The sequence below is a fragment of the Geodermatophilus sp. SYSU D00684 genome (genome assembly GCF_054050455.1).
The window spans coordinates 55,683-112,044 of record NZ_JBJGZI010000006.1; the positions used below are offsets into that span (position 1 = coordinate 55,683).

Here is a 56,362-nt window from a genome sequence, read left to right on the forward strand (position 1 = left end):
CGACCAGCGTCTCGATGGTCGGGGTGTCGGGGGTGTCCTCGACGTGCGCCTCGGGCAGGCCCTCGATCGGCAGCGGCTCGGGGACGACGGTGCCGACCGCCTCGACGTTGGCCGCGTACCCGCCGGCCGAGCGGACGAAGGTGTCCTCGCCGATCTCGGTCGGGTGCAGGAACTCCTCGCTCTTGGAGCCGCCCATCGCGCCGGACATCGCCGAGACGATCACGTACTCGAGGCCCAGCCGGTCGAAGATCCGGACGTAGGCGGCGCGGTGCGCGGCGTAGGAGGCGTCGAGGCCCGCGTCGTCGACGTCGAAGGAGTAGCTGTCCTTCATCGTGAACTCGCGGGTGCGGAACAGCCCCGCCCGGGGCCGCGCCTCGTCCCGGTACTTGGTCTGGATCTGGTACAGCGACAGCGGCAGGTCCTTGTACGACGAGTACAGGTCCTTCACCAGGAGCGTGAACATCTCCTCGTGCGTGGGCCCGAGGAGGAAGTCCGCGCCCCGGCGGTCCTGCAGCCGGAAGAGGTTGGGGCCGTACTCGGTCCAGCGGTTGGTCGCCTCGTAGGGCTCGCGGGGCAGCAGCGCCGGGAAGTGCACCTCCTGCGCGCCCATCCGGTCCATCTCCTCGCGGACGACGCGCTCCACGTTGCGGAACACCCGGTAGCCCAGCGGCAGCCAGGTGAAGCCGCCCGGCGCGGCCCGGCGGATGTAGCCGGCCCGCACGAGCAGGCGGTGGCTCGGGACCTCGGCGTCGGCCGGGTCGTCGCGCAGGGTGCGCAGGAACAGGGAGGACATCCGCAACAGCACGACACGAGTCTCCCAGGGCGCGCGAACGGGTTGTGCCGCGCGGTCAGCCGCGCGCAAGGGCGGCGCAAGCACCGGCCGCGACCGTCGTCCCCAGCGAGCCGCCGACCGGCGGCCTCCCCCCGCCGACACCCGGCTCGAGCTCCCTGGAGTCCCCCGTGCGCACGCCCCGCCGCCTGGCCACCGCCGTCCTCGCCCTCACCGCCGGCGCCTCGCTGACCGCCTGCTCCACCGCGGTCAGCGGCTCGGCCACGCCCGTGTCGCGGTCCGCGGAGGCCTCGACCGAGCCGGCCGCACCGCCGGTGGAGGCCGGGGAGACCGAGCCCCTGACCGACCCCGCGCCGGAGACCGACAGCGTGCCCGCGGGCGACGACGACCTGCCGGTCCCCGGCGCCGGAGTCCCCGGCGACGAGGGCCTGTGCCAGGCGGTGGCCGGGTGGTTCGGCTACGTCGGCCTGTCGCTGATCTCGGTCGACGAGACCGGCTACGTCGACCCCGCCGGCGTCGTCCCGCTGCTCGAGGCGCTGCGCGACGCCCCGGCCGGCCACCGGGACGCCGGCGCACCCCTGCTCGCCGCCGCCGACGCCGTCTCCGCGGCCACCGACGCCGCGATCGACGACGTGCAGTCCGGCGGTGACGTCATCACCGCGGTCACCGACCTGACCGGCCCGGTCACCGGGTTCGGCACCGCCTGCGCCGCCGCCGGCGTCGACGTCTGACCGCGCTCAGACGACCCGGCCGCGCAGCACGGTGAGCCGCGGCCGGGTCAGGACGCCGAGGTCGGCGCGCGGGTCGGCGTCGTAGACCGTGAGGTCGGCCGGCGCCCCCTCCTCGATGCCGGGCAGGCCCAGCCAGGCGCGCGCGGACCACGACGCCGCGGCCAGCGCCGCCTCGGCGGGCAGCCCGGCCTCGCACAGCGCACGGACCTCGTCGGCGATCCGGCCGTGCTCGATGCCACCGCCGGCGTCGGTGCCGGCGAACACCGGCACCCCGGCCTCGAACGCCGCCCGCACCACCGCGCCCGAGGACGCGTACAGCCGCCGCATCGTGCTCGCGTACGCCGGGAACCTGGCCTCCCCCGCCGCCGCGAACCCGGGGAAGTTCTCCACGTTGACCAGCGTCGGGACGACGGCGGTGCCGCGGGCGGCCATCTCGGCGATGAGGTCCTCGGTGAGCCCGGTGCCGTGCTCGATGCAGTCGATGCCGGCGCGGATCAGGTCGGGCAGCGCGTCGGTGCCGAAGGTGTGCGCGGTGACCCGCGCGCCCTCCTCGTGCGCCGCCGCGATGGCAGCGGCCACGACGTCGGCCGGCCACTCCGGCGCGAGGTCGCCGGCCGACCGGTCGATCCAGTCCCCGACCAGCTTCACCCAGCCGTCGCCGCGGCGGGCCTGCACCCGCACCTGCTCGACCAGCCCGGCCGGCTCCAGCTCCACCGCCAGGCCCGGGATGTAGCGCCGGGTCGCGGCCAGGTGCCGGCCGGCGCGGACGATCGTCGGCAGGTCGGGCTCGTCGTCCAGCGCCCGGGTGTCCACCGGCGAGCCGCAGTCGCGCAGCGCCAGCACCCCGGCGGCCCGCTCGGCCAGCGCCTGCTCGCGCAGCCCGGCGAGGTCCTCGACGGGGACCCCGCCGCGGCCGATGCCCACGTGGCAGTGCGCGTCGACCAGGCCGGGCAGCAGCCAGCCGCCGCGGGAGACGGTCTCGGCGCCCGGGACCCGCTCGAAGGTGACCCGGCCGTCGCGGACCCACAGGTCGCGGTGCTCGCCCTCGGGGAGGACGACCCCGGACAGGTGCAGGGAGGGGGCGGTCACCGCCCGGGCCGCTCGTCCCCGAACTTGCCGAAGTCGAGCTTGGACAGGTCCGGCAGCGCCTGGCCCGGCGGCAGCGAGGGCATGCCGCCCGGCAGGCCGCCGGGGAAGCCGGCGCCCGGGGGCAGGCCCGGGGCGCCCATCGGCCGGCGGGCCGGGGCCTTGCCGCCGCCCTTGCCCTTCTTGCCCTTGCCCTTCTTCGAGGACTGGGCCTGCATCTGCCGGCCGCGCGCCTTCTTCGACATCGGGCCCATGCCCGGCAGGCCCATGCTGCCGGCCATCTGGCCCATCATCTTCTGGGCCTGCGCGAAGCGCTCCAGCAGCTGGTTGACCTCGGTGACCGTCACGCCCGAGCCGTTGGCGATGCGCACCCGCCGCGACGCGTTGATGATCTTCGAGTCCACCCGCTCCTGCGGGGTCATCGAGCGGATGATCGCCGCGGTGCGGTCCAGGTCGCGGTCGTCGACCTGCTTGAGCTGCTCCTTCATCGCGCCCGCGCCGGGCAGCATGCCGAGCAGGTTGGCGATCGGGCCCATCTTGCGGATGGCCATCATCTGCTCGAGGAAGTCCTCGAGGGTGAAGCCCTCGCGACTGACGAGCTTGCCGGCCATCTTCTCGGCCTGCTCGGCGTCGAAGGCCTGCTCGGCCTGCTCGATGAGGGTGAGCACGTCGCCCATGCCGAGGATGCGCGAGGCCATCCGCTCGGGGTGGAAGACGTCGAAGTCGGTGAGCTTCTCGCCGGTGGAGGCGAACATGATCGGCTGCCCGGTCACGTAGCGGACCGAGAGCGCGGCACCACCGCGGGCGTCGCCGTCGAGCTTGGTGAGCACGACGCCGGAGAAGCCGACGCCGTCGCGGAAGGCCTCGGCGGTGGTGACGGCGTCCTGGCCGATCATCGCGTCGACGACGAACAGCGTCTCGTCCGGCTGGACGGCGTCGCGGATGCCGGCGGCCTGCGCCATCAGCTCGGCGTCGATGCCCAGCCGGCCGGCGGTGTCGACGACGACGACGTCGTGCATCGTGCGGCGGGCGTGCTCGATGGAGTCGGCGGCCACCCGGATCGGGTCGCCGACGCCGTTGCCCGGCTCCGGCGCGTAGACGTCGACCCCGGCCTGGCCGGCGACGATCGTGAGCTGGTTGACCGCGTTGGGGCGCTGCAGGTCGCAGGCCACGAGCAGCGGCGTGTGGCCCTGGGACTTCAGCCAGCGGCCGAGCTTGCCGGCCAGCGTGGTCTTACCGGAGCCCTGCAGACCGGCGAGCATGATCACCGTGGGCGAGGTCTTGGCGTAGCGCAGCCGCCGGGTCTCCCCGCCGAGGATCTCGACGAGCTCCTCGTTGACGATCTTGATGACCTGCTGGGCCGGGTTGAGCGCCTGCGACACCGCGGCGCCGCGCGCCCGCTCCTTGATCGCGGCGATGAAGGCGCGTACCACCGGCAGCGCGACGTCGGCCTCCAGGAGCGCGATGCGGATCTCGCGCGCGGTGGCGTCGATGTCGGCGTCGGTCAGCCGGCCCTTGCCCCGCAGGCCGGTGAAGACCTTGTCGAGGCGGTCGGAGAGGGTCTCGAACACAGCACGTCCTCGTCGGGTGTCGCGGGCACGGCCCGCCGGTCAGACCGACCGGCGACACGGCACGGACCCGGACGGGTCCTCGCGCCTCCTGCCTCCAGCGTATCGACCGCAGCGCACCGACCGGTCCCGCCGCGACCGGTGCCGCCCGTCAGCCCCGCGAGGAGGCGGCGTCCCCGAGCACCAGGGCGAGGAAGTCGCCCGTGCGGACGTGCTCCTCGAGCGGGTGGCGGAAGCGCCCGTCGAGGGCCACCGTGTAGCGGTTGCGCCGGCCCACCCGCTCGCGGACGACGTAGCCGGCCTCCTCGAGGTCGGCGACGATCATCTGGACCGCCCGCTCGGTGATGCCGACGCGCTCGGCCACGTCCCGGACGCGGGCCTCCGGGTCGGCCGCCAGGCTCACCAGGACGTGTCCGTGGTTGGACAGGAAGGTCCACCCGGGTGAGGAGACGGCCACGGGCAGCACCGTACGCGGGCCCCGTCCCCGCCCGCCCGGCTTGTACCCGAAAAGAATTGCACGTATCGTGCTTCGCGCGAGGGGAGTACCCGACCGCATCCGCGAAGCCGCCGCCCGTCAGTCCCGGCTCCTGCCCGGGCGCGGCCGGTCCTCCGGGACCGGGGGAGACCTCGCCGGACCGTGGGAGTCGCCGTGACCACCCTCGACCTCGCCCCACCGACCACCTCCCCCCGGCCGGGCGTCCCGGCGCCCGCCGGAGCCCGCACCCTCGCACCGGCCGGGGGCAGCCCGTCCCGGCTGCTGGCCGTCGTCACCGGCCGCGAGGGGGCGCTCGCCGTCCTCGACGAGGCGCACCGCACCGCCCGGGAGACCGGCCTGGAGGTGCACACCGCCCTGCTCCTCCCCCGGGTGCCCGTCACCCTCGACGCCTCGCTCGTGGCGCGGCTGGTCGAGGAGGCCGGCCGGGAGGAGACCGAACTGGTCACCCTGGTGGCCCAGCGCGCGGCCGCCGCCGGCGTCCCGGTGCGGATCGGCGTCCACCGGCTGCCCGGCCTGCGCGGCCGCCGCCGGGAGCGGGTCCTCGACCGTGCCGTCGCCCGCCTGGCCCGGCGGCTGGACGCCGTGCCGCTGGGCTGGCCGGCGCCGTGACGGCCACCCGGGCCCGGATCGAGTGGCCCTCCCCCGGGCAGGTGCTCCTCCTGCAGTCGGTCCGCGCCGACCGGTGCGTGTCCCTGCTGATGGCGACGACCCCGGCGCCCCGCATGACCGACGACGACGCCCGTCGCCTGCAGCGCCTGGCCGCCCAGGCCGCGGACCGGCTGACCCGCGACGGCGCACACCCGCCCCTGGCCGACGCCGTGGCCGGGGCGGTGACCGCCGCGCGGCACGGTCCCACCGGGGCGGGGATCGCCGTCTACGTGAACGGCGTGGTGCGGGAGGTGGTGCGCCTGCCGGTGCCCGTCGCCGACCGCGTCGTCGTGGACCCCACCTTCGCCACCCGCGACCTGGTCCGCGCCCTGCACCGCACGCCGCGGCACGTCGTCCTGCTGCTGTCGGGCCGGGAGGCGCGGCTGCTCGAGGGCGTCGCCGGCGAGCTGCGGCCGCCGCCGCGGTCGGCGTTCCCGCTCACGGCGCGGGACGAGGACGCCGACGCCTTCCTGCGCCGGGTCGACCGGGCGCTGGGGACCCACCTGCGGCTGCACCCGGCACCGCTGGTCCTGGTGGGCGGTGGGCGCGCGACGGCCCGCTTCCGCCGGCTGTCGCGGAACACCGCCCGGCTGGCCGGGACGGTCCCCGCCGACCTGACCCGCGCCCCCCTCCCGGTGCTCGCGCCGCGGATCCGGGAGGTGCTCGAGGAGTACCTGCTGTCCCGTCAGGGCGAGGCGCTGGCCCACCTGGAGCGGCGGCGCTCCCGGCATGCGGTCGTCGAGGGCATCGACGCGGCCTGGCTGGCCGCCCGGCGGGAGCGGCCGGAGATGCTCGCCGTCGAGGAGGGGTTCACCCACCCGGCCCGCCTGAGCCCCGACGGCGACTTCCTCCTGCCCGCGGGCGACGTCGAGCACCCCGACGTGGTCGACGACGTGGTGGACGAGCTCATCGAGCTGGTCCTGCTCCGCGGCGGGTGGATCGCGTTCGTGACCGACGGCGCGCTGTCCGCCTCCGGCCGGGTGGCGCTCACCCTCCGGTGAGGTGGTCCCTCGTCAGGCCGCGCGCCGCACCGCCGCCCCGGCGACGACCCCGGCCCCGCCGACCAGGAGCGCGCCGCCGCAGCCGGTGCAGATCCACTCCGGGCACTCGCCGCCGTCGTCGGTGTGCCCGTCCGCGCACGGCGGCTGCTCGAACACGCGGTCCTCGCCGCAGTCCCGGCACGGCCAGGTCTGCAGGGCTGCGGTCTGCTGGACGGTCACCCGGATCCCCCTCGGCGTCGGGTTGCGGGACCGGTCCGTCCCGCCTCGACCCGACGGTCGCACGGGGCACCGACGGTTCCGGTCCGCCTCAGCCCGGCGTGTCGCCGCCGGTGCGGGCCGGGTCGGGGACGGCACCGCGCGCCGCGGCCACCAGCGCCGCCTCGACGCGGGCCCGCTGCCCGGCGTCGATCGGGCAGCCGGTGGGGCTGCAGACGTAGAAGTAGTCGGCGGCGTCGGCCCCGAGGGTCTCGATCCGCGCGGAGGTGACGTCGAGACCCTCGGCGGCGAGCGCGGCGGTGAGCCGGTACAGCAGGCCCGCCCGGTCGCCGGCGCGCACCTCGACGATGCCGGTCGCCTCGCCGCTGACCTCCGAGTCGTGCCAGGAGATCCGCGGCGGCGCGGACCGGGCGGCGTCCTGCCGGTAGTCGGCCTCCCGCTGGCGCAGCCGGTCGGCCAGCGGCAGCGTCCCCTCCAGGGCGGCACGGACGGCGTCGGCCAGGATCGTCGGCTGCGGCGCGCGGCCGAACCGCGGGCGGACGGCGAACACCGCGGTCGCCCGGCCCTCGACGACGTTCACCTTCGCCGCGCGGACGTCGAGCTGGTTGAGCGCGAGCACCCCCGCGAGCCGGCTGAACAGGCCGTGCGCGTCGGGCGCCCCGATGGTCACCTGCTGGCCGTCGGCGACGTCCTCGACCCCCACGGTGACCGCGCCGTCGCCGCCGGCCTGGGTGACCGTCGGCTCGGTGGGGTGCAGCACGGGGTCGGGCCCGTCGACCACGGTGCCGCCGAGGTGCGCCTGCACGCGCGCCACGAGGTGCGCGACCAGGTGGGCCTTCCACGGCGACCACGCCGAGGTGCTGGTGGCCGCGCCGTCGGCCTGCGCCAGCGCGTGCAGCAGCTGCAGGACCTGGGCGTCGCGGCCGATCGTGTCGGCGACCCGCTCGATGGTGGCGGGGTCGTCGATGTCGCGGCGGGTGGCGGTGTCGGGCAGCAGCAGGTGGTGGCGGACCAGCGTGCCCACGGTGGCGACGTCGGCCGGCGTGAAGCCCATGCGCTCGGCGACGCGGGCGGCGATCGACTCCCCGACGACGCTGTGGTCGCCGGGCCAGCCCTTGCCGACGTCGTGCAGCAGCGCCGCGACCAGCAGCAGGTCGGGCCGGTCGACGTCGTGGGTGAGCTCGGCGGCGGCCGCGGCGGCCTCGACCAGGTGCCGGTCGACGGTGAACCGGTGCCACGGGTGGCGCTGCGGCAGCGACCGCACCCGGTCCCACTCCGGCAGCAGCCGGGCCAGCAGGCCCTCCTGGTCCAGCTGCTCGAGGACCGGCACCGCGGCGCGGCCGCTGGCCAGCAGCCGCAGGAACCACCAGCGGACCTCGGCCGGCCACGGCTCGGGCACCGGCGGCGAGTGCACCGCGAGCACCTTGAGCGTGTAGGGCGACAGCAGCAGGTCGGCCCGGGCGGCGGCCGCGGCGCCGCGCAGCACCAGGCCGGGGTCGGCGGCCGGGCGGGCGTCGCGGGCGAGCACCACCTCGTCGCCCTGGCGCACCACGCCCTCGGCCAGCGGCTCGCGGCGCACCCGGCGGTAGCGGGTGCGCGGCCGCCGGACCAGCGCGGCCTCCACCCGGCGCCAGGTGTCGTCGGCGACGAAGGCCAGCCGGCGCCCGGCCAGGCTCACCTCGCGCAGCAGCACGTCCTCGTCGGCGAGCCCGAGCGCCGCGGCGACCGGGCGCTGCTCCTGGCGCACGAGGACGTCGGTGGGCCGGCCCGAGCGGAGGCGCAGCTCGTCGCGGACGTCGAGCAGGAAGGAGTAGGCCGCCTCGGCCTCGGCGGTGGGCTCGTCGCCGAGCTGGGCGGCGGCGACCGCGCGCAGCACCTGGCCCTCGCGCAGGCCGCCGTAGGCCTCCTTGAGGTCGGGCTCGAGCAGGAAGGCCAGCTCGCCGACCTGGCGGGCGCGGCCGCGGCGCAGGTCGCGCAGCTGCGGCAGCAGCTTCGACGCCGACTGCCGCCAGCTGGCCAGCGTGGCGGTGCGCAGCGACGCGGCGAGGGCCGCGTCGCCGGCGACCAGCCGCGCGTCGAGCAGCCCGAGGCCGGCCTTCACGTCGGTGGAGGCCACCGACACGGCCTCGGCGACCGAGCGCACCGAGTGGTCCAGCCGGACGCCGGCGTCCCAGATCGGGTACCAGACGGCGTCGGCGAGGGCGGCGACCTCCGGCCGGCCGTCGTGGACCAGCACGAGGTCCAGGTCGCCGTGCGGGGGCGGCTCGCGCCGGCCGAGGCTGCCCACGGCAACCAGCGCGACGCCGTCGGTGCCGGTCCGCGGCGGCGGACCCCCGCGGCCCGGCCGCGGGGGCGGCGTGCCGGCCACGGCGTCGGCCAGCAGGCCGCCCAGCCAGGCGTCGAGCACCCGCACCCGCTCGGCGCGCGGCAGCTCGGGCAGCGACCCCAGGTCCGGCACGGTCTCCCCCTCGGTCAGCGGTTCGGGAACGGCGTCGGCCGGGGCGGTGGTCCTCCCACCACCCCGGCCGACGGACGGGCTCCGGTCGGGACCCGGCTAGAGCGCGTCCTCGCCGCGCTCGCCGGTCCGGACCCGCACGATCTCGTCGATCGTGGTGACCCAGACCTTGCCGTCGCCGATCTGGCCGGTGGAGGCCGACTCGACGACGGCGTCCACCACGCGGGCGGCCTCGATCTCACCGACGACGACCTCGATGCGGACCTTCGGGACGAAGTCCACCTGGTACTCGGCGCCGCGGTAGACCTCGGTGTGGCCGCGCTGGCGGCCGAAGCCCTGGACCTCGCTGACGGTGAGCCCGGTGATCCCGATCAGCTCGAGGGCGTTCTTCACGTCGTCGAGCTTGAACGGCTTGATGATGGCGGTGACGAGCTTCATGCCCGGACCCCTTCCGTGGTCTTCGGGGTGGTGGCCTGGTGGAGGGCGGACCCGCTGCCGCCCCCGAGGCTGGTGAAGTCGTACCCGGACTCGGCGTGGACGACGGTGTCGATCCCGGCGACCTCGTCCTCCTCGCTGATCCGGAAGCCCATCACGGCCTTGACGACCGCGGCGATCACCAGCGTCAGGACGAAGGAGAACACGAGCACCGCGACGGCGCCGACGGCCTGCCGCCACAGCTGGTCGACACCGCCACCGTAGAAGAGCCCGTCGACACCGGCCGGCGCGTCGGCGGTGGCGAGGAACCCGACGGCGAGGGTGCCCCAGAGGCCGCCGACCAGGTGGACGCCGACGACGTCGAGCGAGTCGTCGTAGCCGAGGCGGTACTTCAGCCCGACGGCGAGGGCGCACAGCGCACCGGCGACGAGGCCCACGACGATGCTGCCGACCGGCGAGAGCGACGAGCAGGCCGGGGTGATGGCGACCAGGCCGGCGACGGCCCCGGAGGCCGCGCCCAGCGACGTGGCGTGCCCGTCGCGGACCTTCTCCGTGGCGAGCCAGCCGAGGACAGCGGCGCCGGTGGCGGCGAGGGTGTTGACCCAGACGACGGCGGCGGTGTTGTTGGCCGCGAGCGCGGAGCCGGCGTTGAAGCCGAACCAGCCGAACCACAGCAGGCCGGCGCCGAGCATGACCAGCGGCAGGTTGTGCGGGCGCATCGCCTCGCGGCCGAAGCCGCGCCGCCTGCCGAGCACCAGGGCGAGCGCCAGGCCCGCCGCACCGGCGTTGATGTGCACCGCGGTGCCGCCGGCGAAGTCGATCGCCGCCAGGTCGTTGGCGATCCAGCCGCCGGTGTGGGTGACCACGCCGTCGTCGTCGGTGAGGGTGAAGTCGAAGACCCAGTGGGCGACCGGGAAGTAGACGACGGTGGCCCACAGGCCGGCGAAGACCATCCAGGAGCCGAACTTGGCCCGGTCGGCGATGGCGCCGGAGATCAGGGCGACGGTGATGATCGCGAAGACGGCCTGGAAGCCGACGAAGGCCATCGACGGCAGGCCGCCGGCCTCGCTGGTCGTGTCCTCCATGAGGCCCTTGAGGCCGAAGAACTCGCCCGGGTCGCCCAGCAGGCCGGCACCGACGTCGTCGCCGAAGGCGACGGAGTAGCCGTAGAGCACCCAGAGCACGGTGATGAGCGCCAGCGCGCCGAAGCTCATCATCATCATGTTGAGCACGCTCTTCGCGCGGACCATGCCGCCGTAGAAGAGCGCGAGGCCCGGCGTCATCAACAGCACGAGAGCCGCGCTGGTGAGGATCCAGGCGGTGTCGCCGGTGTTGACCACGGCAACCTCCTGAGGTGGGTCGTGGGCCGTCGGCCGCAACGAGGGAACGGGCCCCGGCGGGCCGGGGACGGTCGGGGTCGCGGTCGCCCCCCTGCCTGGCGGCGACGCGGCGTTCACGGTGCCGGGGCGTTGTTTCCGGGGGCGTCGTCGCCGCGTTTCCGGACCGTGAACTCCGCGCCGCGTGTCCCGGGGTCGTGTGACGGCCGTGTTGCCGGCACACCCGGGCGGGGCGACGGCCAGCCGCGGGGCCCGCCTGCGAGCCATGTGCAGTTGCAAACGGTGTGCAATAAGGTCGGCGCGTCCGTCCGCCGTCCCCCGCTGGAGGAACCCGTGAGCGTGCCCGCCCGAGCCGTGCCCGCCCCGCTCGGTGCACCGCGCTCGCCCGCCGGGGCGCGCGGGGGCTTCTCCCCCCGCGAGTGGCGGTCCATCGGCGGGATGGCGGCGTTCGTGCTCCTGCTGCACGTCGTCGGCTGGGGCGTCCTCGTCCTCGCCGTGGCGCCGCAGGAGTACCGGCTGGGCAGCACCGGCGTGCTCGGCGTCGGCGTGGGCCTGACCGCCTACATGCTCGGCGTCCGGCACGCCTTCGACGCCGACCACATCGCCTCGATCGACAACACCACCCGGAAGCTGGTCGAGGACGGCCGCCCGTCGGTGAGCACCGGCTTCTGGTTCTCCCTCGGGCACTCGTCGGTGGTCTTCGTCGCGAGCCTGCTGCTCGTGGCCGGGGTGCGCTCGGTGGCCGGGGTGGTCCAGGAGGACGACAACGCCGTCGGGCAGACGCTGGCGCTGGTCGGCACGCTCGTCGCCGGCAGCTTCCTGCTGCTCATCGGCCTCATGAACCTGGGCTCGGCCGTGGGCATCGCCCGGGTGTTCCGCCGGATGCGCACCGGCGAGTACGACGAGGCCGAGCTCGAGCACCACCTGCACAACCGCGGCTTCCTCGCCCGGCTGCTGGGCCGGGTGACCCGCCGGGTCGACCGCGCCTGGCACCTCTACCCGGTCGGCCTGCTCATGGGCCTCGGGTTCGACACCGCCACCCAGGTCGCGCTGCTGGTGCTGGCGGCGGGCTCGGCGGCGTTCGTGCTGCCCTGGTACGCGATCCTCGTCCTGCCGGTCCTGTTCGCCGCCGGCATGAGCCTGTTCGACACCGCCGACGGCGTCCTGATGTCGCGCGCCTACGGCTGGGCGTTCCTCAAGCCGGTCCGCAAGGTCTTCTACAACCTGACCATCACGGTGCTCTCGGTGACCGTGGCCCTGGTCATCGGCGCCCTCGTGCTCATCGGCCTGCTGGTCGAGCGGCTGCACGTCGACGGCGGCCCGCTGGCCTGGCTGGCCTCGCTCGACCTGGAGTTCGTCGGGTTCGCGATCGTCGGGCTGTTCGTGGTGACCTGGGCGGTCGCCGCGGTGGTCTGGCGGGTCGGCCGGATCGAGCAGCGCTGGTCGGACCCGGCCGGGGCCCGCTAGTCCGCGGCGCCGACCAGGCCCTCGGCGAAGGCCTCCGGCTCGAACGGCGCGAGGTCGTCGGCGCCCTCCCCCAGGCCGATGAGCTTGACCGGGATGCCGAGCTCGCGCTGCACCGAGACGACGATGCCGCCCTTGGCGGTGCCGTCGAGCTTGGTGAGCACCACGCCGGTGACGTCGACGGCCTGGGTGAACACCCGCGCCTGCACGATGCCGTTCTGGCCGGTGGTCGCGTCGAGGACCAGCAGCGTCTCGGTGACCGGGCTCTGCTTCTCCACGACCCGCTTGATCTTGCCCAGCTCGTCCATGAGGCCGGACTTGGTGTGCAGCCGCCCGGCGGTGTCGACGACGACGGTGTCGACCTCGGCCTCGACGCCGGTGCGCACCGCCTCGAACGCCACCGACGCCGGGTCGGCGCCCTCCCGCCCGCGGACGGTGAGCACGCCCACCCGCTCGCCCCAGGTCTCGAGCTGGTCGGCGGCGGCGGCGCGGAAGGTGTCGGCGGCGCCGAGGACGACGCTCCTGCCGTCCCCGACGAGCACGCGGGCGATCTTGCCGACCGTCGTCGTCTTGCCGGCGCCGTTGACCCCGACGACGAGGAGCACGCCCGGCCGGCCGCCGTGCCGGTCGGTGGCCAGCCCGCGGTCGAGGTCGGGCCCGAGGACGGCGGTCAGCTCGCGGACCAGCAGCGCGCGCAGGTCGGCGGGGGTGGCGGTGGCCAGCACCATCGACTGGGTGCGCAGCCGCTCGACGATCTGGGTGGTCGCGGCGACGCCGACGTCGGCGGCCAGCAGGGTCTCCTCGACCTCCTCCCAGTCGTCCTCGGTGAGCCGCTCGCGGGCCAGCACGGTCAGCAGGCCGCGGCCCAGCGAGGACTGCGAGCGGGCCAGCCGGGAGCGCAGCCGCACCAGCCGGCCGGCCGAGGGCGGGGGCGTCTCGAAGACGACGCCCGGCTCCGCCTCGGCCGGCGGCAGCTCGACGGCGGGCGGCGTCTCGGGCGAGACGGTGTCCGGCTCGGCCGGCGCGAGACCCTGACCGGAGGCGGTGGCCCCCGACGGGCGGTCCTCCCGCGGCGGCGCGGGCGGCGCCGTGGGCGGGCGCGGGCGGGTGAGCGTGGTGCCGGCGGCAGCGTCCTCGTCCAGCCGGGTGGTGCGGCGACCGCGGCCCACCAGGAGGCCCACCCCGGCGACCAGGGCCACGAGGACGATCGCGATCGCGATCAGCACGAACTCCATGCCGGTCAGTCTCCCAGCTCCCGCACGGCGGGCTCTGGGCGGAACCCGGGTCCGTGGACGAGGCTGGCGGTCATGCCGCCGACCGACGGGGATCCCCCGGCCCTGCTGCTCGGCCCGCTGCTGCGGCACGTCGACCCGGTGTCGGCGACCGTGTGGGTCGAGACCGACCGCGCGTGCACCGTGGAGGTCCTCGGGCGCAGCGCGCGCACCTTCCGCGTGGGCGGGCACCACTACGCGCTCGTCGTCGTGGAGGGGCTGGCGCCGGGCAGCACCACGCCCTACGAGGTGCACCTCTCGGCCGACGGCACGGACGGCGTCCGGGTGTGGCCCGAGGAGGGCTCGCCGTTCCCGCCGAGCCGGATCCGCACGCCCGGGCGGCCCGGGCCCTTCCGGCTGGCCTTCGGTTCCTGCCGCTACGCCGCGCCGGGCACCGTCGACGTCGCCGAGGGCATCCCGCCCGACGCGCTGGACGCCTACGCCGAGCGGGTCGCGGCGCTGCCCGAGGACGAGTGGCCCGACGCGCTGGTGCTGCTCGGCGACCAGGTCTACGCCGACGAGCTCACCCCGGCGACCCGCAGCTGGCTGCGCCTGCGCCGCGGGAGGGCGGTGGAGCGCGGCGCCCAGGTGCGCGACCTGGAGGAGTACACCCGGCTCTACGCCGAGTCCTGGACCGACCCGCAGGTCCGCTGGCTGCTGGCCACCATCCCGTCGTCCATGGTCTTCGACGACCACGAGATGATCGACGACTGGAACACCTCGGCCGCCTGGCGGCGCCGGGTGACCGCCACCGACTGGTGGGCCGACCGCATCGCCGGCGGCATGGTCAGCTACTGGGTCTACCAGCACCTGGGCAACCTCTCCCCCGCCGAGCTGGCGGCCAGCGGGACGTGGCAGGCCGTGTGCGGGCTGCCCGAGGGCGCCGACGCCGAGCCGGTGCTGCGCGAGATGGCCGAGGCCGCCGACCGGGACCCGCGGTCGGTGCGCTGGAGCTACGTGCGCCACTGGGGCGAGGCGCGGCTGCTGATGGTGGACAGCCGGGCCGGGCGGGTGCTCGAGGAGCGGTCCCGCCGGATGGTCGACGACGACGAGTTCGCCTGGATCGAGGAGCAGATGCGCGCCGCCGTCGCGGACGGCGTCGAGCACCTGCTGGTCGGCACGTCGCTGCCGTGGCTGCTCCCCCACGCGATCGACGCGATCGAGCGCTGGGACGAGGCGCTGGCGGTCCGGCACGAGGGGCGGCCGCTGGGCCGGCTGGCCGAGGCAGTGAGGCAGGCCGCCGACCTCGAGCACTGGGCCGCGTTCGGGCACTCCTTCGACCGGCTGGCCGCCGCGCTGCTGGCCGTGGCCCGCGGCGAGCACGGCCGGGCGCCGGCGACGGCGGTGGTGCTCTCCGGCGACGTCCACCACGCCTACGCCGCCGAGGTGGTCTCCCCCGGCGGCCTGGCCGGGCGGGTGCACCAGCTCACCGTCTCGCCGCTGCACAACCAGGCGCCGCACCCGATCCGGGTCGGCTTCCGGATCGGCTGGAGCCGCTGGGCGCGGCGGCTGACCGGGGCGGTCGCGCGGGCGGCCCGCGTCCGTCCCGCGTCGGTGGAGTGGGCCAAGGCGGCCGGGCCGTTCTTCGGCAACCAGGTGGGCGAGCTGGTGCTCGAGGGCCGGCGGGCGCGGTTCGTGCTGCACGTGACCGACCACCGGCCCGACGGCGAGGAGTGCCTGCAGCAGGTGCTCGACCTGCCGCTGGCCGGTCCGGTGCCCGCTGCGGCCCCGACGGCGGAGGTGACAGGCTGACGGGGTGACCGATCCCCGTGGTCAGAAGCCGGCCCCCGGGCCCGACCAGCCACCCATCCCCGTCCGGCTGGTCACCTTCAACACCCACCACGGCGTGGGCGACGACCGGCGGCACGACCTGCCGCGGCTGGCCAAGGTGCTCGCCGCCGCCGACGCCGACGTCATCTGCCTGCAGGAGGTGGACCGGCACTTCGGCGAGCGCAGCGAGGACGTCGACCAGGCGCTGCTGCTGTCCCGGGCGCTGGACATGCAGCTGGCCTGGGGCCCGGCGATCGACGAGGCCCGCCCCGGCGACGCGCCGCGGCGGCAGTACGGCAACGCGCTGCTCGCCCGGCTGCCGATCCTGGTCAGCGACGTCCACCCGCTGCCGGGCAGCGGCGAGCCGCGCAGCGCGCTGCGCACCCTGGTCGAGCTCGACGGCGGCGCGCTGTGGGTGACCACCACCCACCTGACGACCCGCTCGCCGGAGGAGCGCGCCGCGCAGGTGGACCTGCTGGCGGCGCTGACCACCGAGCCGATGGCCACCGGCGTGCTGGTCGGCGACCTCAACGCCGGCCCGGACGCCCCGGAGCTCGCCGGCCTGCGCGGGCGGTTCACCGACGCCTGGGAGGCCGCCGGCGAGCGCGAGGACCAGGCGCGGTGGCGCTTCTGGCAGCGCGACGAGGGCCTCACCCACCCCGCGCGCGCCCCGCACGTGCGCATCGACCAGGTGTGGGTGACCCCGGGCATCCAGGTCGCCGGGGCGCGGGTCCTCGACGGCGCCGGCGCCTCGGACCACCTGCCGCTCGTCGTCGACCTGCTGGTCCCCTCGGGCGTCTGAGCGGCAGAAATGGCCATTTCTGCCGCACGGGTCAGGCGGAGGCGGCGTCGGCCTCCCGCAGGCGCTGGCTGATGACGCCGGTGATGCCGTCGCCGCGCATGCTCACGCCGTAGAGGGCGTCGGCGATCTCCATCGTCCGCTTCTGGTGGGTGATGACGATCAGCTGCGACGTCGCCCGCAGCTGCTCGACGAGGGTGAGCAGCCGGCCGAGGTTGACGTCGTCGAGCGCGGCCTCGACCTCGTCGAGCACGTAGAACGGCGAGGGCCGCGCCCGGAAGATCGACACCAGCAGCGCGACGGCGGTCAGCGAGCGCTCGCCGCCGGACAGCAGCGACAGCCGCTTGACCTTCTTGCCCGGCGGGCGGGCCTCGATCTCCACGCCGGTGGTGAGCATGTCCTCGGGGTCGGTGAGCACCAGCCGGCCCTGCCCGCCGGGGAACAGGGTGGCGAACACGCCCTCGAACTCGCGGGCGACGTCGGCGAAGGCGGACGCGAACACGTCGTGGATGCGCCCGTCGACCTCGCGGACGACGGTCAGCAGGTCCCGGCGGGTGGCCCTGAGGTCCTCGAGCTGGGTGGCGAGGAAGGTGTGCCGCTCCTCGAGCGCGGCGAACTCCTCCAGCGCCAGCGGGTTGACCTTGCCGAGGGTGGTGAGGTCCCGCTCGGCGCGGGCGGCGCGGCGCTCCTGGGTGGCGCGGTCGTAGGGCACCGCGGGCGGCTCGGGCTCCCCGGCGGCCTCGGCGGCGGCGACCTGCGCGGGGGTCGGCGGCACCGGCGCGGCCGGCCCGTACTCGGCGACCAGCGTGGGCAGGTCGACGCCGAACTCCTCGGCGGCGCGCTCCTCCAGCGCCTCGATGCGCAGCCGCTGCTCGGCGCGGGCGACCTCGTCGCGGTGCACCTCGTCGGTGAGCCGCTCCAGCTCCGCGGTCGCCGCGCGGACCCGGGTGCGGACCTCGAGCAGCTCGGCCTCGCGGGCGGTGCGCTGCCGGGCCAGCTCGTCGCGCTCCGCGGCGGCGCGGGTCAGCGAGCCGGCCAGCGCGGTGAGGGCCTCCTCGGCGCCGGCGCGCACCCGGGCGGCGACCTCCGCGCCGCGGCGGCGGGCCAGCCGGGCGGCCGCGGCGCGCTCGCGGGCGGCCCGCTCCTGCCGGGCCTGGCGGCGCAGCGCGTCGGCGCGCCCGGACAGCGCGCGGGCCCGCTCCTCCGCCGTCCGCACGGCCAGCCGGGCCTCGGTCTCGGCCTGCCGGGCCGCGGCCACCTCCAGGCGCAGCCGGTCGCGCTGCTCGGCCGACGGCTCCTCCTCGACCGGCGCCACCTCCGCCTCGGCGAGCCGCGCCTCGAGCTCGGCGAGGCCCGCCTGCGACTCCTCCAGCGCCCGCTCGGCGCGGCGCCGGGCGGCGTCCGAGCGCTCGGCCTCGGCGGCGGCCGACCGGGCCGCGGCGCCGAGCTCGGCGAGCTCCGCGGCGAGCTTCGAGCGGCTGCGGTCGGCGGCCTGGCGGGCGGCCAGCGCGGTGTCGACGTCGGCCGAGCGGGCTCGGGCGGTGTCACGCGCGGCGGCCAGCCGGTCGGCGAGGTCGGCGGCGCGGTCGCTGGCGGCGGCGAGCTCGCGCTCGGCCTCGTCGACGCGGGCGCGCACCTCCAGGCCCGAGGGGGCGTTGGTCGCGCCGCCGGTGGCGGAGTCGGCGCCCACGAGGTCGCCGTCGGCGGTCACCGCGCGCACCCGCGGGTGCGTGGCGACCAGCGCGCGGGCGGCGTCGAGGGTGGGGACGACGGCGACCCGGTCCAGCGCGCGGGCCAGCGCCGGGTGCAGCTCCGCGGGCGCCTCGACCAGGTCCAGCGCCCAGGACAGGCCCTCGGGCAGCGCCGGCCAGCCCTCGCGCGGCAGCGGCGGCGGGCCGCCGGTGACCAGCAGCCCGGCGCGGCCGGCGTCGGTGTCGCGCAGCTGCCCGAGCACGGCGGTGGCCTCGGCGACCCCGGTGACGACGACGGCCTCGGCCAGCCCGCCGAGCGCGGCGGCCAGCGGCACCTCCGCGCCGGGCGCCACGGTGATCCGCTCGGTGACCGGCCCGACGACCCCCGGCAGGCCCGAGGCGAGGACGGCGGCCGCGCCGTCGGCGGGGGCCAGGCCCAGGGCGAGCGCGTCGCGGCGGGCGGCCCAGGAGGCGCGGTCGCGCTCGGCGGCGCGCTCGGCGTCGGCGAGCTCGGTGACGGCGCGCGCGGCGGCGGTGTGCGCGGCGACGGCGTCGGTGTGCGCGGTGACCAGCGCGACGTCCTCGTCGTCGGCGTCGGCGACGCCGGCCCGCCGCTCGGCGAGCCGCGCCGCGGCGGCCTCGGCGCGCCCGGCCGCCTCGGCGGCGGCCTGCGCCAGCCGCTCCACCTCGGCCTGCCCGGCGGCGGCGCGGGAGCGGCCGGCGGCGACCTTGCCCGACAGCCGGGCCAGGCCCTCGCGGCGGTCGGCGAGCGCGCGGGTGGCGGCCACCCAGGCGCGCTCCTCCGCGGCCAGCGCCTCCTCCAGCCCGGTGCGGGCGGTGACGGCGGTGGCCAGCCGGCCGCGCTCGGCCTCGAGCCCGGCGGCGAGCTCGGCCTCGGTCGCGGCGACCCGGTCGGCCTCGGCCTCCAGCTGCTCGGGGTCGCGGCCGCCGGTGGGGGCGGGCCCGGCGGCGGACAGGTGGCGGTGCCGCTCGGCGGCCAGCTGGGCGACGCCGCGGAACCGCTCGCCCAGCGCGGACAGCCGGTACCAGGTGTCCTGCGCGGCGCCCAGGCGGGGCGCGTCGGCGGCCAGCGCCGCCTCCAGCTCGGACTCGCGACGGGAGACGGCGGCGTGCTCGGCCTCGACGACGGCGCGCCGCTCGCGGGCCGCGGTCTCGTCGGCGACGTCCTTGGCCAGGGCGTCGCGCAGGCCGACCAGGTCGTCGGCGAGCAGCCGCAGGCGGGCGTCGCGCAGCTCGGCCTGCACGCCGGCGGCGCGGCGGGCGACCTCGGCCTGGCGGCCCAGGGGCTTGAGCTGGCGGCGCAGCTCGGCGGTCAGGTCGGCCAGCCGGTCGAGGTTGGCCTGCATCGCGTCGAGCTTGCGGAGCGCCTTCTCCTTGCGCTTGCGGTGCTTGAGGACGCCGGCGGCCTCCTCGACGAACGCGCGCCGGTCCTCGGGGCGGCCGGACAGCACGGCGTCGAGCTGGCCCTGGCCGACGATGACGTGCATCTCGCGGCCGATGCCGGCGTCGCTGAGCAGCTCCTGCACGTCGAGCAGGCGGACCTTGTCGCCGTTGATCTCGTACTCGCTCTCGCCGGAGCGGTACATCCGGCGGGTGACCGAGACCTCGGTGTAGTCGATCGGCAGCGCCCCGTCGGCGTTGTCGATGGTGAGGGTCACCTCGGCCCGGCCCAGGGCCGGGCGGCCGGCGGTGCCGGCGAAGATGACGTCCTCCATCTTGCCGCCGCGCAGCGACTTGGCGCCCTGCTCGCCGAGGACCCAGGCGATGGCGTCGACGACGTTGGACTTGCCCGAGCCGTTGGGGCCGACGACGGCGGTGATGCCCGGCTCGAGCCGGAGCGTCGTCGGGGACGCGAAGGACTTGAAGCCCTTGAGCGTCAGGCTGGACAGGTGCACGGACTCGGCAGCCTAGTCCTCCCGGGGTGATGCGCCGGGACGGACGTGGCGGGTGGTGCTGAGGAGGAGAACGCGGTTACGCGAGGGCCGGCTCGGCGTTGTCGCCGGTCAGGCTCAGCAGCTCGTGGGCGATGGCCGCCTCCCGCTGGGCCCGCAGCTCGGTCAGCTCCTGCTCCAGGCGGCGCACCTTGGCACGCAGGACCGCGTTCTCCTCGAGTACGCGGAGCTCCGCGGGGGACACGACGGAACCGAAGAGGGCCTTGGCCATGGCGGAAACGGCCTTTCCGACAGCGAGAGGGGGTGCCCGCCGCCCCGGGAGGTCGGTCGGCGCGGGCTTCGTGTCCCCAGGGTGACAGCCCCCGACACGCAGGTCAACGCCAAGACTGGAGCGTCATCGTGTCGGGGGGATGTCGTCTTCGTCACGCGGTGGTGAAGCCGCGGACCCCCTGCACCGCGCGGTCCTCCTGCACCGTCCCGGTCACCCGGCCGGGGGCGTGCGGGCCGCTCAGCGCGGCGACGACGGCGCGGACGTCGTCGGCCGGGCCCTCCAGCTCGACCTCGACGCGGCCGTCGGGCAGGTTGCGCGCCGAGCCCGCCAGGCCGGCGGCCTCGGCCAGGCCGCGGACGAACCAGCGGTAGCCGACGCCCTGCACGCGGCCGGAGACCAGCACGCGCACGCGGACGGCGTCGCTCACGACCGCCTCGCGCGCGGGCGCGGCTGGCACTGCGGGCAGCTGTAGCTCGACCGGTTCATGAACGACTCCCGGACGATCGGCGTCCCGCACCGCGGGCAGGGCCGGTCGGCCTGGCCGTAGACGGCGAGGAAGCGGGAGAAGTAGCCGCTCTGCCCGTTGACGTCGACGTACAGCGAGTCGAACGAGGTGCCGCCCTGCGCCAGCGCCTCGCCGAGCACGCTGCGCACGCCGTCGAGCAGGTCCGCGACCTGGGTGCGGGTCAGCCTGTCGGTGGGCCGCGCGCCGTGCAGGCGGGCCCGCCACAGCGCCTCGTCGGCGTAGATGTTGCCGACGCCGCCGATCAGCGTCTGGTCCAGCAGCGCGCGCTTGACCTCGGTGCGCCGGCGGCGCAGCGCGGCGCTGAAGCCGGCCTCGTCGAAGGAGGTGTCCAGCGGGTCGATGGCGATGTGCGCCAGTCGCTGCGGGATGCGCTCCCCGTCGGCGTCCTCCACCGCCAGCCCGCCGAACGTGCGCTGGTCGACGAAGCGCAGCTCGCGGCCGCCGTCGGTGAAGGTGAACCGGGCGCGCAGGTGGGTCTCGTCGGGCTGGGAGCGCTTCTCCACCAGCAGCTGCCCGCTCATGCCGAGGTGGGCGACCATCGCCCGGCCGGCGGGCGTGCCGTCGGCCTCGGTGAGCGGCAGCCACAGGTACTTGCCGCGGCGGTGCGCGGCACTGAACGTGCGGCCGGTCAGGGCCGCGACGAAGTGCCCGGCGCCCTCGAGGTGCCGGCGGACCGCGCGCGGGTGGTGCACCTCGACGGCGGCCACGGTGCGCCCGGCGACCCAGCGCTCCAGTCCGCGCCGGACCACCTCGACCTCGGGCAGTTCGGGCACGGGTCAGTCCCCGGCGGCCACGGGGTCGGCGGAGACGGCGCGCCAGGCGGCCTCGGCGGCCTCCTGCTCGGCGGCCTTCTTGGTGCGCCCGGTGCCCTTGCCCCGGACGACGCCGGCCAGCGACACCGCCGCGGTGAACGTCTTGGCGTGCGGCGGGCCCTCGTCGGTGACGTCGTAGACGGGTGCGCCCAGGCCGCGGGCGGCGCCGAGCTCCTGGAGGCTGGTCTTCCAGTCCAGGCCGGCCCCGCGGGTGGCGGACTCGACCAGCAGCGGGTCGAACAGCCGGTGCACGACGGCCGCCGCGACCTCCAGGCCCACGCCCAGGTGCACCGCGCCGATCAGCGCCTCGAGCGCGTCGGCGAGGATCGAGTCCTTCTCCCGGCCGCCGGTGGTCTCCTCGCCGCGGCCGAGCAGCAGGTGCGGCCCTAGGCCGCCGTCGCCGAGCCGGCGGGCGACCCCGGCCAGCGAGGTCATGTTGACCACCGAGGCGCGCAGCTTGGCCAGCCGGCCCTCGGGCAGGTCGGGCTGGCTGCGGTAGAGCTCGTCGGTGACGACCAGGCCGAGCACCGCGTCGCCGAGGAACTCCAGCCGCTCGTTGGTGGGCAGGCCGCCGTGCTCGTAGGCGTAGGAGCGGTGGGTCAGCGCCAACGCCAGCAGGCCGCCGGGCAGCTCGATGCCGAGGGCGTCGAGCAGCCAGGCGGCCGCGGAGTCGGCGTGCGCCGGTCCCGCCGGCGAACCGCCGTCGGGGACGACCGGCGGGCGGGCGGCGCTGCCCACGTCGTGCCGGGTCAGACCGAGAGGACCTGGCGGCCGGCGTGCTGGCCGCAGTTCGGGCAGGCCTGGTGCGGCGGCTTGAGCTGGCCGCAGGCGCGGTTCGGGCAGGGGGCCAGCGTGGGGGCGCTCGCCTTCCACTGCGACCGGCGGGCGCGGGTGTTGGCGCGGGACATCTTCCGCTTCGGGACGGCCACGATCAGTTCTCCTCAGGGTCGCCCGGACGGTCGGTGACCGCTCCGGTGGTGAAACGGCCGGCGAGGCCGGCCCAGCGGGGGTCGACCAGCTCGTGCGAGTGGTCGTCCGGCAGGTCGTCGAGGCGCTGGCCGCAGCCGGAGCACAGGCCGGCGCAGTCCTCGGTGCAGGTGGGCGAGAGCGGAAGGGCGAGGACGACGGCGTCGCGCACCATCGGCTGGAGGTCGATGCGCTCGCCCTCGACGAGGCGGACCTCGTCCTCCTCGCTGGTGGCCTCGGTGGTGCTGCCCGGGTAGGCGAACAGCTCCTGGACGTCGAGGTCGTAGGTGTCCTCGACCGGGTCCAGGCACCGGGCGCACTGGCCCTCGACCGGGACCTCGACGTCGCCGGAGACCAGCACGCCCTCCATCACCGACTCCAGCCGCAGCCGCAGGTGGACCGGCGCGCCCTCGGGGACGCCGATCAACTCCAGCCGCCAGCCCTCCGGGGCCGGGATGGTGCGGTCGAGCTCCTGCATCGAGCCCGGACGGCGGCCGAGCTCGCGCAGTTCCACGGCCCAGGGGTCGGCAGCGGGGCGCCGGGCGTCGGAGGACGCGGCGCCGGGGCGGCGGTCGGCAGGTGCGGCAGGCATGTCAGTACTCGCGGTCGTCAGGTGGGAGGGGATCCGGCCGGGCGCGGACACCGGTGGTCGGACCAGCAACCGAGACTACCCGATCCCGCGCCGTCGCCGTCCGGGCCGCCGGGACGTCCTCCGGCCTAGGGCTCGCGCAGCGTCTCGCGGGCCTTCTCCACCGAGCGCAGCATCCGCTCGAGGGTGGTGCCGAAGTCGGCCAGCCGGGTGTCGACGTACTCGTCGACCTCGGCGCGCATCCGGTTGACCTCGGCGACGGTCTGCGCGCCGAGCTCGTCGGAGCGGGCCACCGCGCCGCGGTAGACCTCGGTCTCGCTGACCAGCCGCTCGTGCTCGGCCTGCGCGGCGGCGAGCACCTCGGCGTGCTGGGCCTGGGCGTCGGCGAGCACCGCCTCGTGGTGGGCCTGCGCCTCGGCGACCAGCCGGTCGGCCTCCGCCTCGGCCCGGGTGAGCAGGTCCTCGGCCTCGGCCTGGGCACGGGCGAGCAGCTCGTCGCGCTGCCGCCGGGCGGTGCCGAGGACCTCCTCGCGCTGGCGGCGGGCGGAGGCGACCAGCCGGTCGGCCTCCTCGCGGGTGCGGCCGGTGAGCTGCTCGGCCTCGGCCTGCGCCTGCTCGAGGATCTCGGTGCGCTGCTCGACGATCGCGCCGGCCGCGTGCACCTCCTCGGGCAGGTTCTCCCGCAGGTCGTCGAGCAGGTCGAGCAGGTGGTCGCGCGGCACCATGCACGAGCCGGACATGGGCACGCTGCGCGCGCTCTCGATGACCCGGCTGAGCTCGTCGACGACCTCGTAGAGCCGGTAGACGACCTCGGTCACGGCTGCGCCCCGTCGTCGCGCTTGGCCAGCAGCCGCTCGAGGACCGCCTTGGGCACCAGCCGGGAGACGTCGCCGCCGAAGGTGGCGATCTGCTTGACCAGGCTGGAGGACAGGTGGCCGACCTGCGGCGCCGTGGGCACGAACAGCGTCTCGACGCCGGCCAGCTCGCGGTTCATCTGCGCCATCTGCAGCTCGTACTCGAAGTCGCCGACCGCCCGCAGGCCCTTGACCACCACCGGGATGTCGTGGCTGCGGCAGTAGTCGACGAGCAGACCGCTGAAGCTGTCGACGACGACGTTGGGCAGCTCCGCCACCGCGTCGCGCAGCAGCTCCATGCGCTCGTCGACGGAGAACAGCCCGGCCTTGCCGGGGTTGACCAGGACGGCGACCACGAGCTCGTCGTACAGCGCGGCGGCCCGGGTGATGACGTCGACGTGGCCGTTGGTGACCGGGTCGAACGACCCGGGACAGACCGCTCGCCTCACGGGAGGCGACCGTACCGGAGCAACGCCTCCCCGTAGCGGCGGTCGCGGATACCGGTCAGCGGTGTCGGCCACTCCCAGGGCTCCTCGCGGGAGGACCGCTCGACGACGACGACCGCGTCCGGGGCGAGCCACTCCCCCGTCACCAGCGCACTCAGCACGCCGCGCACCTCCTCGGCCGGGACGGCGTAGGGCGGGTCGGCGAGCACGAGGTCGAAGCGGGCCGGCGGCGCGCCGCCGACGACGGTGGGCACCGACCCCGCGACCACCCGCGCGCCGGGCAGGCCGACGGCGGCGACGTTGGCGCGCAGCACCGGCAGCACGCGGGGACCGTTCTCGACGAGCACCACCTGCGCCGCGCCGCGGGACAGCGCCTCCAGCCCGAGCGCGCCGGAGCCGGCGTAGAGGTCGAGGACGGTGGCGCCGTCGAGGTCGAGCAGGGTGCCCAGGCTGTTGAACAGCCCCTCGCGGGCGCGGTCGCCGGTGGGCCGCACCCCGCTGGGCGGCACCTTGAGCCGCCGGCCCCCGGCGGCGCCGGAGATCAGGCGGGTCATGCCTTCTCGAGGTAGTCGGCGCGCTCGTCGGTGGCCAGGGCGGCGACCTCGGCGGCCAGGCCCGGGTGGTCGGCCAGCCCGCGCTCGGTGGCCAGCAGCGCGGTCGCCTCGGCGCGGGCGGTGGCGATGAGCTCCTCGTCCTCGAGCAGGGACAGCAGCTTGACGGTGGAGCGCCGCCCGGACTGCGCGGCGCCGAGGACGTCGCCCTCGCGGCGGGTCTCGAGGTCCACGCGGGCGAGCTCGAAGCCGTCGGAGGTGCCGGCGACCGCGGCCAGCCGCTGCCCGGTCGCCGTCGTCTCGCGGGCCTCGGTGACCAGCAGGCACAGCCCGCGGTGCCTGCCCCGGGCGACGCGACCGCGCAGCTGGTGGAGCTGGCTGACGCCGAAGCGGTCGGCGTCCATGACCACCATGACGGTGGCGTTGGGCACGTCGACGCCGACCTCGACGACGGTGGTGGCGACCAGGACGTCGACCTCGCGGGCGGCGAAGGCCCGCATGGTCGCCTCCTTGGCCTCGGGCGTCATGCGGCCGTGCAGCACCGCCAGCCGCAGCCCGGCGAGTGGCCCCTCGCTGAGCGCCTCGGCGACGTCGAGCACGGCCAGCGGCGGGCGCCGGTCGCCGTCGCCGCCGCTCTCCTGCGGGGCGTCGGCCTCGTCGGGCTCGTCCTCGCTGCCGGTGTCCTCATCGCCGATCCGCGGGCACACGACGTAGGCCTGCCGCCCGGCGGCGACCTCCTCGCGCAGCCGCTCCCAGGCGCGGTCGAGCCAGGCGGGCCTGTCGCTGACGGGGACCACCGAGCTGGCCACCCCGCCGCGGCCGCTGGGCAGCTGCCGCAGCACGGAGGTCTCCAGGTCGCCGTAGACGGTCATCGCGACGGTGCGCGGGATCGGCGTGGCGGTCATGACCAGCACGTGCGGCGGCCGGTTGCCCTTGGCGCGCAGCGCGTCGCGCTGCTCCACGCCGAAGCGGTGCTGCTCGTCGACGACGACCAGGCCGAGGTCGGCGAACTCGACGCCCTCCTGCAGCAGCGCGTGGGTGCCGACGACGATCCCGGCACTGCCGTCGGCCACCGCGGCGCGGGCGGCGCGGCGGGCGGCGGCCTTGAGCGAGCCGGTGAGCAGCACGACCCTCGTGCCGGCGGGGTCGCCGTCGAGCTCGCCGGCGCGGGCCAGCGGGCCGAGCATCGCCGCGATGCTCCGGGCGTGCTGCGCGGCGAGGACCTCGGTGGGTGCCAGCAGGGCGGCCTGCCCGCCGGCGTCGACCACCTGCGCCATGGCGCGCAGCGCGACGACGGTCTTGCCGGAGCCGACCTCGCCCTGCAGCAGCCGGTGCATCGGGTGCTCGCGGGACAGCTCGGCGGCGAGCTCCTCCCCCACCTGCCGCTGTCCCTCGGTCAGCTCGAAGGGCAGTGCGGCGTCGACGGCGTCGAGCAGGCCGCCGCTCCGGCGCGGGCGGGCGGTGCCCGGCTCCAGGGCCGCGGCCCGGCGGCGGGCGCCCAGCACCAGCTGCAGGACCAGCGCCTCGTCCCACTTGAGACGCTCCTCGGCGCGCTCGACGTCCTCGTCGCTGGTGGGCCGGTGCACGTCGAGCAGGGCGGCGGGGAGGCTGAGCAGCCCGTGGCGGCGGCGCAGGTCCTCGGGCAGCGGGTCCTCGACGAAGCCGAAACCGCCGGAGGCGTCGAGCAGCAGCCGCACCGACTTCTGGATCACCCAGCTGGAGACCTCCTTGCTCGCCGGGTAGATCGGGATGAGCGCGCGGGCCCAGTCCTCGTCGTCGTCGCCGGTGATCAGGTGGAAGTCCGGGTGGGCGAACTGCTTGGTCCGGCGGTACTCGCCGACCGTGCCGGCGAACAGCCCCCAGGCGCCCTCCTCGAGCTTCCCGAACTTCCGGTTGAAGAAGACCAGCTGCATCTCGCCGGCGCCGTCGCCGACGGTGACCTCGGTGAGCGTTCCCGGCCGGTTGCGCATCCGCCGGCTGGTCACCCGCCGGACCTGGGCGAGCACGGTCACGCGGTCGCCGACCTGCAGGTCGTCGAGGCGGGTGATCTCGCCACGGCGGGCGTAGCGGCGGGGGTAGTGGCGCAGCAGGTCCCGGACGGTGCGCAGCCCGAGCGACTCGGCCATCGCCTTGGCCGTCTTGGCGCCGAGCACGCGCGCGAGGTCGGTGTCGAGGGTCACCGCCATCGGGCTACTCCACCCCCACCTGCAGCGGCAGGACCGCGCCGGCGTCGTAGCGGACCACCTCGACGGTGGGGTGGACGGCGGCCAGGTGCCTGCAGACGGCGTCGCCGAGCGCGGCGTCCGGCCCGACGACGAGCGTGGCCATCTCGCCGCCGGCCGACAGCAGCCGGTCGAGCAGGTCGCAGGCGACCGCGGCGAGGTCGCGCCCGACCACCACGACGTCGCCCTCCGCCGAGCCGAGCGCGTCGCCGGGGTGGCAGAACCCGGCGCTGGTGAGCGCCTCCTGCTCGGCGACGGTGACCTCGGCCCAGCGGGTGGCCGCGGCGGCCTCGGCCATGGCGATGACGTCGTCGCCGAAGCGGCGGGCGGGGTCGGCGACGGCGATGGCCGCCAGGCCCTGCACCGGCGAGCGGGTGGGGACCACGGCGACGTCGCGGCCGGCCGCGCGGGCCCGTTCGGCGGCGCGCGCGGCGACCGGGGTCAGCGCGGGGTCGTTGGGCAGGACGACGACGTCGCAGGCGGCCGAGACGAGCACCTCGTCGAGCAGCTCGTCCTCGTCCACGCCGTCGGGACCGCAGGTGACCACGCGGACGCCCTCGCCGGAGAACAGCTGCGCCAGGCCCTCCCCCGGCACGACCGCGACGACGGCGCGCCGGCCCGGCACCGGGGCGGGCGGGCGGACCGGCGCCAGGGGGGTGACGGTGATCCGGTGCGGCCGGCCGGCCTCGATGCCGGCCTCGATCGCGCCGCCGACGTCGCTGGTGTGCACGTGCACGTTCCACTGCCGGCCGGTGGGGGTGTCGACGCCCACGACGACCAGGCTGTCGCCGAGGGCGGCCAGCCGGGACTGCAGGACGGTGACGGCGGCCTCGTCGGCGTCGGCGAGCAGGTACTGCACCTCGCTGCCGGGGCCCGCCGGCGGCTGCGCCGGGACGGTGGCGGGGTCGGCGGGGTGCGCCGGGCGGGGCACCAGCGGCGGGCGCGCGAGCTCGACACCGGTGACGGTGGCGACCAGGGCGTCGAGGACCAGGCAGAGGCCGGCGCCCCCGGCGTCGACCACGCCGGCGTCGCGCAGCGCGTCGAGCTGGCCGGGGGTGGCCTCCAGGGCCGTGCGCGCGCCGTCGGCGGCGGCGGTGACGACGTCGGCCAGGGCGGTGCGGCCCTCGGCGACGGCGGCCACGGCGCACTCGGCGCCCGCGCGGGCGACGGTGAGGAACGTGCCCTCCTCCGGGTCGGCGACCGCGGAGTAGGCGGTGTCGGCGGCCTTCTGCAGCGCCGCGGCCAGCGCGGGGCCGTCGGCGGGCTCCTGGCCGGCGAGCTGGTCGGACAGGCCGCGCACCAGCTGGGCGAGGATGGTGCCGCTGTTGCCGCGGGCGCCGAGGACCGCGCCGCGGGTGAGCGCGGTCCAGGCCGGCTCGCGCCCCCCTGCGGTGTCGAGCTCGGCGACCGCCGCCTGCGCGGTGAGCAGCAGGTTGGTGCCGGTGTCGCCGTCGGGCACGGGGAAGACGTTGAGGTCGTCGAGGCTGCGCCGTCCCGCGGACAGCGCGGTGACCGCGGCGCGGCACCAGCGACCGACCGCGGCGTCGTCCAGCGCCTGCAGCACGGCCGGAGGGTACCCGCGGAGACGGACGGACCCGGTCCCGTGGCGGAGCCGGACCCGGTCCCGTGGCGGAGCCGGACCCGGTCCTCCTCCGACCTCGGCGACGGCTCCGCGGAGGAGCGGTTATGCTGGACGACGGTCTCGCGGTCGCCGCCTGTGCGCCGCCGTCTGAAAATCGATTCTCTGGGAGTGATCCACCGTGGCTGCCGTGTGCGATGTCTGTGGCAAGGGGCCCGGTTTCGGTATGTCGGTGTCGCACTCGCACCGCCGCACGCCGCGCCGTTGGAACCCGAACATCCAGTCGGTGCGGGCGCTCGTCGCCCCCGGCAACCGCAAGCGGATCAACGCCTGCACCTCGTGCATCCGCGCGGGCAAGGTCGTCCGCGCCTGATCGCCGGGCCTCCTGACGGAGGCCGCCGCTCGCCGAGGACCCCGGAGGTCGCCGACCTCCGGGGTCCTTCGCGTGCGCGGAGGGTCAGCGGGCGCCGATCCCGCGGGCCCGCGCCGCCGTGACCACCAGGTCCACCACGGCCCCCAGCGGCAGCGCCGTCCCGTCGACGACGAGGTGGTAGTGCCGGGCGGCCGCCGGGTCGCAGCGGTAGAAGTGCCGGACGTAGGCCTCGCGGGTGGTGTCGTTGGCCTCGAGCTCCCGCCGCAGCTCGTCCGCCGGGCGGCCGTAGCGCGCCACCGCCGCCCGGAGCCGGGCGTCCGGCGGGCCGTCGAGCCGCACGTGCAGGGCGTCGGGCCGGTCGCGCAGCACCAGCGCCCCGGCGCGGCCGAGCACCACCCCGCCGGCGCCGTCGGCGATCTCGCGCAGCACCCGCTCGGTGTGCTCGCGGTAGGCCCGCTCGTCGGGCTGCGTGGTCGCCGGCATGACGCCGCCGACCGGGTCGGGCATGGCCCCGAGCGAGGCCACCAGCCGCCACAGGCCGCGCACGACGCGCTCGTCGTTGGCCTCGGCGTCGTCCTGGGAGACGCCGAGCCGGCCGGCCACCTGGGCCGGGATCGCCCGGTCGTGGAAGGCCAGGCCGAGCCGCTCGGCGACGGCGGGGCCGACCTCCGGCCCGCCCGCACCGTAGGACGCGGAGATCGTCACGACGCCCACGGCCGCTCCTCCTCGCCGACGAGGTCCCCGTCGATGCGCCGGCCGAGGAACACCGCCCCGGCCTCACCGGCGTAGATGCCGTACCCCGGGACGGGCGTGTATCCCATCGCCGCGTACAGCGCGAGCGCCTCGGGCTGGCGGTCGCCGGAGTTGAGCACGACCGAGCGGTACCCCGAGGCGCGCGCGGAGTCCTCGAGCGCGGTGACCAGCACCTGGGCCAGGCCGCGCCGGCGGAAGCGCGGCACGACGTACACGCGCTTGACCTCGACGACGGCGGGGTCCTCGCCCTCGCCGTGCCGGCGCCAGGCGCCGCAGCCGGCCGGCTCGCCGTCGACCTCGGCGACGAGGAACAGCCCGGCCGGGGGCACGAACTCGGCCGGGTCGACGGCGGCGCCGTCCGGGCCGCCGTAGCGGACCACGTACTCCTGCTGAACCCGCTCGACGAGGTCGCGGGCCAGCGGGTCGTCGTAGGGCACCGCGCGCAGCCGCGCGACCGACCCGTCGCGCAGCCGCACCTCAGCCGAAGTGGACATGCCCGGTCCCCTCCGCGCCGACCGCCACCGCGATGTCGGCCGCGGGCTCCCCGCTGACGGACACGCCCGGCTCCCCCTCCTCGACCCGCCCGATCGGCACCCACCCCTCCGGCAGCGCCGCGGCCGGCGGGAAGGTGGCCAGCAGCGCGTGGTCCTCCCCGCCGGTGAGCACCCAGGCCAGGGGATCGGCGCCGAGGGCCGCCGCCACCTGCTGCAGCGGACCGGGCGGCTCCAGCGTCGCACGCACCAGCGCGGCCCGGTCGACGTCCAGGACGACGCCGCTGTCGGTGGCCAGGTGCCCCGCGTCGGCGAGCAGGCCGTCGCTGACGTCGCACATGGCCGTCGCGCCGGCGTCGGCCGCGGCCGGCCCGGCGAGGTACGGCGGGGTGGGGCGGCGGTGCGCGGTCACGGCGGCCAGCGGGCTGCTGAAGCCGCGGCGCAGCACGGCCAGCCCGCACGCCGACCAGCCCAGCCGCCCGGCGACGGCGAGCACGTCCCCGGGCCGGGCCCCCGAGCGCAGCACCGGCTCCCGGCCGCCGAGGTCGCCCAGCGCGGTGACCGACAGGACGACGGCGCCGCTGTCGGGCGCCGAGGCCACGGTGTCCCCGCCGACGACGGCGGCGCCCAGCGGCGCGCACTCGGCGGCCATCCCGGCGGCCACGCCCTCCAGCCACGAGGTGGGCGTGTCGGCGGGGCAGGCCAGCCCGACCAGCAGCGCGGTGGCCACCCCGCCCATCGCGGCGACGTCGGCGAGGTTCGCGGCGGCGGCCTTGTGCCCCACGTCCTCGGCCGAGGACCAGTCGCGGCGGAAGTGGCGGCCCTCGACGAGCACGTCGGTGGTGGCGACCACCCGGCCGTCGGGCACCCGCAGCACCGCGGCGTCGTCGCCGGGGCCGACCTGCGCGACCCGCGCTGCGCCGGCGCGGGCGACCACCCGGGCGATGACGCCGAACTCCCCCACGACCCGCACGCTGTCGGCGGGGTCCTCGCGCGGCACCAGCGGACGGGGCCGTGTCACAGGCCACTCCGGGTCGCTGGGGTACGTTGCGCTCCGGTCCGTCTGCCGGTGGCAGGCAGCCACCCGCAGAGCCGTCCGAGGAAGGTCGTCCCGTGGTCCACGCCTACATCCTGATCCAGACCGAGGTCGGCAAGGCCGCCCAGGTGGCGTCCACGATCAGCGAGATCGCCGGCGTGACCAAGGCCGAGGACGTCACCGGCCCCTACGACGTCATCGTCCGCGCCGAGGCCGAGACCGTCGACGAGCTCGGTCGCCTGGTGGTCGCCCGCGTCCAGTCGGTCGACGGCATCACGCGCACGCTGACCTGCCCCGTCGTCAACATCTGAGCCGCTGAGCGAGGACACCCCCGCCCCGGACCCGGCACCGGCGCCCGCGCGCGACCCGCTGCGCCGGCTGGCGCTGGTCGCGACCGCCGTGATCGTGCCGGTGCTCGTGGCGCTGCTCGTCCTGGTCCGCGTGGTCGGCGGCGACGACGACGGCGACGACGAGCCGGTCGCCGACGTCAGCGGCGCCCCGACGCAGCAGCGCGCCGAGGACCTCCCCGTGCTGCCGGTCGAGGTCCCGCCGCCGACGCCGGAGGCCGACGCGGCCTGCCCAGCCCTGATGTCCGGCCTCCCCCTCGACCTGACCGGGGAGCCGCAGCGGCTGGTCGACTCCGACACCCCGTACGCCGCCGCCTGGGGCGAGCCGCCGGTCGTGCTGGTGTGCGGCGTGCCGCAGCCCGCGGGCCTGGTCGCCGGCGAGGGGCTGCTGCAGATCGACCGGGTCACCTGGTTCGTCGAGCAGACCGAGGAGGCGACGACCTGGACCGCGGTCGACCGCGCCGCCTACGTGCAGGTGACCCTGCCGCCCGACGTCGACAGCGCCCCGGTCACCGTGCTCAGCGGCGTCATCGCCGACACCCTGCCGCCGCGCTGAGGCCCCTCAGACGGCCGGGAGGCGCTCCAGCTGGGCCCGGACGGCGGCGTGCACCTCGTCGCCCGCCGCCTCCCCGGTGGCCGCCACGGCGGTCACCCCGACGCTGAACACCCCGTGCGCGCACCAGGCGAACGCCGCCGGGCCGGACAGCCCGGTCGCCGGGTCGACCTCGGCGACGGTGAGCAGGCTGCAGCCCTCGGGCAGCGACGACGGGTCGTGCCGCAGCACGCCGTCGTAGAGCTCGGCGTCGTTGCCGGCGAGGTCGCGCGCGTAGGCGGCCGCGCCGGCGGGGTCGGCGAACTGGTCGAGGAAGACGCTGGTGAGCGGGCCGGCCGTGGCGCCCCAGAAGCGCTCCCAGCCGTGCCGGTAGCCGTACTCGCGCAGCACCGCGCGCTCGCGGGCGGGGTCGTCGGAGTAGGTGGCCACGTCGTCGACGGTCTTGGCGCCGGCGGGGGGCTGCAGGTCGGCGTCGGCGATCCGCGGGAGGCCGGAGGGCACCTCGTCGAGCAGCAGCTCCTCCAGCTCCTCGACGCCCTCCGGCGTGGCGGGGGCGGGCGCGGGGGTGGCGCTGGTCGGCGTGCAGCCGGTGGCCGGCACGAGCGACACCAGCCCGGCGAGGACGGCCGCGAGCCGGCCCGGGGTCACCGGGGGGTCCGCTGGTCCCCCGGCCGGCCCGCACGGGTCAGTGCGGAGGTGACCAGCCGGTCCACCAGCTCGGGGTAGGACACCCCGCTGGCCGCCCACATCCGCGGGAACATCGAGATGGGCGTGAAGCCCGGCATGGTGTTGACCTCGTTGACGACCAGCCGCTCGCGGCCGTCGGGCCCGGTGCCGAGGAAGAAGTCCACCCGCGCGAGGCCCTCGCAGTCCAGGGCGAGGTAGGCGCGGCGGGAGGCCTCCTGCACCATCCGCGTCTGCTCGGGCGTGAGGTCGGCCGGGACGTCGAACTCGACGGCGTCCTCGAGGTACTTGGCGTCGAAGTCGTACCAGTCGGTGCCGGGCTTCAGCCGGATCTCGGCCGGCAGGCTGGCCTCCGGCGGCCCGCCGTCGCGGCCGGCGAGCACGCCGCACTCGATCTCCCGGCCGGGCACGGCGGCCTCGACGACGACCTTCGGGTCGACGGCGGCCGCGGTGGCCACCGCCTCGGGGAACTGCCCCCAGTCGGTGACCCGGGTGATGCCGATGCTGGACCCGGCGCGCGAGGGCTTGACGAACACCGGCAGGCCCAGCCGCTCGCGGTCCTCGGCGGTCAGCAGGTCCGGGTCGGCCGACAGAGCGCCCTCGGCGTCGCGGAGCACCACGTGGTCGCCCTGCGGCAGCCCGGCGGCGGCCAGGAGCTTCTTGGTGAACTCCTTGTCCATCGACGCGGCGCTGGCGAACACGCCCGACCCGACGTACGGGAGCCCGCTCATCTCCAGCAGCCCCTGGATGGTGCCGTCCTCGCCGTAGGCGCCGTGCAGCACCGGGAAGACGACGTCGACCTCGGTGAGCACCGGGCCGATCGCGGCGGCCGGCTCCAGCACGGCCAGCCCGCGGCCGGCGGGGTCGCCGACCAGCGACACCGCCGTCCCGCCGGTGACCTCGGGCAGCCGGCCGCCGTCGATGGCCAGCCGCTGGCCCTCGTCGGGGAGCACCCAGCGGCCGTCGCGGGCGATGCCGACGGGGACCACCTCGTAGCGCTCCCGGTCCAGCGCCGCCATCACGCTCCCGGCGCTGACGCAGGAGATGGCGTGCTCGGCGCTGCGCCCCCCGAACACGACCGCGACGCGCACCTTGCCCGTTCCGCTCATCGCGGCCGACCCTAGTCGACGGCCTCCGCGCGTCCCCCCGGCTCCCGCGGGGCCGGCACGCGGGCCGTGTGGGAACCTCGACGGCGATGCGGGAGAACGCGGCCCCTCCGGTGGACCCCCGACCTCCGGCGACGACGGCGCACCAGGGGGAAGCCGCCGTGCGCCGGCACCCGCTCCCCCTGCGGCTGGCCGGCGCGGCGGTGCACGCCTACACGGCGCTGGGCGCGGTGCTGGCGCTGCTGTTCGTGCTGGCCGCGATCGAGGGCGAGGTCGAGGCCGCGCTGTGGATCGGGCTGGCCGCGCTGGTGGTCGACGGCACCGACGGGATGCTGGCCCGGCGCGCGCGGGTCAAGGAGACGATCCCCTGGTTCGACGGCTCGCTGCTGGACAACATCGTCGACTACCTGACCTACGTCTTCGCCCCCGTCGTCCTGCTGTGGACCACCGGCATGCTGCCGCACGGGCCGGTGGGCTGGGTGCTGGCCGCACTGCCACTGCTGGCATCGAGCTACCAGTTCTGCCGGGTCGACGCGAAGACCGACGACCACACCTTCCTCGGCTTCCCGAGCTACTGGAACGTCGTCGCGTTCTACGCGGTCGTGCTCGACCTGTCGCAGGTGGCCGTGGCCGTGGTGCTCGTCGTCTTCTCGGTGCTGGTGTTCGTGCCGGTGCGCTACCTCTACCCGTCGCGGACCGAGGCGCTGTGGCAGGTGAGCATGGCGCTGACCGCCGTCTGGTTCGTCTCCTACGCCGTGCTGGTCGCCCAGCTGCCCGACCCGAACCCGTTCGTCGTCGCGCTGTCGTTCGCCTACGTCGTCTACTACCTCGCCTTCAGCGGCTGGCTCACCGCCCGCGCCGCCCACCGCCGCCGCCGGGACGCCCGCACCGCCTGAGCCGCTGGAACGGCCCCCTCGCAGGGGCTCGCGCCGAGCGGAGCGAGGCGTGGGGGGCGAGGGGGTCCTTGCTCAGAAGGGGGCGCGGACGACCAGCTCGACGTTGCGGTCGGCGGGCGTGCCGGCCAGCGGCGATCCCAGGCCCGCGTACGGCACGTTGGCCGCCAGCTCGCGGTGCAGCGCCGCCAGCGCGGCGGGGTCCCCGGCGGCGGGGTCGTCGGCGGCCGGCGGCCGGGCGGGGCTGTCGTGGTCGACCATCGTGCAGACCAGCGACAGCGTGCCGTCGCCGTTGTCGAGCAGCTCCACCAGTCGGGCCTGCCCGGGCCAGTCGACGACGGCGCAGGTGGTCACCTCCCACAGCCCGCGGCCGGGCTCGTGCGGGTGCGCCCACGGCCGCACCTCGCTGACGTGCGTGTGCCCGTTGAGCCACAGCACCACGTTCGGGTACCGGTGCAGCAGCGCGAGCAGCTCGGGGGCGCCGAGCGCGGTGTCGCCGGCGGCGGGCTGCCCGCCCAGGGCGTCGGAGCGGGTGAGCGTGCCCGACCCGTGGTGCGAGAGCAGGACCACCAGCCGGTCGGCGTTGCCCGTGGCCACCCGCCCGCCGTCGGGACCGGGCGCCGACGACGACACCTCGCGCAGCCGCTCCTCCAGCCACCGCGCCTGCGCCGCGTCGACCGAGCCCGCGGCGCCGCCGGTGACCCGGGTGGTGTCCAGGCAGACGACGCGCACGCCGGGCAGCCCGTCCCAGGCGTAGTAGGCGGTGCCGTCGCGCAGGTTCTCCTCGGTGAACCCGTGGCCGGCCGGCGCCCCGCCGTCGGAGAGGTGCGCGGCGACGAAGGACCGGCGGTCGATGAACCGGCGGTCGGCCACCGGCGTCACCGGGCGGGAGGTGGCGGTGGTGAAGACCTCGGAGCGGTGCGTGAACAGGCGCAGCGCGTCGTCCAGCTGCAGGGCGGGGTCGACGTCGACCGGCTTGCGCCCGGCGCCGAGGACGGCGGCCAGCGCGGGCGTGGGGACGCCGACGCCCTGGATGAGCGCCTCGTGGTTGCCGTGGCAGCCCAGCCACGGCAGCCGCAGCCCCTCGGCGGCGAAGGCCGCGAACGCCGCCTCCAGCAGCCCGGGGCGGGCGGGGAAGCCGAACCGCTCGTGGTGGACGCCGCCGTCGTCGTCGGGCCGCCAGAACAGGTCGTGCGGCCACCCGGAGGCCTGCACCCCGTCGTAGGCGGTCAGCCCGGCGCCGGGTGAGACCACGCCCCCGCCGAGGACGGCGAGGTACAGCTCCAGCTCGTTCCACTGCGCGTTGTCGATGGCGTCGCCGGTGGTGACCACCACCTGCAGCGGCTGGCCGGTCCGCGGCGCCCCGGTCAGGCCGTTGAGGGTGCGCACCAGCGCGTCGACGGCGTGCGCGGTCAGCGCCTCCTGCGGCCGGTGCATGGGCACGAGGGCGCGCATCCGCGGGTCGGCCTCGAAGCGGTGGAAGAACTCGAAGCGGGCCGGCGAGCAGACGTCGGCCAGCTGCAGGTCGGTGACGTGCGCGAGGCAGGCGACCGCCCGCACGCCCCGGCGCGGCGGCTCCCACGCCGGCCCGACCAGTTCGCGGCGCACCCGGTGGGGCTCCCCGGCCGCCCACGCGAGCGCCCGGTAGTCACCGTCCCGGCCGGCGTGCAGCACGGGGCCGGCCGCGAGGACGCGGTCGAGGGTGGTGCGGCTCATCCCGTCAGACGGCGTCGAGCGCGGCGGTGAGATCGGCGACGACGTCATCGGTGTCCTCGATGCCGCAGGAGAAGCGCAGGAAGCCCCCCGGGACGGCGTCCCCGCCCCACTGCGCCCGCCGGTCGACGGTGCTGTGCACGCCGCCGAAGCTGGTCGCCGCGGTCCACAGCCGGCTCGCGGCGAGGAACCGCGACACCGCGGCCTCGTCGGCGAGCTCGGCCGAGACGACGCCGACCGGCCGCAGCATCTGCCGGGTGGCGAGCTCGTGGGAGGGGTCCGAGGGGAGCCAGGGCCACCGGACGCCGGTCACCGCCGGGTGGCCGGCGAGGACCTCGGCCACCGCCGCGGCGGTCTGCGCCTGGCGGGCCAGCCGCAGGTCCAGCGTGCTCATCGACCGGTGCCCGAGCCACGCGTCGAACGCGCCGGGCGTGCTGCCGGTGTGGTCGCGCCAGCCCTTGAGCCGGTCGAACACCTCGCCGGAGGTGGTGCTCACGTGGCCGAGCAGCAGGTCGCTGTGCCCGGTGAGCGCCTTGGTGTCGGCGCCCACGGTGAGGTCGGCGCCCAGCGCCAGCGGCCGCTGGCCGAGCGGGGTGGCGGTGGTGTTGTCGACGGCGAGCAGCGCCCCGGCCGCCCGGGTCGCGCGGGCCACGGCCGCGATGTCGCAGACGTCGAGCTGCGGGTTGCTCGGGGTCTCGAGGAGGACCATCCGGGCGCCGTCGAGGTCCCCGCGGGCGGCGACGTCGCCGATCCCGGTCGTCGGCACGTACTCCACGCGGACGCCGAGCCGTTCGAGCTCGTCACGGGCGAGCAGCCGGGTCGCGTAGTAGCCGTCGGCGGGCAGCACCACGCGGTCGCCGGCCGACACCAGCGCGGTCACCGCCGCGGTGACCGCGGCCATGCCGGTGGAGAAGGCGAGGCACCGGCCGCCGTCGAGCTCACCGACGGCGTCCTCGAACGCCCGGAACGTCGGGTGCTCGGTGCGGGCGTAGGCGTCGGCGCCGTCGGCGCGCGGCGGGCGGTCGCCGAGGTGGAAGGGGGCGGCGAACACCGGCGAGGGGCGCAGCGGGGTGCCCGGCACCGGCGGGGCGTCGCCCGCCCGGACCGAGCGGGTGCCGTCGCCCCACCCAGCAGGGAGCGTCGTCACTCCGGCTCGGCCCGGGGGTGCGTCGTCACTCCGGCTTCGCTTCCCGACTCATGATCTCCTTCACCATCTGCGCGGCCGGCACGCCCTCGTGGCAGACCCGCACGACCGCCTCGGTCACCGGCACGTCGACGCCGTGCGCGCGGGCCAGGTCCAGCACCGGGCGGCAGCTCTTGACCCCCTCGGCGGTCTGCCGGGTGGTGGCCTGCACCTCCTCCAGCGACAGGCCCCGCCCCAGCTTCTCCCCGAACGTGCGGTTGCGCGACAGCGGCGAGCTGCAGGTGGCCACCAGGTCGCCCAGCCCCGCCAGGCCGGCGAAGGTCGAGGGCTCCGCGCCCAGGGCCACGCCCAGGCGGGTGGTCTCGGCCAGGCCGCGGGTGATCAGGGAGGCCCGGGTGTTGTCGCCGAAGCCCATCCCCTCGGCGATGCCGCAGGCCAGCGCGATGACGTTCTTCACCGCGCCGCCGAGCTCGCAGCCGACGAGGTCGGCGTTGGTGTACGGCCGGAAGTAGACGGTGTGGCAGGCGGCCTGCAGCGCGGCGGCCCGGTCGGGGTCGGTGCAGGCGATGACGGTGGCGGCCGGCTGCTCCTCGGCGATCTCCCGCGCCAGGTTGGGCCCCGACAGTGCCGCCACCCGGTCCGGGCCCGCGCCGGTGACCTCGCGGATGACCTCGCTCATCCGCTTGGTCGTGCCGAGCTCGACGCCCTTCATCAGCGACAGCAGCGTCGCGTCCGGGGGCAGCAGCGGCGCCCACTCGAGCAGGTTGGTGCGCAGCGACTGGGAGGGGACGGCGAGCACCACGACGTCGGCGCCGTCGAGGGCCTCGGCGGCGTCGGGGGTCGCCGTCAGCGCGCGGGGCAGCGGCACGCCGGGCAGGTACTCGGGGTTCTCCCCGGTCTCGGCGATCGCCCGGGCCAGCTCCGGCCGGCGGGCGTGCAGGGACACCGTGCAGCCGGCGTCGGCGAGCACCTTGGCGAAGGTGGTGCCCCAGGAGCCGGCGCCCAGGACGGCGGCGCGGGTGCCCCGCCCGAGGCGGTCCAGCTCGCTCACGCAGCGCTCCCCGGGAGGTCGCCGGGCAGCGACCGCCCCGGCCGGGGGGCGAACGAGGCGGGGGCCGGCTCACCCCGGAGGCCGGACAGCAGGTCGCGCACCCGGCCCATGATGAGGTCCGTGGTCTCGCGGAGCAGGTCCGGGGTCAGCGGCCGGCCGGCGCGGACCTCGGCCCGCAGCGCGGACAGGTCGACCGGCTCTCCGACGGCGTAGTCCGCGGGCGCCCGGAAGCGCAGGCGCAGCTTCTTGGTGTGGTAGTCGTGCACCCGGTGCGGGCCCCACTGGGCCACCGGCAGCACCACCGCGTCGGTGGTCAGCGCCAGCCGCGCGACGCCGGTGCGCGCCTGCATCGGCCACCAGTCGGGGTCGCGGGTCACCGAGCCCTCGGGGTAGATGACGACGACGTTACCCGCCTCCAGGTCGGCCGCCGCGGCGGCCAGGGAGCCGCGGGCGTCGGCGGAGCCGCGGGCCACCGGGATCTGCCCGGCGTGCCGGAGGATCTTCCCGACGACGCCCTTGAACACGGCCTGCTTGGCCAGGAAGTGCGGCACCCGCCCGTTGTCGTAGACCAGCCGTGCGCAGGCCAGCGGGTCGAGCACCGACACGTGGTTGGCCACCAGCAGCACCGGTCCGGTGCGCGGCAGCCGGTCGCCGTCCCGGTAGCGCAGCCGGAACACCAGCGACGTGACCGGGTAGATGAGCGCGACCGCCAGCTTCAGCGACCACGGCAGCCGGCCGCGCTCGTGCAGCGCGCGCCGCTGTACCGCAGTGGTCCCGGAGGACTGCTCCTCGGTCACCGGCACACCTCCGCTCGGTCGTGACGACCGGCACATGATCGACCCTGCGACCGGTCCGGGTGCGCACCGGGGTCCTCCGGCGTCCGCGGCGGACCGTGGCGGTGTGCTCACATGGTGCCCGTGCGGTGGTCCCTGGTCGTCCCGGCGAAGCGGCTGTCCGCGGCCAAGACCCGCCTCGTGCCGCTGACCGGCGGCGGTCCCGGACTGCACGCGGACCTGGTGCTGGCGCTGCTGGCCGACACCGTCGCCGCGGCCCGCGCCTGCCCCGCGGTGGCCGACGTCGTCGTCGTGACCGACGAGGACCGCGCGGCCGCCACCGTCCGGGCGCTCGGCGCGCGCACGGTGCCCGACGAGCCCGACCGCGGGCTCAACCCGGCGCTCGCCCACGGCGCCCGGGCCAGCGGCGGGCGCGCCGTCGCCGCCCTGTCGTCGGACCTGCCGGCGCTGCGGCCGGCCGAGCTGGCCGCCGCCCTCGCCGCGGCCGCGGCGGCGCCGCGCTGCTTCGTCGCCGACGCCGCGGGCACCGGCACCACCCTGCTCACCGCGGCCGGCGTGCCGCTGGACCCGCGGTTCGGCCGCGACTCCGCCGCCGCGCACGCCGCCGCCGGCGCGGTGCCGCTGGCCGGCGACTGGCCGGGACTGCGCCGCGACGTCGACACGCCCGCCGACCTGGCCGCCGCCACCGGCCTCGGCGTCGGGACGGCGACGGCGGCGCTGCTGCCGCGGCTCCCGCGCCCGGCCGCCTGACGGGACCGCGCAGGGGCACCGGCCGTTCACGTGCGTGGGGCACGATGAGCGCCGTGGCAGCCGAGACGACGTCCCCGATCACCGGGCCCGAGACGCCCGTGCCCGCGGAGCAGCCCCCGCTGCCCGCGGACCGCTTCCTCAACCGGGAGCTGTCCTGGCTGGACTTCAACGCGCGGGTGCTCGAGCTGGCCGAGGACGCGTCGATGCCGCTGCTCGAGCGGGTCAAGTTCCTGGCGATCTTCGCGGGCAACCTCGACGAGTTCTACATGGTCCGCATCGCCGGGCTGAAGCGGCGGCTGAGCACCGGGCTGACCGTGCGCTCCCCCGACGGGCTGACCATCCGCGAGCAGCTGGCCCGGGTCACCGAGCGCACCCAGGAGCTGGTGCACCGGCACGCCGACTGCTTCGAGCGGGACGTCACGCCGCGGCTGGAGGCCGAGGGCATCCGGATCGTGCACTGGGACGACCTCGCCGAGACCGAGACCCGGCGGCTGCGCGAGTACTTCCGCGACCAGGTGTTCCCGGTGCTCACCCCGCTGGCCGTCGACCCGGCGCACCCGTTCCCCTACATCAGCGGCCTGTCGCTCAACCTCGCCGTCGTGGTGCGCGACCCGGAGACCGGCGCGCCGCGCTTCGCCCGGCTCAAGGTGCCCAACAACGTGCCGCGGTTCGTGCCGGTGGGGCCGGTCGACTCCCAGGCGACGTTCCTGCCCCTCGAGGACCTCATCGCCGCGCACCTGTCGCTGCTGTTCCCCGGCCTCGACGTCATCGACCACCACCTGTTCCGGGTCACCCGCAACGCCGACCTGGAGGTGGAGGAGGACCGCGACGAGGACCTGCTGCAGGCCCTCGAGCGGGAGCTCGCCCGCCGCCGGTTCGGCCCCGCGGTCCGGCTCGAGGTCACCGAGACGATGGACCCGCAGATCCTCGACGTCCTCGTCTCCGAGCTCGAGGTCAGCCCGCAGGACGTCGTCACGGTGCCCGGGCTGCTGGACCTCGCCTCGCTGTGGGCGCTGTACGACATCGACCGCCCCGAGCTCAAGGACGAGCCGTTCGTGCCGGCCACCCACCCGCGGCTGTCGGAGGGCGAGACGCCCAAGAGCGTGTTCGCCACGCTGCGCGAGGGCGACGTGCTGGTCCACCACCCCTACCACTCGTTCGCCACGAGCGTGCAGCGCTTCATCGAGCAGGCCGCCGAGGACCCGCACGTGCTGGCGATCAAGCAGACGCTGTACCGCACCTCCGGCGACTCCCCGATCGTCAACGCGCTGATCACCGCCGCGGAGCTCGGCAAGCAGGTGGTCGTCCTCGTCGAGATCAAGGCGCGCTTCGACGAGGAGGCCAACATCACCTGGGCCCGGTCGCTGGAGCGGGCCGGCTGCCATGTCGTCTACGGCCTGGTGGGCCTGAAGACGCACTGCAAGACGGCGCTGGTGGTGCGCCGGGAGAACGGCGTCATCCGCCGCTACGTGCACATCGGCACCGGCAACTACAACCCGAAGACGGCGCGGCAGTACGAGGACCTCGGCATCCTCACCGCCGACCCGCGGGTGGGCGCCGACCTCACCGACCTGTTCAACGTGCTCACCGGCTACTCGCGGCAGACCACCTACCGGCAGCTGATGGTGGCGCCGCACGGGATCCGCGCCGGGCTGGTGGAGAAGATCCGCCGGGAGGCGCGGCACGCCGCCGAGGGCCGCCCGTCGGGCATCCGGTTCAAGGTGAACTCGCTGGTCGACGAGCGGGTCATCGACGCGCTCTACGAGGCCTCCGGCGCCGGGGTCCCGGTCGAGCTGTTCATCCGCGGCATCTGCGCGCTGCGCCCGGGCGTGCCCGGGCTGAGCGAGACCGTCCGGGTGCGGTCGATCGTCGGCCGGTTCCTCGAGCACTCGCGGGTCATGGCGTTCGAGAACGCGGGCGAGCCGGAGTGGTGGCTCGGCAGCGCCGACCTCATGCACCGCAACCTCGACCGCCGGGTCGAGGTGCTGCTGCGGGTGTGCGACGACACGGCCCAGCGGGAGCTGCTCGCGGTCTTCGACGCCGCCATGGCCCCCGGCGTGCGGTGCTGGGAGCTCGGCTCCGAGGGCCAGTGGACCCGCACCGGCACCCGGGACTACCAGGCCGCCCTCATGCACCGGGTGACCGAGCATGCCGGCTGAGCGGACGGCGGTCGTCGCGGCCGCCGGCGGGGTGGTGTGGCGGCCGGCCGCCGACGGCGGCGTCGAGACCGTCCTCGTGCACCGGCCGCGCTACGACGACTGGTCGCTGCCCAAGGGCAAGCTCGACGCCGGGGAGAACGCCCTGTCCGCCGCGGTGCGGGAGGTCGTCGAGGAGACCGGCCTGCACGTCGCGCTCGGCCGCCGCAGCCTGCGCACCCGCTACGAGGTCGCCGCCGGGCCCAAGCACGTGGACTACTGGCTCATGCGGGCGGTCGGCACCGAGCACCCGTTCGAGCCCAACGACGAGGTCGACGAGCTGCGCTGGCTGCCCCTCGACGACGCCGCCGCGCTGGTCACCCACGAGCACGACCGGCGGGTGCTGGCCGACCTCGCCCGCGACGACGTCCCGCGGGCGCCGACGCTGCTGCTGGTGCGCCACGCCAAGGCCGGCAGCCGCAGCGACTGGGCCGGCCCCGACGACGAGCGGCCGCTGGAGACCAAGGGGTGGCGGCAGGCGCAGCAGCTGGCCGACGTCCTGCCGGCGTTCGGTCCGGTCGAGCTGCTCACCGCCCCGCGGGTGCGCTGCCGGCAGACCCTGGAGCCGCTGGCCGAGCGGACCGGCCTGCCCGTGCGCGACCTGCCGGAGCTCGGCGAGGAGGAGTTCGCCGCCGACCCGCAGGCGGGCCTCGCCGTCGTCGAGCGGCTGCTGGAGCCGCGGGAGGGCGGGGTCACCGTGGTGTGCAGCCAGGGCGGGGCGATCCCGTCGGTGCTGATGAGCCTCGGCGTCCGGTGGGAGGGCGTCGCCGGGCGGCTGTACCCGCCGGCGGCCAAGGGCAGCGTGTGGGCGCTGGGCGGCCGCCCCGGCGCGCTGCTGGCCGACTACTACCGCGACCTCGGCCCGGACCCCGACGCCCCCGAGTAGGGGACGCCGGGGCTGACGGGCGTCAGGCGGGGAGGGCCGGGAGCGCCTTCGGCAGCCAGGACGGGCGCTGCGCCTCGTAGGCCTCGATGTCGGCCAGGTGCCGCTCGGTGAGGCCGACGTCGTCGAGCCCCTCCAGCAGCCGCCAGCGGATGTAGTCGTCGACCTCGAACGGCACCGTGGTGTCGCCGTAGGCGACCGTCTTCGCCTGCAGGTCGACCGTCACCGGCAGGGCCGGGTCGGCCTCGACCGCCTGCCACAGCGCCTCGACGTCGGCCTGCGGGAGGACGACGGTCAGCAGGCCCGACTTGGTCGAGTTGTTCCGGAAGATGTCGGCGAACCGCGAGCTGATCACGACGCGGAAGCCGCCGTCGAGCAGCGCCCAGCAGGCGTGCTCCCGCGAGGAGCCGGTGCCGAAGTCGGGGCCGGCGACCAGGATCGAGGCGTCGGCGTGGTGCGGCTGGTTGAGCACGAAGTCCGGCTCGTTGGTGCGCCAGGCGACGAACAGGCCGTCCTCGAACCCGGTGCGGGTGATCCGCTTCAGGTACTCGGCCGGGATGATCTGGTCGGTGTCGACGGCGCTGCGGCGCAGCGGGGCCGCGGTGCCGGTGTGCGTGGTGAAGGGCTGCATCTCAGACTCCAGCGGTCTCGAGGCCGGCCAGGTCGGCGGGGGCGGTCAGCCGGCCGGTGAGCGCGGTGGCGGCGGCCACGGACGGCGACACGAGGTGCGTGCGCCCGCCCTTGCCCTGCCGGCCCTGGAAGTTGCGGTTGCTGGTCGACGCCGACCGCTCCCCCGGCTTGAGCTGGTCGGGGTTCATGCCCAGGCACATCGAGCAGCCCGCGCCGCGCCACTCGGCGCCGGCCTCGGTGAACACCCGGTCCAGGCCCTCGGCCTCGGCCTGCAGCTTGACCCCGATCGACCCGGGGACGACGAGCATCCGGGTGTGGGCGTCGATCCGCCTGCCGCGCAGCAGCTCGGCGGCGGTGCGCAGGTCCTCGATCCGGCCGTTGGTGCAGGAGCCGAGGAAGACGGTGTCCACCTCGATCTCGCGCAGCGGCGTGCCCGGGGTGAGGCCCATGTAGGCCAGCGCCTGCTCGGCGGCGCGGCGCTCGTTGTCGTCGGCGAAGTCGGCCGGGTCGGGCACCCGCTCGGTCAGGGGCAGGCCCTGGCCGGGGTTGGTGCCCCAGGTGACGAACGGCGAGAGCTCCGCGGCGTCGAGGACGACCTCGGTGTCGAAGACGGCGCCCTCGTCGGTGCGCAGCGTCCGCCAGTGGGCGACGGCGGCGTCCCAGTCGGCGCCCTGCGGGGCGTGCGGGCGGCCCTGCAGGTAGGCGAACGTCGTCTCGTCGGGGGCGATCATCCCGGCGCGGGCCCCGGCCTCGATCGACATGTTGCAGATCGTCATCCGGGCCTCCATCGACAGCGCCTCGATGGCGCTGCCGCGGTACTCGATGACGTGGCCCGCGGCGCCGTTGGTGCCGATCCGCGCGATGACGGCGAGGATGACGTCCTTCGACGAGACGCCCTCGGGCAGCTCGCCGTTCACCGTGACGGCCATCTGCTTGGGCCGGTACTGCGGCAGCGTCTGGGTGGCCAGCACGTGCTCGACCTCGCTGGTGCCGATGCCGAACGCCAGCGCGCCGAACGCGCCGTGGGTGGAGGTGTGGCTGTCGCCGCAGACGATCGTCGTGCCCGGCTGGGTCAGCCCCAGCTGCGGGCCGATGACGTGCACGATGCCCTGGTCGCGGTCGCCCATCGGGGCCAGCCGGATGCCGAACTCCGCGGCGTTCCGCCGCAGCGCCTCGACCTGCGCCCGGCTGACCGGGTCGGCGATCGGCGCGAGGACGTCGAGCGTCGGGACGTTGTGGTCCTCGGTGGCCATGGTGAGGTCGGGCCGGCGGACCGGGCGGCCGGCGGCCCGGAGCCCGTCGAACGCCTGCGGGCTGGTGACCTCGTGCACGAGGTGCAGGTCGATGTAGAGCAGGTCCGGCTCGCCCGCGGCACTCCGCACGACGTGGGCGTCGTAGACCTTCTCCGCCAGGGTCTTCGGCACGGGGTCCCTCCCGATCGGGTCATCCCACGGTGGCATCTCACTGTGTGGGATGAGAGTATCGCTGTGTGGGACAGCCTAACCCCGTCGCCGTTCTGGACAAAGCAGTGGCCATCCTCCGCGCCGTCGCGCAGGAGCCGGCGTCGCTCGCCGACCTCGTCGCGCGCACCGACCTGCCGCGGGCGACCGCCCACCGGCTGGCCGTCGCGCTCGAGGGCCACCGGCTGCTCCGGCGCACCCCGGCGGGCACGTGGGCGCCCGGTCCCGCCCTGGCCGAGCTCAGCCACGGCAGCGCCGACCTCGCCCGGGTCGCCGGCCGGCACCTCGCGGCGCTGCGCGACGCCAGCGGGGAGAGCGCCCAGTTCTACGTGCGCGAGGGCGGGTCGCGGGTGTGCGTCGCCGCCGCCGAGCGGGCGCACGGGCTGCGCGACACGGTGCCGGTGGGCGCGCGGCTGCCCATGACGGCGGGGTCGGCGGCGCACGCGCTGCTGGCCTTCGCACCGCCGGAGGAGGTCACGCCGCTGCTGCCGCAGGCGAGCTTCACCGCCCGCACGCTGCTCGACGTCCGCCGGCGCGGGTGGGCGCACAGCGTCGCCGAGCGCGAGGCCGGGGTCGCCTCGCTGTCGGCGCCGGTGCGCGACCCGGCGGGCGCCGTGCTCGGCGCGGTGTCGATCTCCGGCCCGGTCGAGCGGCTGGGCCGCCGGCCGAGCCCCGAGGTGGTCGGCGCGGTCCTGGAGACGGCGGCGGCGATCGCCCGCGCCGCCTCCTAGGAGGTTCTCCCCGGCGGCCGCGGGGCGGAGACTCCTCCCATGACCGCCACGGAGCCCCGGCAGCGCGGGCGGGCCCGGATCGCCGGGCCCGGTGAGGGCATCGGCCTGGACGAGCTCGCGCTGGCCACCCGCAACCACGGCCTGCCGCTCGAGGCGCTGCGCTACGACGTCACGCCGCCGGGCCTGCACTACGTGCTCACCCACTACGACATCCCCGCCGTCGACCCCGCCACCTGGCGGCTGGAGGTCACCGGCGCGGTCGAGCGGCCGCTGCGGCTGGACCTCGACGACCTGCGCCGGCGTCCGGCGGTCACCGCGCGGGTGCTGCTCGAGTGCGCCGGCAACGGCCGCGCCCGGCTGGAGCCCCGCCCGGTCAGCCAGCCGTGGCTGCTCGAGGCCGTCGGCAACGCCGAGTGGACCGGCACGCCGCTGGCGCCGCTGCTGGCCGAGGCCGGCGTCTCCTCTGCCGCGGTCGACGTCGCCTTCACCGGCGCCGACCACGGGGTCGAGCGCGGCGTCGAGCAGGACTACACCCGCGGCCTGCCGCTGGCCGAGGCGCTGCGGCCCGACGTGCTGCTGGTGTGGGCGGTCAACGGCGCTCCCCTGCCGCCGCAGCACGGGGCGCCGCTGCGGCTGCTGGTGCCCGGCTGGTACGGCATGGCGCACGTCAAGTGGCTGACCCGGGTCGAGGTGCTCGAGCACCCCTTCGACGGGTTCCAGAACGCGACGGCCTACCGGCTGAAGACCGAGGCGCACGAGGCCGGCGTGCCGGTCACCCGGATCGCGCCCAGGGCGCTGCTGGCCCCGCCCGGCTTCCCCGACTTCATGACCCGCGAGCGGTTCCTGCGGCCCGGTCCGGTGACGCTCACCGGCCGGGCGTGGTCCGGCCGCGCCCCGCTGACCGGCGTCGGGGTGAGCACCGACGGCGGGGCCACCTGGACACCGGCCGACCTCGCGCCGCCCGACCCGGCGCACCCGCACGCGTGGCGGGCGTGGACCTGCACCTGGGACGCGCGGCCCGGCGGGTACGAACTGGTCGTGCGCGCCACCGACGCCGAGGGCCGGCAGCCGGTCGAGCAGCCCTGGAACCGCCAGGGCATGGCCAACAACCTCGTGCAGCGGGTGCCGGTCACCGTCCTCGACGACTGAGCCGGCCGGGACGACCGGCCCGGCGGGCCGCCCGGGATACGCCCCGTCGCGTATTCCGCGCGGTCCGGCGCGGGCGGACCGTCGTGGTCCCCGGTCACCCACCGCCGGGTCGGCGCATCCCAGGGACGGCCCCGTGCCGCACCCGGAGGGGCCTCCCGATGACCACCGCCACGCACGGCCCGGCCGCCGCCTGGGCCGCCGCCCACCGCTCCCTGCTCGTCCTCTTCACCGTCGTGGCCACGCTCGCCGTCGTCGCGGCCGTGACCCTGACGGTGCTGCTGGCCACCGACGACCCGGCCCCGGTCGCGCCGTCGCCGGCGCCGGCCGAGGAGGCCTGCGCCCTGCCCGGCGCCATGACGGTCGCCCTCGCCAAGCCGTTCTGCTGACGGCTCCGCGACCGGATCAGCGCGGACCGGGTCAGCGCGGACCGGGTCAGCCGCCCCACCGCACCACCGGCTGACCCGGTCCCGGCCCGTACGGCAGGCACCGGGCGGCCGCCTCGGCGACGGTGTGCGTGCCGCACTTCTCCCGGATGTGCTCGGTGTGCTTGCGCACCGTGCCGACGGCGATGCGCAGCGCCGCGGCGATCTCCTCGGCGTACAGCCCCGCGCCGGCCAGGCCGAGGACCTCCCACTCGCGCGCGGTCAGCCGCGGCACGCCCGCCCGGCGGTGCTCGGCGTCCAGCCACAGCTCCAGCAGGTGCGGCCGGGCCAGCTCCAGCACCCGCCGGTCCCGCTCGCCGAACGGGGTGCGGCCGGAGCGGAGGAACAGCAGCACCGGGGCCTCGCCGAGCGGCGCGCGCAGCGGCACCACCAGCTCGCCGGGCACGTCGGTGGTCACCTCGGGGTGCCGCGGGCCGCCGCCGTCGCCCGGGGAGAGGTCCGCGGCCGACAGCACGCGGCGCAGGACGCGCTGGGGCTGCGGCCCGACCAGCGGCGAGCGCAGCCCGCCGGAGGAGCCGGTCAGTGCGTCCTCGCCGGCGCGCTCGACGCCGCGGGTCCCGTCGACCAGCACGCCCTGGACGACGACCGTCCGGAGGTCGCGGTGGTCGACCAGCCGGGCGGTCAGGTCGAGGTCGGCGGGGACCAGGCGCAGCAGCCCCTCGAGCAGCTCCCAGGGCAGCACCGGCCCGGGGTCGAGAGCCCGCGCCGCCCGGAGCAGGGCGAGCAGGTCCTCGGCGTCCCGCGCGCGCAGGTGCCCCATGGCGGACCCCCCGTCGGCCGTGCCGGTCACGCTAGGCCGCCCGGCGGCGCCCGCGGGATACGCACTCTGACGTATTCCGCCCGCGGCGGCGGAGGCGCAGCGTCGTCGTCCCCGGGTGTGCCACGCCCGGGCCCGGCGCCTCAGGGGCGGCACGGCCGCACCCGGAGAGGGGCTCCCGATGACCGTCCCCGTCCACCACCCGGCCGGCGCGTGGGCCTCCACGCACCGCATGCTCATCGCCGTCGTCGCCGTCCTCATGGCGGCCGCCGTCACCGTCGGCATCGTCCTGCTCGTGCAGCTGAGCAGCGACGAGCCCGTGACGGGGACGACGCCCCCGGCCGAACCCGCCGTCGAGGACACCGGCGGGGTCCCGCCGTCCGTGGAGATCTGCGGCAACCTGGAGTCGGTGGCCGCCGCGCTGCTCTGCTGAGCGGCGCCCGGGCCCGCCGTCCGTGGGGACGGCGGGCCCGGGGGGTCAGTGCCCGGGGACCGTGCGGCCGCTGCCGTCGTCCTCGGGGTCCTGCCGGTCCGGCGGGGCCTCGACGACGATGGGGCGCAGCCGCGACCACAGCGCGAAGGCGGCCGCGAACACGAGCATGGCCAGGCCCGCCCACAGGTTGGCGTTGACGTCGCCGGTCTTCTCCTGCTCGGCCGGCGAGTTCCCGAACAGGCCCGCGAGGACCAGCACGACGCCGTAGAAGCCGATGAGTGCGGCGATGACGTTGCGGACGTCGAACGCGCCCGCCTGGTGCGCCGGAGCGCCGGAGCGCGAGGTGCTGCTGCTCATGACCGGACTCCTGCCGTCAGCGGAAGATGACATTGAGGATGATGACCATCACCAGCGAGATGCCGGCGAGCTTGGTCGGCGACTGGTACCAGGGCAGCCGGTGCGCGTCGGGGTCGGTCCGCTGCTCCTTCGGGGTCTCGGAGTAGACCAGCCCGGCGAGCTGGGCCACCGGCTTGGGCGCGGTGACCTGGCTGACCACGACGCTGACCACGATGTCGACGAGGAACGCGGCGCTCGCGGCGACGAAGCTCGCCCCCTGACCGCTGAGCGGGAGGACGCCCAGTGACGCCGTCCCGAACGCGTCCTCGCTGAGGAACGCGACCGTGACCGCGGCCAGCGTCCCGGACACCAGGCCCGCCCAGCCCGCGGTCGGCGTCATCCGCTTCCAGAACATGCCGAGGATGAACGTGGCGAACAGCGGGGCGTTGAAGAAGCCGAACAGCGTCTGCAGGTAGTCCATCAGGTTCGTGTAGCCCGACGCGATGATCGCCGTCCCGATGGCGGCCACGGTGGCGCCGACGGTCGCCCACCGGCCCACGACCAGGTAGTAGTGGTCGGGCCGGTCCTTCTTCACGTACTGCTGCCACAGGTCGTAGCTGAAGACCGTGTTGAAGGCGGAGATGTTGGCCGCCATGCCGGCCATGAAGGCCGCCAGCAGGCCGGCGAGCGCGACACCGAGCAGGCCGTTGGGCAGGGTGTCGCGGATCAGCATGAGCAGCGCGTTGTTGTAGTCGAACTCCGCGTCGGCGTTGGCACGGGCCTCGATGACCTCCGGCACCAGGACCGTGGCGATGATGCCCGGGACCACCACGATGAACGGCACGAACATCTTCGGGAAGGACCCGATGACCGGCGTGCTGCGCGCCGCGGACATCGACTTGGTCGCCATCGCCCGCTGGACCTCGACGAAGTTCGTCGTCCAGTAGCCGAACGACAGCACGAACCCGAGGCCGAAGACGATGCCGATCACCGACAGGACCGGGTTGCTGATCCCCGACAGCTCCGTGGCCGGCCACGAGCTGAGCTCCTCGGCGCGTCCGGCGTCGGTGACCTTGTCGACCAGACCGTCGACGCCGCCGACGCGGTGCAGGCCGATGAGGGTCAGCGGCAGCAGCGCGGCGATGATGACGAAGAACTGCAGGACCTCGTTGTAGATCGCCGCCGACAGCCCGCCGAGGGTGATGTAGCTGAGCACGACGGCCGCCGCGACGATCAGCGACACCCACAGCGGCCAGCCGAGCAGGGCGTTGACGATCGTGGCCAGCAGGAACAGGTTGATGCCGGCGATGAGGATCTGCGCGGTGGCGAAGCTGAGCGCGTTGACCAGGTGGGCGCCGGTCCCGAACCGGCGGCGCATGAACTCCGGGACGCTGCGGACCTTCGACCCGTAGTAGAAGGGCATCATCACCACGCCCAGGAACAGCATGGCCGGGACCGCGCCGATCCAGAAGTAGTGCACGGTGCTCATGCCGTACTGCGCGCCGTTGGCCGACATGCCGACGATCTCGACCGCGCCCAGGTTGGCCGAGATGAACGCCAGGCCGGTGATCCAGGCGGGCAGCGAGCGGCCCGACAGGAAGAAGTCCAGGCTGTCGGACACCCGCCGGCGGGCGGCGGCGCCGATCATCAGCACGACGGCGAAGTAGACGGCCACCAGCAGGTAGTCGACGAACCCCGCGTCCAGTCTCAGGTCGTCCACTCGGGCCTCCCTCGGGTCAGGTCAGGACAGGCGGCGGGCCCCCGCGGAGGGGACCACGACGTAGGAACGGGTGGCGCCGGCGCGCCCGGTGACCGCGGCGGCGACGTCGTCGACGAGGGCGGCGTCGACGAGCGCGACCGCGCTCCCGCCGAAGCCGCCGCCGACCATGCGTGCGCCGTGCGCCCCGGCGGCCAGCGCCGTCTCGACGATCGCGTCGAGCTCGGGCACCGACACCTCGAAGTCGTCGCGCAGTGAGGCGTGCCCGGCGGTGAGCACCGGGCCGACCTCCCGCGGGTCGCCGCCGGCGCGCAGCAGGCCGACGACCTCCTCCACGCGGGCGTTCTCGGTGACCACGTGGCGGGCCCGGCGCCGCAGCAGCGCGCCGCGCGCGGTGCCGTCGTCCAGCGGCGCGAGGGCGTCGACGCCGGGCACCTCGCAGAGCAGGCCGACGCCGAGCCGCCGGGCGGCCTCCTCGCACTCGCGGCGCCGGTCGCCGTAGCCGCCGTCGGCGTGGCTGTGGGTGGTGCCCGAGTCGACCACCAGCAGCGCCAGGCCGGCCGCCGCGAGGTCGAGGGGCACCTGCTCGCTGCCGCGGTCGCGGGTGTCCAGGTGCAGCGCGTGCCCGGCGGTGCACAGCACCGACGCGGACTGGTCGAGGATCCCGGTGGGCGCGCCGACGAAGTCGTTCTCGGCCCGGCGGGCGACGTCGACCAGCTCGTCGGGGCCGAGGTCGAGGCCCAGCAGGTCGCGCAGGGCGACGGCGACGGCGCACTCCAGCGCCGCCGACGACGACAGCCCCGCGCCGGCCGGGACGTCGCCGTCGACCAGCAGGCTCAGGCCCCCGGGCACCGCCTCGCGCAGCTGGTGGACGACGCCGGCCGGGTAGCCGGCCCAGCCGCCCGGGGTGCCGGACTTGAGGTCGGCGACCGCGACGTCGGCGTCGGCGCCGGGGTGCTGGGCGGAGACGAGGACGAGGCGGCCGTCGTCGCGGCGGGCGACCGCGGCGCGGGTGGTGTGCGGCAGGGCGACCGGCAGCACGTGACCGCCGTTGTAGTCGGTGTGCTCGCCGATGACGTTGACCCGCCCGGGCGCGGCCCAGACGCCCTCGGGCGCGGCGCCGAACCGCTCGGTGAACGCGGCGACGGCGCGGGCCGCGGCCTCCTCGTCGGTGGGCAGCCCGCTCACGGGACCACCACGTTGCGCAGCTGCTCGGCGACGTCCTCGGGGTTGGTGTCGGTGATGAACGCGCCCATCCCCGACTCCGAGCCCGCCAGGTACTTGAGCTTGCCCGGCGCGCGGCGCAGCGAGAACAGCTGCAGGTGCAGCCACCAGTCCTCGCGGCCGGTGTGCACCGGCGCCTGGTTCCACGCGGCGATGTAGGGCAGCGGGGTGTCCATGCGGTGCGCGAAGCGGCCGAGGACGTCGAGGTAGACCTCGGCCAGCGCGTCCCGCTGCGCGTCGTCGAGGGCGGGCAGGTCGGGCACCCGGCGGGTGGGGAACAGCTGCACCTCGTAGGGCCAGCGGGCCGCGGCCGGGACGAAGGCCACCCAGTGCTCGTTCGCCGCCACCACCCGCGGCCCGGTGCGCTCGGACTCCACGACCTCGGCGAACAGGTCCCCGCCGGTCCCCTCGCGGTGCCGGCGCACCGAGGCGAGCACCTTCTCCACCCGCGGGGTCACGAACGGGTAGGCGTAGATCTGCCCGTGGGGGTGCGACAGCGTCACCCCGATCTCCTCACCCGAGTTCTCGAAGCAGAAGACCTGCTCGACGCCGTCGATGCCGCCGAGCTCCGCGGTGCGGTCGGCCCAGACGTCGATCACCAGCCGCGCGCGGTCGCGGCCCAGCCCGGCGAAGTGCTGGTCGTGGTCGCTGGTGAACAGCACCACCTCGCAGCGGCCGAACCCGGGGCGCAGCTCGGCCAGCGGGGCGCCGGGCGCGGTGGGCGGCACGTCGCGGTCGACGGCGGTCGACAGCGACGGGAAGCGGTTCTCGAAGACGGCGACCTGGTAGTCCGCCTCGGGCACCTCGGTGGGCCGGCCGGGCCGCGAGGGGCACAGCGGGCACTGGTCGGCCGGCGGCAGGAAGGTGCGCGTCTGCCGGTGGGCGGCGATCACGACCCACTCGCCGAGCAGCGCGTCCCGGCGCAGTTGCGAGCGGGTGCCGACGGGGGGCAGGTCGCGGGTGTCCTCGGCGACGCGGGCGGGCGTGCCGTCCGCGTCGAAGTAGACGATCTCGCGGCCGTCGGCCAGCCGTCGACTGGTCCGGATCACCAGGTCCGCCTCCGTTCCCGGCCCGGGATGGGGCCCTGGGAACGCTACGTCCGCTCGCGATCATGGGCCACTCGGGGGGCCCGGAACGGCGCAGGGCCCCCGGCCGGTGGCCGGGGGCCCTGCTGCGCTGTAGCCCCGAAGGGATTCGAACCCTCGCTACCGCCGTGAGAGGGCGGCGTCCTGGACCGCTAGACGACGGGGCCGGACGGCGACCATCCTGGCACGCCCAGCAGCGGCACCCGCGACCGGGTCCGGGCGGCCGGCCCCCGGGAACGGCGAGAGCCCCCGGCCGGTGACCGGGGGCTCTCGCTGCGCTGTAGCCCCGAAGGGATTCGAACCCTCGCTACCGCCGTGAGAGGGCGGCGTCCTGGGCCGCTAGACGACGGGGCCGTGCGGTGGTGCTGGTCGTGCTGTTGAGGAGGTGGTGCTTCCTCGCTGGGGTACCAGGACTCGAACCTAGACTAACGGAGCCAGAATCCGTCGGGCTGCCAATTACCCCATACCCCAAGGTTTGGCCGGCACCTCGCGGCGCCGGAGAAGACGATACCCGACGTTCCCGGAGCACGTGTCACCACCCCCCGGTCCGCGGGTCGACGGCCGGGACGCGCAGGTCCAGCGCCCCGGTCAGGGTCTCGACCCGCAGCCGCCGGCGGGAGGCGGCCACGACCGCGACGTAGGCACCCATCGACACGAGCGTGACCAGCAGGTACAGCAGCCCGACGCCGGCCGGGACCTCCTCCGTGGCGACGTCCTCGCCGAGCGTCCCGGCCAGGAGGAACACCAGCACGTTGTTGACCGCGTGCAGCACGATCGCCGCCTCGAGGCCGCCGGTGAGGAAGACCACTGCCGAGGCGGCCAGCCCGAAGGCGAACCGGTCGAGGAAGGTGACGACGTCGCCCGGCGCGTGGGCCAGCGAGAACAGCGCGGCGGTGACCACGGCGGCCACCACCGCGCCCGTGCGGGGGCTGCGGATCCAGCCGGCGATCGCCTGGCTCAGGTAGCCGCGGAAGACGTACTCCTCGGCCGCCGACTGCAGCGGCGTGGTGAGCACCACGACCAGCAGCAGCCAGGCCAGGTCGTCGACCGGCCCGGTGACCTCGCCGTCGTCGAGCAGGTAGCCGAGGGTGACCGAGAGAGCGATGCCGACGCCGAGGGTGGCCAGCGCGCGCAGGGTGAGCGGCGCGAGCAGCCGCCAGCGCAGCCGGGCGAGCACCGAGGACGACCACCCCGGTGCCATGCCGTGGGCGGCCACCCAGGCCAGCCAGACGATGGGGATCGCCACGATCAGCGAGAGGTTGGTGAGCAGCAGCACGCCGGGGTCGACCAGGTCGAGCAGCTGCAGGTCCGGCGAGACGCCGGTGAGGAGCACGGCGAGGACCACGACGAACGCGGCGACCCCGTAGGCGACGGTGAACAGCAGCAGGCCCAGCAGCGGCCGCCACCAGCCCCAGTCCCGCGCGCGCATCGCGAGCAGGTAGGGCTGCGGCTCGTCGTGCGGCGGCGTCCCGGGCGGCGGCGCCAGCGCGACGCCGGGCGGGAACGGCGCGGGCGGGAACGGGGCGTACGGGTGGGGGCCGGGTGGGAACGGCCCCGGGGGGAACGCACCGTGCCCGGCCGGCCCGTGCGGGCCGGGCGGCAGCGGCACCGGGCCCAGCGGCCAGGGCACCGGCCCGGCCCCCGCTCCCCCGGCCGGCGCCCACGGCGCCGCCCCGCCACCGTACGGCGTGCCCGGGACCTGCGGCGGCGCCCCGTACGGGCCGGTGGGCGGCGGGCCGGTGTAGGGCTCGTCCTCCGGGGCCGGCGGGCGGTCCGGGGGCGGCGGTCCCCAGGGCGGGACGGTCACCCCGCCGTGTCCCCCGTCGGGCCCCCGGTGGTCGCCCGGGCCGCCGCCAGCCGGGCCAGGGTGCGCTCGCGGCCGAGCAGCTCGATCGACTCGTACAGCGGCGGGGAGACCGTGCGGCCGCTCACCGCCACCCGCACCGGCCCGAACGCCTGCCGCGGCTTGCGGCCCAGGCCCTCGACCAGCGCCGCCTTGAGCGCCTGCTCGATGCCGGCGGGGCTCCAGTCGGCCAGGTCGCGCAGCGCGTCGGCGGCGGCGTCGAGCACCGCGGCGTCGTCGGGGCGCAGGTTCTTGGCCGCCGCGGCCGGGTCGACGGCCACCTCCTCGGTGAAGAGGAAGCCGAGCAGGCCGACGGCGTCGGAGAGGACGACCGTGCGCTCCTGCGCCATCGGGGCGATCGCGCGCAGCACCCGGTCCTGCTCGGCCGTCGGCGGGTCGGCGACCAGCCCGGCGCCGGCGAGGAAGGGCACCACGCGGGCCACGTACTCCTCCACCGGCAACTCGCGGACGTGCGTGGCGTTGATCGCCTCGGCCTTCTTGACGTCGAAGCGCGCCGGGTTGGCGCTGACCCGGGTGACGTCGAAGGCCTCGACCATCTCGGCGGTGGAGAACACGTCGCGGTCCTCGGCGATCGACCAGCCCAGCAGCGCCAGGTAGTTGGCGAACCCCTCGGGCAGGAAGCCGCGCTCGCGGTACACGTCGACGTTGGACTGCGGGTCGCGCTTGGACAGCTTCTTGTTGCCCTCGCCGGTGACGTAGGGCAGGTGGCCGAAGCGCGGGGTGCCGCCGGCGACGCCGACGTCCTGCAGCGCCGCGTAGAGGGCGAGCTGGCGCGGGGTCGAGGGCAGCAGGTCCTCGCCGCGCAGCACGTCGGTGATGCCCATCAGGGCGTCGTCGACGGGGTTGACGAAGGGGTACAGCGGCACGCCGTTGCCGCGCACGAGGACGAAGTCGGGCACCGAGCCCGCGGCGAAGCGGACCTCGCCGCGGACCAGGTCGGTCCACACCAGGTCCTCGTCGGGCATCCGCAGCCGCAGCACCGGGTCGCGGCCCTCCGCGCGGAAGGCGGCCTTCTGCGCGTCGGTGAGGAAGCGGTCGGCGTTGTCGTAGCCGAGCTTGGGGTCCTGGCCGGCGGCCAGCCGCCGCGCCTCGACCTCCTCGTTGGTGGAGAAGGACTCGTACGCGTGCCCGGCCGCGAGCAGCTTCGCCGCGACCTCGCGGTAGACCTCGTGCCGCTCCGACTGCCGGTAGGGGCCGTGCGGGCCGCCGACCTCGGGGCCCTCGTCCCAGTCCAGGCCCAGCCAGCGCAGGCAGTCCAGCAGGTGCCGGTAGGACTCCTC

The 56,362-nt window shown here is 76.2% G+C and carries 56 protein-coding genes and 3 tRNA genes (2 of these 59 only partly in view); 17 read left to right on the plus strand and 42 right to left on the minus strand.

The features are described 5' to 3' along the window. Positions 1–793, minus strand: partial view of a proline--tRNA ligase gene (locus ACI79L_RS05660; RefSeq protein WP_456935831.1) — the start only. It extends 962 nt beyond the left edge of the window; the window shows 793 of its 1,755 coding nt (coding positions 1–793); it begins with the start codon at positions 791–793; its stop codon lies off the left edge, out of view. 167 nt (positions 794–960) lie between these two features. On the opposite strand from ACI79L_RS05660, the gene ACI79L_RS05665 reads away from it, so the two are divergent. Continuing rightward, positions 961–1,521 (plus strand): hypothetical protein, encoded by a 561-nt coding sequence (locus ACI79L_RS05665; protein WP_456935832.1) that lies wholly within the window; start codon positions 961–963, stop codon positions 1,519–1,521. Between the two features lie 6 nt (positions 1,522–1,527). Here ACI79L_RS05665 and ACI79L_RS05670 read toward each other — a convergent pair whose 3' ends face one another. The 3 genes from ACI79L_RS05670 to ACI79L_RS05680 form a co-directional block, all read right to left on the minus strand. Next, the gene (locus ACI79L_RS05670) at positions 1,528–2,610 is read right to left on the minus strand and encodes an amidohydrolase family protein (protein WP_456935833.1); all 1,083 of its coding nucleotides are present in this window, start codon (positions 2,608–2,610) and stop codon (positions 1,528–1,530) included. Beyond that, complete coding sequence (ffh, locus tag ACI79L_RS05675) at positions 2,607–4,178, minus strand: signal recognition particle protein (protein WP_456935834.1); 1,572 nt, start codon at positions 4,176–4,178, stop codon at positions 2,607–2,609. Before ffh ends, ACI79L_RS05670 begins: the two co-directional genes overlap by 4 nt. 148 nt (positions 4,179–4,326) lie before the next feature. Further along, the gene (locus tag ACI79L_RS05680) at positions 4,327–4,632 is read right to left on the minus strand and encodes a helix-turn-helix transcriptional regulator (protein ID WP_456935835.1); all 306 of its coding nucleotides are present in this window, start codon (positions 4,630–4,632) and stop codon (positions 4,327–4,329) included. Between the two features lie 192 nt (positions 4,633–4,824). On the opposite strand from ACI79L_RS05680, the gene ACI79L_RS05685 reads away from it, so the two are divergent. Further along, entirely contained in the window at positions 4,825–5,280 is a 456-nt protein-coding gene (locus tag ACI79L_RS05685; protein ID WP_456935836.1) for a hypothetical protein, read from the plus strand. Then, entirely contained in the window at positions 5,277–6,320 is a 1,044-nt protein-coding gene (locus ACI79L_RS05690; RefSeq protein WP_456935837.1) for a baeRF3 domain-containing protein, read from the plus strand. Before ACI79L_RS05685 ends, ACI79L_RS05690 begins: the two co-directional genes overlap by 4 nt. Before the next feature lie 12 nt (positions 6,321–6,332). Here the strand turns inward: ACI79L_RS05690 and ACI79L_RS05695 are convergent, their stop codons facing one another. The 4 genes from ACI79L_RS05695 to ACI79L_RS05710 form a co-directional block, all read right to left on the minus strand. Further along, positions 6,333–6,539 (minus strand): hypothetical protein, encoded by a 207-nt coding sequence (locus ACI79L_RS05695; protein ID WP_456935838.1) that lies wholly within the window; start codon positions 6,537–6,539, stop codon positions 6,333–6,335. An 88-nt stretch (positions 6,540–6,627) separates the two neighbouring features. Beyond that, the gene (locus tag ACI79L_RS05700; protein WP_456935839.1) at positions 6,628–8,994 is read right to left on the minus strand and encodes a [protein-PII] uridylyltransferase; all 2,367 of its coding nucleotides are present in this window, start codon (positions 8,992–8,994) and stop codon (positions 6,628–6,630) included. A gap of 96 nt (positions 8,995–9,090) precedes the next feature. Next, positions 9,091–9,429: a P-II family nitrogen regulator gene (locus ACI79L_RS05705; protein ID WP_073421809.1), complete on the minus strand. Its 339-nt coding sequence runs from the start codon at positions 9,427–9,429 to the stop codon at positions 9,091–9,093. Then, positions 9,426–10,766 (minus strand): ammonium transporter, encoded by a 1,341-nt coding sequence (locus tag ACI79L_RS05710; RefSeq protein ID WP_456935840.1) that lies wholly within the window; start codon positions 10,764–10,766, stop codon positions 9,426–9,428. Before ACI79L_RS05710 ends, ACI79L_RS05705 begins: the two co-directional genes overlap by 4 nt. Positions 10,767–11,102: 336 nt before the next feature. Here ACI79L_RS05710 and nicT point away from each other — a divergent pair, with 336 nt between their 5' ends. Continuing rightward, positions 11,103–12,230 (plus strand): Nickel transporter NicT, encoded by a 1,128-nt coding sequence (gene nicT, locus ACI79L_RS05715; RefSeq protein ID WP_456929229.1) that lies wholly within the window; start codon positions 11,103–11,105, stop codon positions 12,228–12,230. Here the strand turns inward: nicT and ftsY are convergent. Next, positions 12,227–13,462 carry a signal recognition particle-docking protein FtsY gene (ftsY, locus tag ACI79L_RS05720; RefSeq protein ID WP_456935841.1) on the minus strand — a complete coding sequence of 412 codons (1,236 nt, stop codon included), beginning with the start codon at positions 13,460–13,462 and terminating at the stop codon, positions 12,227–12,229. The two genes, nicT and ftsY, sit on opposite strands and share 4 nt — an antisense overlap. Positions 13,463–13,534: 72 nt before the next feature. Between ftsY and ACI79L_RS05725 the strand changes: the two genes are divergently transcribed. Together ACI79L_RS05725 and ACI79L_RS05730 are read left to right on the plus strand one after the other, a co-directional pair. Continuing rightward, entirely contained in the window at positions 13,535–15,250 is a 1,716-nt protein-coding gene (locus ACI79L_RS05725) for an alkaline phosphatase D family protein (protein ID WP_456935842.1), read from the plus strand. Positions 15,251–15,254: 4 nt separating this feature from the next. Continuing rightward, positions 15,255–16,070: an endonuclease/exonuclease/phosphatase family protein gene (locus ACI79L_RS05730; protein WP_456935843.1), complete on the plus strand. Its 816-nt coding sequence runs from the start codon at positions 15,255–15,257 to the stop codon at positions 16,068–16,070. A gap of 31 nt (positions 16,071–16,101) precedes the next feature. Here ACI79L_RS05730 and smc read toward each other — a convergent pair whose 3' ends face one another. From smc to ACI79L_RS05790, 12 genes are all read right to left on the minus strand, one after another. Continuing rightward, positions 16,102–19,674: a chromosome segregation protein SMC gene (smc, locus tag ACI79L_RS05735; protein WP_456935844.1), complete on the minus strand. Its 3,573-nt coding sequence runs from the start codon at positions 19,672–19,674 to the stop codon at positions 16,102–16,104. 76 nt (positions 19,675–19,750) lie between these two features. Then, a complete protein-coding gene (locus tag ACI79L_RS05740) occupies positions 19,751–19,942 on the minus strand; it encodes a hypothetical protein (protein ID WP_456929224.1) in 192 nt (63 codons plus the stop codon). A gap of 151 nt (positions 19,943–20,093) precedes the next feature. Then, positions 20,094–20,369, minus strand: a complete 276-nt coding sequence (locus ACI79L_RS05745) for an acylphosphatase (protein ID WP_456935845.1) — start codon at positions 20,367–20,369, stop codon at positions 20,094–20,096. Then, on the minus strand, positions 20,366–21,241 hold the full coding sequence (gene mutM / locus ACI79L_RS05750; RefSeq protein WP_456935846.1) for a bifunctional DNA-formamidopyrimidine glycosylase/DNA-(apurinic or apyrimidinic site) lyase: 876 nt from the start codon (positions 21,239–21,241) through the stop codon (positions 20,366–20,368). The genes ACI79L_RS05745 and mutM overlap by 4 nt, the downstream gene beginning before the upstream one ends. Before the next feature lie 3 nt (positions 21,242–21,244). Further along, positions 21,245–22,018 (minus strand): ribonuclease III, encoded by a 774-nt coding sequence (rnc, locus tag ACI79L_RS05755; protein ID WP_456935847.1) that lies wholly within the window; start codon positions 22,016–22,018, stop codon positions 21,245–21,247. An 11-nt stretch (positions 22,019–22,029) separates the two neighbouring features. After that, positions 22,030–22,209, minus strand: coding sequence for a 50S ribosomal protein L32 (rpmF, locus tag ACI79L_RS05760; RefSeq protein WP_089402499.1), 180 nt, complete (start codon positions 22,207–22,209; stop codon positions 22,030–22,032). 2 nt (positions 22,210–22,211) lie between these two features. Next, entirely contained in the window at positions 22,212–22,838 is a 627-nt protein-coding gene (locus tag ACI79L_RS05765; RefSeq protein ID WP_456935848.1) for a YceD family protein, read from the minus strand. A 125-nt stretch (positions 22,839–22,963) separates the two neighbouring features. After that, complete coding sequence (locus ACI79L_RS05770) at positions 22,964–23,653, minus strand: hypothetical protein (protein WP_456935849.1); 690 nt, start codon at positions 23,651–23,653, stop codon at positions 22,964–22,966. Continuing rightward, complete coding sequence (coaD, locus tag ACI79L_RS05775; RefSeq protein ID WP_456935850.1) at positions 23,650–24,138, minus strand: pantetheine-phosphate adenylyltransferase; 489 nt, start codon at positions 24,136–24,138, stop codon at positions 23,650–23,652. The genes ACI79L_RS05770 and coaD overlap by 4 nt, the downstream gene beginning before the upstream one ends. Beyond that, positions 24,135–24,689, minus strand: a complete 555-nt coding sequence (rsmD, locus tag ACI79L_RS05780; protein ID WP_456935851.1) for a 16S rRNA (guanine(966)-N(2))-methyltransferase RsmD — start codon at positions 24,687–24,689, stop codon at positions 24,135–24,137. The genes coaD and rsmD overlap by 4 nt, the downstream gene beginning before the upstream one ends. Continuing rightward, complete coding sequence (gene recG, locus ACI79L_RS05785) at positions 24,686–26,872, minus strand: ATP-dependent DNA helicase RecG (protein WP_456935852.1); 2,187 nt, start codon at positions 26,870–26,872, stop codon at positions 24,686–24,688. The genes rsmD and recG overlap by 4 nt, the downstream gene beginning before the upstream one ends. 4 nt (positions 26,873–26,876) lie before the next feature. Further along, positions 26,877–28,472 (minus strand): DAK2 domain-containing protein, encoded by a 1,596-nt coding sequence (locus ACI79L_RS05790; RefSeq protein WP_456935853.1) that lies wholly within the window; start codon positions 28,470–28,472, stop codon positions 26,877–26,879. A gap of 205 nt (positions 28,473–28,677) precedes the next feature. Here ACI79L_RS05790 and rpmB point away from each other — a divergent pair, with 205 nt between their 5' ends. Next, a complete protein-coding gene (gene rpmB, locus ACI79L_RS05795) occupies positions 28,678–28,860 on the plus strand; it encodes a 50S ribosomal protein L28 (RefSeq protein WP_436277817.1) in 183 nt (60 codons plus the stop codon). Positions 28,861–28,944: 84 nt separating this feature from the next. On the opposite strand, the gene ACI79L_RS05800 is transcribed toward rpmB, so the two are convergent. The 3 genes from ACI79L_RS05800 to ACI79L_RS05810 are packed head-to-tail and all read right to left on the minus strand — an operon-like array spanning position 28,945 to position 31,125. Then, positions 28,945–29,574, minus strand: coding sequence for a cytidylate kinase-like family protein (locus ACI79L_RS05800; protein ID WP_456935854.1), 630 nt, complete (start codon positions 29,572–29,574; stop codon positions 28,945–28,947). Further along, positions 29,562–30,107 carry a GNAT family N-acetyltransferase gene (locus ACI79L_RS05805; protein WP_456935855.1) on the minus strand — a complete coding sequence of 182 codons (546 nt, stop codon included), beginning with the start codon at positions 30,105–30,107 and terminating at the stop codon, positions 29,562–29,564. Before ACI79L_RS05805 ends, ACI79L_RS05800 begins: the two co-directional genes overlap by 13 nt. Beyond that, positions 30,091–31,125, minus strand: coding sequence for a thiamine-phosphate kinase (locus ACI79L_RS05810; protein WP_456935856.1), 1,035 nt, complete (start codon positions 31,123–31,125; stop codon positions 30,091–30,093). Before ACI79L_RS05810 ends, ACI79L_RS05805 begins: the two co-directional genes overlap by 17 nt. 92 nt (positions 31,126–31,217) lie before the next feature. On the opposite strand from ACI79L_RS05810, the gene ACI79L_RS05815 reads away from it, so the two are divergent. Further along, positions 31,218–31,451: an Lrp/AsnC ligand binding domain-containing protein gene (locus tag ACI79L_RS05815; protein WP_091212468.1), complete on the plus strand. Its 234-nt coding sequence runs from the start codon at positions 31,218–31,220 to the stop codon at positions 31,449–31,451. Positions 31,452–31,539: 88 nt separating this feature from the next. Further along, a complete protein-coding gene (locus tag ACI79L_RS05820; protein WP_456935857.1) occupies positions 31,540–32,043 on the plus strand; it encodes a DUF3515 domain-containing protein in 504 nt (167 codons plus the stop codon). Between the two features lie 6 nt (positions 32,044–32,049). On the opposite strand, the gene ACI79L_RS05825 is transcribed toward ACI79L_RS05820, so the two are convergent. Both ACI79L_RS05825 and ACI79L_RS05830 read right to left on the minus strand, forming a co-directional pair. Next, a complete protein-coding gene (locus ACI79L_RS05825) occupies positions 32,050–32,688 on the minus strand; it encodes a hypothetical protein (RefSeq protein WP_456935858.1) in 639 nt (212 codons plus the stop codon). Then, complete coding sequence (locus ACI79L_RS05830) at positions 32,685–33,833, minus strand: D-alanine--D-alanine ligase family protein (protein ID WP_456935859.1); 1,149 nt, start codon at positions 33,831–33,833, stop codon at positions 32,685–32,687. The genes ACI79L_RS05825 and ACI79L_RS05830 overlap by 4 nt, the downstream gene beginning before the upstream one ends. 158 nt (positions 33,834–33,991) lie before the next feature. Here ACI79L_RS05830 and ACI79L_RS05835 point away from each other — a divergent pair, with 158 nt between their 5' ends. Next, positions 33,992–34,726: a CDP-alcohol phosphatidyltransferase family protein gene (locus tag ACI79L_RS05835; RefSeq protein WP_456935860.1), complete on the plus strand. Its 735-nt coding sequence runs from the start codon at positions 33,992–33,994 to the stop codon at positions 34,724–34,726. Positions 34,727–34,798: 72 nt separating this feature from the next. Here ACI79L_RS05835 and ACI79L_RS05840 read toward each other — a convergent pair whose 3' ends face one another. From ACI79L_RS05840 to ACI79L_RS05855, 4 genes are read right to left on the minus strand one after another with little or no spacing between them, the layout of a single operon-like run. Then, positions 34,799–36,439: a TIGR03767 family metallophosphoesterase gene (locus ACI79L_RS05840; protein WP_456935861.1), complete on the minus strand. Its 1,641-nt coding sequence runs from the start codon at positions 36,437–36,439 to the stop codon at positions 34,799–34,801. Between the two features lie 4 nt (positions 36,440–36,443). Next, a complete protein-coding gene (locus ACI79L_RS05845) occupies positions 36,444–37,583 on the minus strand; it encodes a cystathionine gamma-lyase (protein WP_456935862.1) in 1,140 nt (379 codons plus the stop codon). Positions 37,584–37,608: 25 nt separating this feature from the next. Next, positions 37,609–38,631: an NAD(P)H-dependent glycerol-3-phosphate dehydrogenase gene (locus tag ACI79L_RS05850; RefSeq protein ID WP_456935863.1), complete on the minus strand. Its 1,023-nt coding sequence runs from the start codon at positions 38,629–38,631 to the stop codon at positions 37,609–37,611. Next, the gene (locus ACI79L_RS05855) at positions 38,628–39,428 is read right to left on the minus strand and encodes a lysophospholipid acyltransferase family protein (RefSeq protein ID WP_456935864.1); all 801 of its coding nucleotides are present in this window, start codon (positions 39,426–39,428) and stop codon (positions 38,628–38,630) included. The genes ACI79L_RS05850 and ACI79L_RS05855 overlap by 4 nt, the downstream gene beginning before the upstream one ends. A gap of 111 nt (positions 39,429–39,539) precedes the next feature. On the opposite strand from ACI79L_RS05855, the gene cofC reads away from it, so the two are divergent. Genes cofC through ACI79L_RS05870 form a run of 3 tightly spaced genes read left to right on the plus strand, consistent with a single transcriptional unit; the run spans position 39,540 to position 43,256 of the window. Next, on the plus strand, positions 39,540–40,175 hold the full coding sequence (gene cofC, locus ACI79L_RS05860) for a 2-phospho-L-lactate guanylyltransferase (RefSeq protein ID WP_456935865.1): 636 nt from the start codon (positions 39,540–39,542) through the stop codon (positions 40,173–40,175). 53 nt (positions 40,176–40,228) lie between these two features. Next, positions 40,229–42,334: an RNA degradosome polyphosphate kinase gene (locus ACI79L_RS05865; RefSeq protein WP_456935866.1), complete on the plus strand. Its 2,106-nt coding sequence runs from the start codon at positions 40,229–40,231 to the stop codon at positions 42,332–42,334. Continuing rightward, a complete protein-coding gene (locus tag ACI79L_RS05870; RefSeq protein WP_456935867.1) occupies positions 42,324–43,256 on the plus strand; it encodes an NUDIX hydrolase in 933 nt (310 codons plus the stop codon). Before ACI79L_RS05865 ends, ACI79L_RS05870 begins: the two co-directional genes overlap by 11 nt. Positions 43,257–43,278: 22 nt before the next feature. On the opposite strand, the gene leuD is transcribed toward ACI79L_RS05870, so the two are convergent. Both leuD and leuC read right to left on the minus strand, forming a co-directional pair. Further along, complete coding sequence (leuD, locus tag ACI79L_RS05875) at positions 43,279–43,884, minus strand: 3-isopropylmalate dehydratase small subunit (protein ID WP_456935868.1); 606 nt, start codon at positions 43,882–43,884, stop codon at positions 43,279–43,281. Between the two features lies 1 nt (position 43,885). Continuing rightward, a complete protein-coding gene (leuC, locus tag ACI79L_RS05880; RefSeq protein ID WP_456935869.1) occupies positions 43,886–45,307 on the minus strand; it encodes a 3-isopropylmalate dehydratase large subunit in 1,422 nt (473 codons plus the stop codon). 104 nt (positions 45,308–45,411) lie between these two features. Here leuC and ACI79L_RS05885 point away from each other — a divergent pair, with 104 nt between their 5' ends. From ACI79L_RS05885 to ACI79L_RS05895, 3 genes are all read left to right on the plus strand, one after another. After that, entirely contained in the window at positions 45,412–46,074 is a 663-nt protein-coding gene (locus ACI79L_RS05885; protein WP_456929198.1) for an IclR family transcriptional regulator, read from the plus strand. 39 nt (positions 46,075–46,113) lie between these two features. After that, positions 46,114–47,223, plus strand: coding sequence for a sulfite oxidase (locus ACI79L_RS05890; RefSeq protein WP_456935870.1), 1,110 nt, complete (start codon positions 46,114–46,116; stop codon positions 47,221–47,223). Positions 47,224–47,381: 158 nt separating this feature from the next. After that, positions 47,382–47,609: a hypothetical protein gene (locus ACI79L_RS05895; protein WP_456935871.1), complete on the plus strand. Its 228-nt coding sequence runs from the start codon at positions 47,382–47,384 to the stop codon at positions 47,607–47,609. 46 nt (positions 47,610–47,655) lie between these two features. On the opposite strand, the gene ACI79L_RS05900 is transcribed toward ACI79L_RS05895, so the two are convergent. Next, entirely contained in the window at positions 47,656–48,426 is a 771-nt protein-coding gene (locus ACI79L_RS05900) for a helix-turn-helix domain-containing protein (RefSeq protein ID WP_456935872.1), read from the minus strand. 178 nt (positions 48,427–48,604) lie between these two features. Between ACI79L_RS05900 and ACI79L_RS05905 the strand changes: the two genes are divergently transcribed. Next, on the plus strand, positions 48,605–48,856 hold the full coding sequence (locus tag ACI79L_RS05905) for a hypothetical protein (protein WP_456935873.1): 252 nt from the start codon (positions 48,605–48,607) through the stop codon (positions 48,854–48,856). A gap of 45 nt (positions 48,857–48,901) precedes the next feature. Here the strand turns inward: ACI79L_RS05905 and ACI79L_RS05910 are convergent, their stop codons facing one another. From ACI79L_RS05910 to gltX, 9 genes are all read right to left on the minus strand, one after another. Then, positions 48,902–49,213 (minus strand): hypothetical protein, encoded by a 312-nt coding sequence (locus ACI79L_RS05910; RefSeq protein WP_456935874.1) that lies wholly within the window; start codon positions 49,211–49,213, stop codon positions 48,902–48,904. A 16-nt stretch (positions 49,214–49,229) separates the two neighbouring features. Beyond that, on the minus strand, positions 49,230–50,912 hold the full coding sequence (locus ACI79L_RS05915) for a sodium:solute symporter family protein (protein ID WP_456935875.1): 1,683 nt from the start codon (positions 50,910–50,912) through the stop codon (positions 49,230–49,232). A gap of 21 nt (positions 50,913–50,933) precedes the next feature. After that, positions 50,934–52,097, minus strand: coding sequence for a galactokinase (gene galK / locus ACI79L_RS05920; protein WP_456935876.1), 1,164 nt, complete (start codon positions 52,095–52,097; stop codon positions 50,934–50,936). Further along, complete coding sequence (gene galT, locus ACI79L_RS05925; protein ID WP_456935877.1) at positions 52,094–53,182, minus strand: galactose-1-phosphate uridylyltransferase; 1,089 nt, start codon at positions 53,180–53,182, stop codon at positions 52,094–52,096. The genes galK and galT overlap by 4 nt, the downstream gene beginning before the upstream one ends. Positions 53,183–53,312: 130 nt before the next feature. Then, a tRNA-Glu gene (locus ACI79L_RS05930) sits at positions 53,313–53,385 on the minus strand. 114 nt (positions 53,386–53,499) lie between these two features. After that, a tRNA-Glu gene (locus tag ACI79L_RS05935) sits at positions 53,500–53,572 on the minus strand. Positions 53,573–53,617: 45 nt separating this feature from the next. Then, positions 53,618–53,689, minus strand: a tRNA-Gln gene (locus tag ACI79L_RS05940). Between the two features lie 61 nt (positions 53,690–53,750). Beyond that, positions 53,751–55,025, minus strand: coding sequence for a CPBP family intramembrane glutamic endopeptidase (locus tag ACI79L_RS05945; RefSeq protein WP_456935878.1), 1,275 nt, complete (start codon positions 55,023–55,025; stop codon positions 53,751–53,753). After that, positions 55,022–56,362, minus strand: the 3' portion of a protein-coding gene (gene gltX, locus ACI79L_RS05950; protein ID WP_456935879.1) for a glutamate--tRNA ligase. Its footprint extends 165 nt past the window's final position; the window shows 1,341 of its 1,506 coding nt (coding positions 166–1,506); the start codon falls outside the window, past its right edge; its stop codon occupies positions 55,022–55,024. The genes ACI79L_RS05945 and gltX overlap by 4 nt, the downstream gene beginning before the upstream one ends.

Coding starts and splice junctions, on each gene's coding strand:
- ACI79L_RS05705 (WP_073421809.1), bottom strand. CDS start 9,429: ATGAAGCTCGTCACCGCCATCATCAAGCCGTTCAAGCTCGACGACGTG.
- ftsY (WP_456935841.1), bottom strand. CDS start 13,462: ATGGAGTTCGTGCTGATCGCGATCGCGATCGTCCTCGTGGCCCTGGTC.
- ACI79L_RS05725 (WP_456935842.1), top strand. CDS start 13,535: ATGCCGCCGACCGACGGGGATCCCCCGGCCCTGCTGCTCGGCCCGCTG.
- ACI79L_RS05740 (WP_456929224.1), bottom strand. CDS start 19,942: ATGGCCAAGGCCCTCTTCGGTTCCGTCGTGTCCCCCGCGGAGCTCCGC.
- ACI79L_RS05765 (WP_456935848.1), bottom strand. CDS start 22,838: ATGCCTGCCGCACCTGCCGACCGCCGCCCCGGCGCCGCGTCCTCCGAC.
- rsmD (WP_456935851.1), bottom strand. CDS start 24,689: ATGACCCGCCTGATCTCCGGCGCCGCCGGGGGCCGGCGGCTCAAGGTG.
- recG (WP_456935852.1), bottom strand. CDS start 26,872: ATGGCGGTGACCCTCGACACCGACCTCGCGCGCGTGCTCGGCGCCAAG.
- ACI79L_RS05805 (WP_456935855.1), bottom strand. CDS start 30,107: ATGTCCACTTCGGCTGAGGTGCGGCTGCGCGACGGGTCGGTCGCGCGG.
- ACI79L_RS05830 (WP_456935859.1), bottom strand. CDS start 33,833: ATGAGCGGAACGGGCAAGGTGCGCGTCGCGGTCGTGTTCGGGGGGCGC.
- ACI79L_RS05840 (WP_456935861.1), bottom strand. CDS start 36,439: ATGAGCCGCACCACCCTCGACCGCGTCCTCGCGGCCGGCCCCGTGCTG.
- cofC (WP_456935865.1), top strand. CDS start 39,540: ATGGTGCCCGTGCGGTGGTCCCTGGTCGTCCCGGCGAAGCGGCTGTCC.
- ACI79L_RS05870 (WP_456935867.1), top strand. CDS start 42,324: ATGCCGGCTGAGCGGACGGCGGTCGTCGCGGCCGCCGGCGGGGTGGTG.
- leuD (WP_456935868.1), bottom strand. CDS start 43,884: ATGCAGCCCTTCACCACGCACACCGGCACCGCGGCCCCGCTGCGCCGC.
- ACI79L_RS05890 (WP_456935870.1), top strand. CDS start 46,114: ATGACCGCCACGGAGCCCCGGCAGCGCGGGCGGGCCCGGATCGCCGGG.
- ACI79L_RS05895 (WP_456935871.1), top strand. CDS start 47,382: ATGACCACCGCCACGCACGGCCCGGCCGCCGCCTGGGCCGCCGCCCAC.
- ACI79L_RS05900 (WP_456935872.1), bottom strand. CDS start 48,426: ATGGGGCACCTGCGCGCGCGGGACGCCGAGGACCTGCTCGCCCTGCTC.
- ACI79L_RS05905 (WP_456935873.1), top strand. CDS start 48,605: ATGACCGTCCCCGTCCACCACCCGGCCGGCGCGTGGGCCTCCACGCAC.
- ACI79L_RS05910 (WP_456935874.1), bottom strand. CDS start 49,213: ATGAGCAGCAGCACCTCGCGCTCCGGCGCTCCGGCGCACCAGGCGGGC.